The sequence below is a fragment of the Sphingomonas sp. GW821-FHT02B09 genome (assembly GCF_059421875.1).
This window is the reverse complement of record NZ_JBWKVV010000001.1, coordinates 1,018,633-1,074,021: the sequence shown is the minus strand read 5'-3', so window position 1 is coordinate 1,074,021 and position 55,389 is coordinate 1,018,633. Positions and strand designations below refer to the sequence as shown.

General features: G+C 68.8%; 53 protein-coding genes and 2 tRNA genes (2 of these 55 cut by a window edge). 27 read left to right on the top strand and 28 right to left on the bottom strand.

The features are described 5' to 3' along the window. Positions 1 to 1,825: the 3' portion of a TonB-dependent receptor gene (locus tag AC07U4_RS04970; RefSeq protein WP_495194632.1), read on the top strand. 557 nt of this gene lie to the left of the window's left edge; the window shows 1,825 of its 2,382 coding nt (coding positions 558–2,382); its start codon lies off the left edge, out of view; its stop codon occupies positions 1,823 to 1,825. A gap of 4 nt (positions 1,826 to 1,829) precedes the next feature. On the opposite strand, the gene AC07U4_RS04965 is transcribed toward AC07U4_RS04970, so the two are convergent. The 5 genes from AC07U4_RS04965 to AC07U4_RS04945 are packed head-to-tail and all read right to left on the bottom strand — an operon-like array spanning position 1,830 to position 7,744. Beyond that, complete coding sequence (locus AC07U4_RS04965) at positions 1,830 to 2,681, bottom strand: HpcH/HpaI aldolase/citrate lyase family protein (RefSeq protein ID WP_495194631.1); 852 nt, start codon at positions 2,679 to 2,681, stop codon at positions 1,830 to 1,832. Then, positions 2,678 to 3,130: a MaoC family dehydratase gene (locus AC07U4_RS04960; protein ID WP_495194630.1), complete on the bottom strand. Its 453-nt coding sequence runs from the start codon at positions 3,128 to 3,130 to the stop codon at positions 2,678 to 2,680. Before AC07U4_RS04960 ends, AC07U4_RS04965 begins: the two co-directional genes overlap by 4 nt. After that, a complete protein-coding gene (locus AC07U4_RS04955) occupies positions 3,130 to 4,977 on the bottom strand; it encodes an acetyl/propionyl/methylcrotonyl-CoA carboxylase subunit alpha (protein WP_495194629.1) in 1,848 nt (615 codons plus the stop codon). The genes AC07U4_RS04960 and AC07U4_RS04955 overlap by 1 nt, the downstream gene beginning before the upstream one ends. Positions 4,978 to 4,982: 5 nt before the next feature. Beyond that, positions 4,983 to 6,578, bottom strand: a complete 1,596-nt coding sequence (locus AC07U4_RS04950) for a carboxyl transferase domain-containing protein (protein WP_495194628.1) — start codon at positions 6,576 to 6,578, stop codon at positions 4,983 to 4,985. After that, a complete protein-coding gene (locus AC07U4_RS04945; RefSeq protein ID WP_495194627.1) occupies positions 6,575 to 7,744 on the bottom strand; it encodes an isovaleryl-CoA dehydrogenase in 1,170 nt (389 codons plus the stop codon). The genes AC07U4_RS04950 and AC07U4_RS04945 overlap by 4 nt, the downstream gene beginning before the upstream one ends. 90 nt (positions 7,745 to 7,834) lie before the next feature. On the opposite strand from AC07U4_RS04945, the gene AC07U4_RS04940 reads away from it, so the two are divergent. Further along, entirely contained in the window at positions 7,835 to 8,716 is an 882-nt protein-coding gene (locus tag AC07U4_RS04940; protein ID WP_495194626.1) for a LysR family transcriptional regulator, read from the top strand. 3 nt (positions 8,717 to 8,719) lie between these two features. On the opposite strand, the gene AC07U4_RS04935 is transcribed toward AC07U4_RS04940, so the two are convergent. The 6 genes from AC07U4_RS04935 to AC07U4_RS04910 form a co-directional block, all read right to left on the bottom strand. Beyond that, entirely contained in the window at positions 8,720 to 9,595 is an 876-nt protein-coding gene (locus tag AC07U4_RS04935; RefSeq protein WP_495194625.1) for an SDR family oxidoreductase, read from the bottom strand. 70 nt (positions 9,596 to 9,665) lie between these two features. Further along, the gene (locus tag AC07U4_RS04930) at positions 9,666 to 11,084 is read right to left on the bottom strand and encodes an efflux transporter outer membrane subunit (RefSeq protein ID WP_495194624.1); all 1,419 of its coding nucleotides are present in this window, start codon (positions 11,082 to 11,084) and stop codon (positions 9,666 to 9,668) included. After that, positions 11,081 to 11,983, bottom strand: coding sequence for an efflux RND transporter periplasmic adaptor subunit (locus AC07U4_RS04925; protein ID WP_495194623.1), 903 nt, complete (start codon positions 11,981 to 11,983; stop codon positions 11,081 to 11,083). The genes AC07U4_RS04930 and AC07U4_RS04925 overlap by 4 nt, the downstream gene beginning before the upstream one ends. A 7-nt stretch (positions 11,984 to 11,990) precedes the next feature. Beyond that, positions 11,991 to 12,218, bottom strand: a complete 228-nt coding sequence (locus AC07U4_RS04920; protein WP_137896946.1) for a DUF1656 domain-containing protein — start codon at positions 12,216 to 12,218, stop codon at positions 11,991 to 11,993. Then, on the bottom strand, positions 12,215 to 14,203 hold the full coding sequence (locus AC07U4_RS04915; protein ID WP_495194622.1) for an FUSC family protein: 1,989 nt from the start codon (positions 14,201 to 14,203) through the stop codon (positions 12,215 to 12,217). The genes AC07U4_RS04920 and AC07U4_RS04915 overlap by 4 nt, the downstream gene beginning before the upstream one ends. A gap of 9 nt (positions 14,204 to 14,212) precedes the next feature. Next, positions 14,213 to 14,668 (bottom strand): MarR family winged helix-turn-helix transcriptional regulator, encoded by a 456-nt coding sequence (locus AC07U4_RS04910; protein WP_495194621.1) that lies wholly within the window; start codon positions 14,666 to 14,668, stop codon positions 14,213 to 14,215. A gap of 117 nt (positions 14,669 to 14,785) precedes the next feature. On the opposite strand from AC07U4_RS04910, the gene AC07U4_RS04905 reads away from it, so the two are divergent. Together AC07U4_RS04905 and AC07U4_RS04900 are read left to right on the top strand one after the other, a co-directional pair. Beyond that, the gene (locus AC07U4_RS04905) at positions 14,786 to 16,408 is read left to right on the top strand and encodes an alkaline phosphatase D family protein (protein WP_495194620.1); all 1,623 of its coding nucleotides are present in this window, start codon (positions 14,786 to 14,788) and stop codon (positions 16,406 to 16,408) included. A 126-nt stretch (positions 16,409 to 16,534) separates the two neighbouring features. Continuing rightward, positions 16,535 to 18,949 carry a TonB-dependent receptor gene (locus AC07U4_RS04900; RefSeq protein ID WP_495194619.1) on the top strand — a complete coding sequence of 805 codons (2,415 nt, stop codon included), beginning with the start codon at positions 16,535 to 16,537 and terminating at the stop codon, positions 18,947 to 18,949. 76 nt (positions 18,950 to 19,025) lie between these two features. Here the strand turns inward: AC07U4_RS04900 and AC07U4_RS04895 are convergent, their stop codons facing one another. Both AC07U4_RS04895 and AC07U4_RS04890 read right to left on the bottom strand, forming a co-directional pair. Next, complete coding sequence (locus AC07U4_RS04895) at positions 19,026 to 20,498, bottom strand: phospholipase D-like domain-containing protein (RefSeq protein ID WP_495194618.1); 1,473 nt, start codon at positions 20,496 to 20,498, stop codon at positions 19,026 to 19,028. 19 nt (positions 20,499 to 20,517) lie between these two features. Then, on the bottom strand, positions 20,518 to 20,784 hold the full coding sequence (locus tag AC07U4_RS04890; RefSeq protein ID WP_137896952.1) for a hypothetical protein: 267 nt from the start codon (positions 20,782 to 20,784) through the stop codon (positions 20,518 to 20,520). A 172-nt stretch (positions 20,785 to 20,956) separates the two neighbouring features. On the opposite strand from AC07U4_RS04890, the gene AC07U4_RS04885 reads away from it, so the two are divergent. The 4 genes from AC07U4_RS04885 to AC07U4_RS04870 are packed head-to-tail and all read left to right on the top strand — an operon-like array spanning position 20,957 to position 25,397. Next, complete coding sequence (locus AC07U4_RS04885) at positions 20,957 to 21,739, top strand: Crp/Fnr family transcriptional regulator (protein WP_495194617.1); 783 nt, start codon at positions 20,957 to 20,959, stop codon at positions 21,737 to 21,739. Beyond that, positions 21,736 to 21,939, top strand: a complete 204-nt coding sequence (locus AC07U4_RS04880) for a hypothetical protein (protein ID WP_038660422.1) — start codon at positions 21,736 to 21,738, stop codon at positions 21,937 to 21,939. Before AC07U4_RS04885 ends, AC07U4_RS04880 begins: the two co-directional genes overlap by 4 nt. Positions 21,940 to 21,990: 51 nt before the next feature. Further along, positions 21,991 to 24,117 carry a M3 family metallopeptidase gene (locus AC07U4_RS04875; RefSeq protein ID WP_495194616.1) on the top strand — a complete coding sequence of 709 codons (2,127 nt, stop codon included), beginning with the start codon at positions 21,991 to 21,993 and terminating at the stop codon, positions 24,115 to 24,117. Then, positions 24,114 to 25,397: an MFS transporter gene (locus AC07U4_RS04870; protein WP_495194615.1), complete on the top strand. Its 1,284-nt coding sequence runs from the start codon at positions 24,114 to 24,116 to the stop codon at positions 25,395 to 25,397. Before AC07U4_RS04875 ends, AC07U4_RS04870 begins: the two co-directional genes overlap by 4 nt. Before the next feature lie 101 nt (positions 25,398 to 25,498). On the opposite strand, the gene AC07U4_RS04865 is transcribed toward AC07U4_RS04870, so the two are convergent. From AC07U4_RS04865 to AC07U4_RS04845, 5 genes are all read right to left on the bottom strand, one after another. Beyond that, a complete protein-coding gene (locus AC07U4_RS04865) occupies positions 25,499 to 26,827 on the bottom strand; it encodes a sensor histidine kinase (protein WP_495195014.1) in 1,329 nt (442 codons plus the stop codon). A gap of 43 nt (positions 26,828 to 26,870) precedes the next feature. After that, complete coding sequence (locus tag AC07U4_RS04860; RefSeq protein WP_038660416.1) at positions 26,871 to 27,590, bottom strand: response regulator; 720 nt, start codon at positions 27,588 to 27,590, stop codon at positions 26,871 to 26,873. A gap of 71 nt (positions 27,591 to 27,661) precedes the next feature. Further along, positions 27,662 to 28,135, bottom strand: a complete 474-nt coding sequence (locus AC07U4_RS04855) for an EF-hand domain-containing protein (protein WP_495194614.1) — start codon at positions 28,133 to 28,135, stop codon at positions 27,662 to 27,664. 128 nt (positions 28,136 to 28,263) lie between these two features. Beyond that, positions 28,264 to 29,034 carry a thioesterase family protein gene (locus tag AC07U4_RS04850; protein ID WP_495194613.1) on the bottom strand — a complete coding sequence of 257 codons (771 nt, stop codon included), beginning with the start codon at positions 29,032 to 29,034 and terminating at the stop codon, positions 28,264 to 28,266. After that, positions 29,031 to 30,284 carry a TetR/AcrR family transcriptional regulator gene (locus AC07U4_RS04845; RefSeq protein WP_137896958.1) on the bottom strand — a complete coding sequence of 418 codons (1,254 nt, stop codon included), beginning with the start codon at positions 30,282 to 30,284 and terminating at the stop codon, positions 29,031 to 29,033. Before AC07U4_RS04845 ends, AC07U4_RS04850 begins: the two co-directional genes overlap by 4 nt. A gap of 152 nt (positions 30,285 to 30,436) precedes the next feature. Between AC07U4_RS04845 and AC07U4_RS04840 the strand changes: the two genes are divergently transcribed. The 5 genes from AC07U4_RS04840 (at position 30,437) to AC07U4_RS04820 (ending at position 35,924) form a co-directional block, all read left to right on the top strand. After that, complete coding sequence (locus AC07U4_RS04840; RefSeq protein ID WP_495194612.1) at positions 30,437 to 31,699, top strand: acyl-CoA dehydrogenase family protein; 1,263 nt, start codon at positions 30,437 to 30,439, stop codon at positions 31,697 to 31,699. A gap of 121 nt (positions 31,700 to 31,820) precedes the next feature. Continuing rightward, complete coding sequence (locus AC07U4_RS04835) at positions 31,821 to 32,903, top strand: Zn-dependent alcohol dehydrogenase (protein ID WP_495194611.1); 1,083 nt, start codon at positions 31,821 to 31,823, stop codon at positions 32,901 to 32,903. 43 nt (positions 32,904 to 32,946) lie between these two features. Next, on the top strand, positions 32,947 to 33,999 hold the full coding sequence (locus AC07U4_RS04830; protein WP_495194610.1) for a phosphotransferase family protein: 1,053 nt from the start codon (positions 32,947 to 32,949) through the stop codon (positions 33,997 to 33,999). Positions 34,000 to 34,003: 4 nt separating this feature from the next. Continuing rightward, positions 34,004 to 34,804, top strand: coding sequence for an SDR family NAD(P)-dependent oxidoreductase (locus AC07U4_RS04825; protein ID WP_038660398.1), 801 nt, complete (start codon positions 34,004 to 34,006; stop codon positions 34,802 to 34,804). Between the two features lie 40 nt (positions 34,805 to 34,844). Beyond that, positions 34,845 to 35,924, top strand: a complete 1,080-nt coding sequence (locus tag AC07U4_RS04820; RefSeq protein WP_495194609.1) for an energy transducer TonB — start codon at positions 34,845 to 34,847, stop codon at positions 35,922 to 35,924. Here AC07U4_RS04820 and AC07U4_RS04815 read toward each other — a convergent pair. From AC07U4_RS04815 to AC07U4_RS04795, 5 genes are all read right to left on the bottom strand, one after another. Then, positions 35,921 to 36,799 carry an acyl-CoA thioesterase gene (locus tag AC07U4_RS04815; protein WP_495194608.1) on the bottom strand — a complete coding sequence of 293 codons (879 nt, stop codon included), beginning with the start codon at positions 36,797 to 36,799 and terminating at the stop codon, positions 35,921 to 35,923. The two genes, AC07U4_RS04820 and AC07U4_RS04815, sit on opposite strands and share 4 nt — an antisense overlap. Further along, on the bottom strand, positions 36,799 to 37,923 hold the full coding sequence (locus AC07U4_RS04810) for an acyl-CoA dehydrogenase family protein (RefSeq protein WP_495194607.1): 1,125 nt from the start codon (positions 37,921 to 37,923) through the stop codon (positions 36,799 to 36,801). Before AC07U4_RS04810 ends, AC07U4_RS04815 begins: the two co-directional genes overlap by 1 nt. A gap of 96 nt (positions 37,924 to 38,019) precedes the next feature. After that, positions 38,020 to 39,210, bottom strand: coding sequence for an acyl-CoA dehydrogenase family protein (locus AC07U4_RS04805; protein ID WP_495194606.1), 1,191 nt, complete (start codon positions 39,208 to 39,210; stop codon positions 38,020 to 38,022). An 86-nt stretch (positions 39,211 to 39,296) separates the two neighbouring features. Continuing rightward, positions 39,297 to 41,309: a 3-hydroxyacyl-CoA dehydrogenase NAD-binding domain-containing protein gene (locus AC07U4_RS04800; protein ID WP_495194605.1), complete on the bottom strand. Its 2,013-nt coding sequence runs from the start codon at positions 41,307 to 41,309 to the stop codon at positions 39,297 to 39,299. 21 nt (positions 41,310 to 41,330) lie between these two features. Further along, positions 41,331 to 42,551, bottom strand: coding sequence for a serine hydrolase domain-containing protein (locus AC07U4_RS04795; protein ID WP_495194604.1), 1,221 nt, complete (start codon positions 42,549 to 42,551; stop codon positions 41,331 to 41,333). Between the two features lie 167 nt (positions 42,552 to 42,718). Between AC07U4_RS04795 and AC07U4_RS04790 the strand changes: the two genes are divergently transcribed. The 4 genes from AC07U4_RS04790 (at position 42,719) to AC07U4_RS04775 (ending at position 46,004) form a co-directional block, all read left to right on the top strand. Continuing rightward, entirely contained in the window at positions 42,719 to 44,410 is a 1,692-nt protein-coding gene (locus AC07U4_RS04790; RefSeq protein WP_052075515.1) for a class I adenylate-forming enzyme family protein, read from the top strand. A gap of 54 nt (positions 44,411 to 44,464) precedes the next feature. Then, complete coding sequence (locus tag AC07U4_RS04785) at positions 44,465 to 45,706, top strand: AI-2E family transporter (RefSeq protein ID WP_038660377.1); 1,242 nt, start codon at positions 44,465 to 44,467, stop codon at positions 45,704 to 45,706. A 53-nt stretch (positions 45,707 to 45,759) separates the two neighbouring features. Next, positions 45,760 to 45,836, top strand: a tRNA-Asp gene (locus tag AC07U4_RS04780). Positions 45,837 to 45,927: 91 nt separating this feature from the next. After that, a tRNA-Asp gene (locus AC07U4_RS04775) sits at positions 45,928 to 46,004 on the top strand. Between the two features lie 31 nt (positions 46,005 to 46,035). Here AC07U4_RS04775 and AC07U4_RS04770 read toward each other — a convergent pair. The 4 genes from AC07U4_RS04770 to AC07U4_RS04755 all read right to left on the bottom strand — a co-directional run bounded on the left by AC07U4_RS04770 (position 46,036) and on the right by AC07U4_RS04755 (position 47,521). Beyond that, a complete protein-coding gene (locus AC07U4_RS04770; RefSeq protein ID WP_038660374.1) occupies positions 46,036 to 46,242 on the bottom strand; it encodes a DUF2842 domain-containing protein in 207 nt (68 codons plus the stop codon). Next, the gene (locus AC07U4_RS04765) at positions 46,239 to 46,775 is read right to left on the bottom strand and encodes a 5-formyltetrahydrofolate cyclo-ligase (RefSeq protein WP_038660371.1); all 537 of its coding nucleotides are present in this window, start codon (positions 46,773 to 46,775) and stop codon (positions 46,239 to 46,241) included. The genes AC07U4_RS04770 and AC07U4_RS04765 overlap by 4 nt, the downstream gene beginning before the upstream one ends. A gap of 261 nt (positions 46,776 to 47,036) precedes the next feature. Continuing rightward, the gene (locus tag AC07U4_RS04760) at positions 47,037 to 47,339 is read right to left on the bottom strand and encodes a cell division protein ZapA (protein ID WP_137896971.1); all 303 of its coding nucleotides are present in this window, start codon (positions 47,337 to 47,339) and stop codon (positions 47,037 to 47,039) included. Further along, entirely contained in the window at positions 47,339 to 47,521 is a 183-nt protein-coding gene (locus AC07U4_RS04755) for a hypothetical protein (protein WP_038660364.1), read from the bottom strand. The genes AC07U4_RS04760 and AC07U4_RS04755 overlap by 1 nt, the downstream gene beginning before the upstream one ends. A 174-nt stretch (positions 47,522 to 47,695) precedes the next feature. Here AC07U4_RS04755 and gap point away from each other — a divergent pair, with 174 nt between their 5' ends. From gap to AC07U4_RS04740, 3 genes are all read left to right on the top strand, one after another. Next, complete coding sequence (gene gap, locus AC07U4_RS04750; protein ID WP_038660361.1) at positions 47,696 to 48,706, top strand: type I glyceraldehyde-3-phosphate dehydrogenase; 1,011 nt, start codon at positions 47,696 to 47,698, stop codon at positions 48,704 to 48,706. 4 nt (positions 48,707 to 48,710) lie between these two features. After that, positions 48,711 to 49,178, top strand: a complete 468-nt coding sequence (locus AC07U4_RS04745) for an MOSC domain-containing protein (protein ID WP_495194603.1) — start codon at positions 48,711 to 48,713, stop codon at positions 49,176 to 49,178. A gap of 138 nt (positions 49,179 to 49,316) precedes the next feature. After that, positions 49,317 to 50,510: a phosphoglycerate kinase gene (locus AC07U4_RS04740; protein WP_171009308.1), complete on the top strand. Its 1,194-nt coding sequence runs from the start codon at positions 49,317 to 49,319 to the stop codon at positions 50,508 to 50,510. Between the two features lie 18 nt (positions 50,511 to 50,528). On the opposite strand, the gene AC07U4_RS04735 is transcribed toward AC07U4_RS04740, so the two are convergent. Then, entirely contained in the window at positions 50,529 to 51,035 is a 507-nt protein-coding gene (locus tag AC07U4_RS04735) for a TlpA family protein disulfide reductase (protein WP_495194602.1), read from the bottom strand. A 124-nt stretch (positions 51,036 to 51,159) separates the two neighbouring features. On the opposite strand from AC07U4_RS04735, the gene relB reads away from it, so the two are divergent. The 7 genes from relB to efp form a co-directional block, all read left to right on the top strand. Further along, entirely contained in the window at positions 51,160 to 51,384 is a 225-nt protein-coding gene (gene relB / locus AC07U4_RS04730) for a type II toxin-antitoxin system RelB family antitoxin (protein ID WP_038660352.1), read from the top strand. Then, positions 51,375 to 51,701 (top strand): type II toxin-antitoxin system PemK/MazF family toxin, encoded by a 327-nt coding sequence (locus AC07U4_RS04725; protein WP_495179958.1) that lies wholly within the window; start codon positions 51,375 to 51,377, stop codon positions 51,699 to 51,701. Before relB ends, AC07U4_RS04725 begins: the two co-directional genes overlap by 10 nt. Positions 51,702 to 51,727: 26 nt before the next feature. Further along, complete coding sequence (locus AC07U4_RS04720) at positions 51,728 to 52,651, top strand: class I fructose-bisphosphate aldolase (RefSeq protein WP_495179959.1); 924 nt, start codon at positions 51,728 to 51,730, stop codon at positions 52,649 to 52,651. Positions 52,652 to 52,707: 56 nt separating this feature from the next. Then, positions 52,708 to 53,391 carry a thiamine phosphate synthase gene (gene thiE / locus AC07U4_RS04715; RefSeq protein WP_495194601.1) on the top strand — a complete coding sequence of 228 codons (684 nt, stop codon included), beginning with the start codon at positions 52,708 to 52,710 and terminating at the stop codon, positions 53,389 to 53,391. A gap of 93 nt (positions 53,392 to 53,484) precedes the next feature. Further along, positions 53,485 to 54,519 (top strand): L,D-transpeptidase family protein, encoded by a 1,035-nt coding sequence (locus AC07U4_RS04710; RefSeq protein WP_495194600.1) that lies wholly within the window; start codon positions 53,485 to 53,487, stop codon positions 54,517 to 54,519. A 142-nt stretch (positions 54,520 to 54,661) separates the two neighbouring features. After that, positions 54,662 to 55,249, top strand: a complete 588-nt coding sequence (locus AC07U4_RS04705; protein ID WP_495194599.1) for a M23 family metallopeptidase — start codon at positions 54,662 to 54,664, stop codon at positions 55,247 to 55,249. A gap of 64 nt (positions 55,250 to 55,313) precedes the next feature. Continuing rightward, positions 55,314 to 55,389, top strand: partial view of an elongation factor P gene (efp, locus tag AC07U4_RS04700; protein WP_037530700.1) — the 5' portion only. The gene runs 488 nt beyond the window's last position; 76 of the gene's 564 nt are visible here — the first part of the coding sequence; the start codon lies at positions 55,314 to 55,316; its stop codon lies beyond the right edge, outside the window.

The following is a 55,389-nucleotide window of genomic DNA, read 5'->3' as shown; positions in this document are numbered from 1 at the left end:
GCCGGGACGCAACAAGGTGTTCATCCGCGGCATCGCCGACAGCAGCTTCAACGGCACCACCCAATCGACCGCCAGCGTCTATCTCGACGACGTCCAGCTCAACGCCTCCGGTCCCGATCCCGGCCTGCGCCTCTACGACATGCAGGCGGTCGAGGTGATGGAGGGGCCACAGGGGACCTTGTACGGGGCGGGCGCGATCGGTGGCGTGCTGCGGCTGACCTCGAACGCGCCCCTGCTCGACCGGGTCGCCGCGGCGATGAGCGGCGGCGTCGTCGCCACGCATGGCGGCGCGGCGGGCTATGATCTGTCGGCGATGGTCAACGTGCCGCTGCTCGACGAGCGGCTGGCGCTGCGCAGCGTCGCCTATGTGGTGCGCGACGGCGGCTATATCGACGATCCGGCACGCGGGCGCGACGTCAACCGCGTCGGCACCGTCGGTGCGCGCCTCGCGCTGCGCGCCGAGCCGGGCGGCGGCTGGCGGATCGACACCAGCGGCGTCGTCCAGCGCATCCGCGCCACCGACGGCCAATATGCCGAGGTCAGCGACGGCAGCTACCGGCGCAGCAGCCGGATCGCGCAGCCGTTTGCGGACCGCTTCCTGTTCGGCCGCGTCGTCGTCGCCAAGGACTGGGACAGCGGCCTGCGCCTCGTCTCGGCGACCGGGGTGGCGGATTATCACACCGGCGAGGTGTTCGACGCGACGCCGCGCGGCGTCGGACGGCCGGTCGCCTATAATGTCGACAATGCCAAATTGCTGCTGTCGCACGAGATGCGGCTGTCGCGTTCGACCGCGGCGGGCAATTCCTGGCTCGCCGGTTTCACCCTGGTCAGCGACCGGTCGGCGCTGTCGCGTGCGCTCGGCCTGACCGGCAACCAGATGGACATCGTCGGCGTCACCAACGTCACCCGCGCCGCCTCCGCCTTCGGCGAGACGACGCTGGCAGTGACCCCGGACCTGTCGGTGACGCTCGGCGGACGCTTCACCAGCGCGCGGATCGACGGCGAGCCGTCGGCGACGCGGCGGCCGGGCGCCTATATCCGCGGCCGCTCGACGCAGCGCGCCGATCCGACGCTCGCCTTGTCCTACCGGCTCGCGCCCGATCTCGCGCTATTCGCGCGCTACCAGACGGGGTTCCGCACCGGTGGGCTGGCAGTCGCGCAGGGGATCGGCCGCGTCGCCAATTATCAGGCCGATTCGATCGCGGTTGGCGAAATCGGCATGCGCCGGCTGCGGCGCGGCACGACCGGTCTCGGCCTGTCGGTGAGCGCGTCGACCGCACGGTGGCGCGGCATCCAGGCCGATCTGCTCAACCGGCGCGGCCAGCCGTTCACCACCAATCTCGGCAACGCCAATATCCAGACGCTGGAGGCATCGCTCGACTGGGTTCCGCTCGCCGGGCTGCGCCTCGATGCGGCGGCGCTCTACACCTACAATCGGGTGCGCGGGCCGGTCGCCGACCAGTCGCGCGAGGACAATCGCCGCCTGCCCGAGACGCCGCCGTTCGCGGGTCATGCCGCGCTGAGCTACGCCTGGGGGCAGGGGCGAAGCGTCGCGCCGCGGGTCGGCGCGACGGTTGACTATGTCGGGCGGTCGGTGCTCGGCACCGGCGATCTGCTCGACGTCAGCCAGGGCGATTACACCACCCTCGGTGCCTCGGCCGGCGTGCGCTGGCGTAACCTCGACCTGACGCTCGGCCTCGACAATCTCACCGATGCGGCGGCCAATCGCTTCGCGTTCGGCAATCCCTTTGGCCTCGCCGCGCGCAATCAGGTGACGCCGTTGCGGCCGCGCAACGTGCGTCTCGGCGTGTCGGCGGCCTGGTGAGCGGCTATCGCGGCGGCTCGGCGCGGTCGAGCAGGCGGCGCGCCTGTTTGAGATGCGGTGCATCGACCATCCGGCCGTCGACCTGCAACGCCCCCGCGTCGGGCGCCGCGGCGAAGGCGGCGACGATGCGCTGCGCCGCCTCGACCTGTTCGGCGCTGGGGGTGAAGGCGGCGTTGATCGCGGCGACCTGCGTCGGATGGATCGCCATCATCCCGGTGAAGCCGTCGCGCGCCGCGCGCCGCGCATAAGCGGCGAGGCCGTCGAGGTCGCGGAAGGCGGGATAGACGGTGTCGATCGCCGCCACCCCGGCGGCATGCGCCGCGAACAGCGTCAGCGACCGCGCCATCTCATAGGGCTGCGTGTAGCGGCCGTCGTCCTCGCGGCTTGTCGCTGCGCCGATCGCGGCGGGCAGATCCTCCGCCCCCCACGTGATCCCGGCGAGCGCCACGCCTGCCGCCGCATAGCTGCCGAGCGCGAAGATCGCCGCCGGAGTCTCGGTGGCGATCGGCAGGATCGGCGCGTCGATACCGGCCGCGGCGAGCCGCTGCGCGAGCTCGCGGACGCTGGGTGCGCCCTCCGCCTTGGGCAGCACGATCGCATCGGGGGCGAGGCCGTGGAGCGCGGCGATATCCTCGGCGCATAATGCGGTATCGAGCGGATTGACCCGCACGAACAGCCGCACCGCGCCGCGCGGTTCGCGCAAGTGCGCCGCCACCGCCTCGCGCGCCGCCGTCTTGGCGCTGGCCGCCACCGAATCCTCGAGATCGAGGATCAGCGCGTCGGCACCGCTCGCCACCGCTTTAGCGAACCGCTCCGGCCGGTCGCCCGGCACGAACAGGAGCGAGCGCAGCCTCATGCCACCGACCGTTTGAGCAAGGCGGTGCGCAGGCACTGGCAGACGATCTCGTCGCGCTGGTTGAGCATGCGATGCGCGAAGGTGACGATGCCCGCGTCGGGCCGCGAGCGGCTGTCCTTCAGCTCGACCACCTCGGTCTCGGCGCGCAACGTATCGCCGAGGAACACCGGCTTGGGCATCACCAGCTTGTCATAGCCGAGATTGGCGACGAGCGTGCCGAGCGTCGTGTCGCCGACCGACAGGCCGACCATCAGCGCGAAGGTGAAGGTACCATTGACGAGGATCTGACCGAATTCGCTCGCGCGCGCTGCCTCGGCGTCGAGGTGGAGCGGCTGCGGATTGTGCGTCATCGTCGAGAACAGCAGGTTGTCCGTCTCGGTCACCGTGCGGCGGATGTCGTGGACGATACGGTCGCCGACCTGCCATGCGTCGAAGCTGCGTCCTGCCATCAAACCTCCTCCACTGCGATCCGCGCGAGCAACGTCCCCTCGGGCACCTGCGCGCCCTCCGTGACCTTGAGCTCCGCCACGACACCGTCGAACGGCGCGACCAGCGCCTGTTCCATCTTCATCGCTTCCAGCACGAGCAGCCGCTCGCCGCGCGCGACGGCCTGTCCCGCGGCGACCAGCACCGCGATGACGCGGCCCGGCATCGGCGACAGGATCGCGCCATCGCCTTCGCCGCCGCCGGCGATCGCATCGGCGCGAGGGGCGCCGAACGGCCACGCCTCGCCGTCGAGGAACAGCACGCCATCGGCGACGATCCCGCCGGCGACGGGATGCTCGACGCGATAGGGCTTGCCGCCGACCTCGACGTCGATCGCAGTCGCAATCGCACGATTGGCACGGAAGCCGCGCAGCGCCACCCACGGATCGTCACCCTGCGGCAGCAACGCCGCCGCCGCGGCGCCGAGCATCGCGGGGGAGGGGTCCGCCGCCGGGATCAGATCGGCGGCATGGCGTTCGATGAAGCCGGTATCGACGCGCCCCGCGACGAAATCGGGATGCGCCGCCGCGCGGGCGAGGAAGGCGGCGTTGGTCTTCACCGGCCAGACCTGCGTGCCGCGCGCCGCCGCGGCGAGCCTCGCCGCCGCCTCTCGCCGCGAACCGCCATGGACGATCAGCTTGGCGATCATCGGGTCGTAGAAGGGCGTCACCGCGCCGCCTTCCTCCACACCGCTGTCGACGCGCACGTCGGCGGGGAAGCGCAGCCGGTCGAGCGGCCCGGTCGAGGGCAGGAAGCCGCTCGCCGGATTCTCGGCATAGAGCCGCGCCTCCATCGCCCAGCCTTGGATCGACAGTTCGTCCTGCCGGCGGGGCAGCGGTTCGCCCGAGGCGACGCGGAGCTGCCATTCGACCAGATCCTGCCCGGTGATCGCCTCGGTGACGGGATGCTCGACCTGCAACCGCGTGTTCATCTCCATGAACCAGATGCGATCGGCGCGCAGCCCGTCCGAACCATCGGCGATGAACTCGATCGTGCCGGCCCCGACATAGTCGACGGCCTTCGCCGCCCGCACCGCCGCATCGCAGACCGCGGCGCGGGTCGCGGCGTCCATGCCGGGGGCGGGGGCCTCCTCGATCACCTTCTGGTGGCGACGCTGGAGCGAGCAATCGCGCTCGAACAGATGGACGACCTGCCCGTGCGTATCGCCGAACACCTGCACCTCGATATGGCGCGGCGACAGGATGTACTTTTCGATCAGCACTTGCGTGTTGCCGAACGAGGCGGCCGCCTCGCGCTGGCAACTGGCGAGCAGCTCGGCGAAATCCTCGCGCGCATCGACCTTGCGCATCCCCTTGCCGCCGCCGCCGGCGACCGCCTTGATGAGCACCGGATAGCCGATCGCGTCGGCCTCCGCCTGCAGGCGTTCGGGCGACTGGTCGGCGCCGAGATAGCCCGGCGTCACCGGCACGCCGGCGGCGATCATCCGTTGCTTGGCGGCATCCTTGAGGCCCATCGCGCGGATGCTGGCGGGCGGCGCGCCGACCCAGACGAGGCCCGCGGCGACCACCGCCTCGGCGAATTCGGCATTCTCCGACAGGAAGCCGTAGCCGGGATGGATCGCCGCCGCGCCCGTCTCGCGGGCGGCGGCGAGGATGCGATCCTGCCGCAGATAGCTGTCGGCGGCGAGCGCGGTGCCGATGCACACCGCCGCATCCGCCTCTCGGACGAAGGGCATGGCGGCATCGACGTCGGAATGGACCGCAATCGTGCGGATGCCGAGCCGCCGCGCGGTGCGGATGATGCGGCGGGCGATTTCGCCGCGATTGGCGATGAGCAGGCTCTCGATCATGGCCATCACATCCGGAACACGCCGAAGGACGGCGATTGGGGAATGGGCGCGTTGAGCACCGCGGAAAAGGCGAGGCCGAGCACGTCGCGGGTCTGGACGGGATCGATGATGCCGTCGTCCCACAGCCGCGCGGTGGCGTAATAGGGGTTGCCCTCGTCCTCGTATTTCTGGCGGATCGGCGCCTTGAACGCCTCCGCCTGTTCGGGCGTCCAGCCATCGGCGTCGCGATGCACGGTGGCGAGCACGCTCGCCGCCTGTTCGCCGCCCATCACCGAGATGCGCGCATTGGGCCAGCTGAACAGGAAGCGCGGGGAATAGGCGCGCCCGCACATGCCGTAATTGCCCGCACCGAAGCTGCCGCCGATCAGCACGGTGATCTTCGGTACCGAGGCGGTGGCGACCGCGGTCACCAGCTTGGCACCGTTCTTCGCGATACCTTCCGCCTCATACTTCCCACCGACCATGAAGCCGGAAATGTTCTGGAGGAACAGCAACGGGATGCGCCGCTGGCAGGCGAGCTCGATGAAATGCGCGCCCTTCAAGGCGCTTTCCGAGAACAATACGCCATTGTTGGCGAGGATCGCCACCGGCATGCCCCAGATGCGCGCGAAGCCGCAGACGAGCGTGGTGCCGTACAACGGCTTGAACTCGTGGAAGTCCGAACCGTCGACGATCCGCCCGATCACCTCATGCACGTCATAGGGCGCGCGCACGTCCTGCGGCACGATGCCGTATAGCTCCTGCGGGTCGAGCTTCGGCGCCCGCGGCGCGGCGATCTCGATATCGACCGCCTTGGGCCGGTTGAGCGTCGCAACGATATCGCGGACGATCAGCAGCGCATGCTCGTCATTCTCGGCGACGTGGTCGACGACGCCCGACTTGCGCGCATGCGTGTCGGCGCCGCCCAGCTCTTCCGCGGAGATGACCTCGCCGGTCGCCGCCTTGACCAGCGGCGGGCCGGCGAGGAAGATCGTCCCCTGATTGCGGACGATCACCGTCTCGTCGGACATGGCGGGGACATAGGCACCGCCCGCGGTGCAGCTGCCCATCACGCAGGCGATCTGGGCGATCCCCTCCGCCGACATCTGCGCCTGGTTGAAGAAGATGCGGCCGAAATGATCGCGGTCGGGGAACACCTCGGCCTGATGCGGCAGATTGGCGCCGCCCGAATCGACCAGATAGATGCACGGCAGGCGGTTCTCGCGCGCGATCTCCTGCGCGCGGAGATGCTTCTTCACCGTCATCGGGAAATAGGCGCCGCCCTTCACCGTCGGGTCGTTGGCGATAATAAGGCATTCGCGGCCCGAGACGCGGCCGATGCCGGCGATCATCCCCGCGCCGGGGGCATCGCCGCCGTACATGCCGTTCGCCGCCAATGCGCCCACTTCGAGGAACGGCGAGCCGGGGTCGAGCAGCCGCTCGACGCGGTCGCGCGGCAGCAGCTTGCCGCGCGCGACGTGGCGGGCGCGATGCTGCTCCGAGCCGCCGAGCGCGCTGGTCGCGACCGTCTCGCGCAGCGTCGCGGCGAGCGCACGATTGTGCGCGTCATTGGCGGCGAAGTCGGTGGAGGCCGCGTCGATCGCGGTACGCAGCACCGTCATTGCGCGCGCGGCGCGTCGTGGCCGATCAGCTCGCGGCCGATCAGCATGCGACGCACCTCGTTGGTGCCGGCACCGATGTCGAGCAATTTGGCGTCGCGCCAATAGCGTTCGACCGGCCAGTCCTTCGTATAGCCCGCGCCGCCCAGCGCCTGGATCGCCTCGCCGGCAACCTTCACCGCGCTTTCCGAGGCGAGCAGGATGCAGCCCGCGGCATCGAAGCGCGTCGTTCGTCCCGCGTCGCACGCCTTGGCGACGGCGTAGACATAGGCCCGCGCCGAGTTGAGCGCGACATACATGTCGGCGACCTTGGCCTGCATCAGCTGGAACTCGCCGATCGGCCGGCCGAACTGCTTGCGCTCGCGGACATAGGGCAGGACGACGTCAAGGCACGCCTGCATGATGCCGAGCTGGATGCCCGACAGCACGACGCGCTCGTAATCGAGCCCCGACATCAGCACCTTCACGCCGCCGTTGAGCGGCCCCATCACCTGATCGTCCGGGACGAAGCAATCGTCGAACACCAGTTCGGCGGTCGGCGAGCCGCGCATGCCGAGCTTGTCGATCTTTTGCCCGATCGAGAAACCGGCGAAATCCTTCTCGATCAGGAAGGCGGTGATCCCCTTCGATCCGGCATCGGGGATCGTCTTGGCATAGACGACCAGCGTGTCCGCATAAGCGGCGTTGGTGATCCAGAATTTGGTGCCGTTGAGCCGCCAGCCGCCATCGACCTTGTCGGCGCGCAGCTTCATCGAGACGACGTCCGACCCCGCGCCCGCCTCCGACATGGCGAGGCTGCCGACATGCTCGCCGGAAATCAGCTTCGGCAGATATCTGGCCTTCTGCTCGGCATTGGCCCAGCGGCGGATCTGGTTGACGCACAAATTGGAATGCGCGCCGTAGCTCAGCCCGATCGCGGCGGACGAGCGGCTGATCTCCTCGCAGGCGATGAGATGTTCGAGATAGCCGAGGCCGAGCCCGCCATCCGCCTCCTCGACGGTGATGCCGTGCAGACCCAGCTCGCCCATCATCGGCCACAATTCGCGCGCGAAGCGATCCTCGGCATCGACCGCGGCGGCGATCGGTTCGATCCGGTCGAGCGCGAAGCGGCGCGTCGTGTCGCGGATCGTGTCGGCCATCTCGCCGAGCGCGAAGTCCAGTTCAGCCATCAGTCTCTCCACCGTCTTTTGCGGCCTTGTAGCCGCTCGTCCGTCACATGGAAAATTGAAAGACGTGCAAGAACATCATAGAAACCGTCTATGATCGATCGCTACCATCTTCGCTATTTCCTGTCGGTGGTCGACACCGGCAATTTCTCGCGCGCCGCGGCGGCGTGCAACGTCTCGCAGCCGACCCTGTCGGTCGGCATCGCCAAACTGGAGAAGACGCTGGGCCGCAGCCTGTTCGACCGCACCAACCGCCGCGTCGCGCTGACCGACGCCGGCGCGCGGCTGGTCGCCTCGGCCCGCGCGATCGAGGCGGGGTTCGCCGAGGCGGAGCGGGCGGTGGCGGAGACCGCACCGGTGCGCACGCTGCGGCTCGGCGTGCTGGTGACGACGCCGCGGCGCTGGATCGAACGCCTGCTCGCCGACCAACGCAGCGCCCCCGGCGGCGACCGGATCGAGATCGTCGAGGGCAAGGAGCGCGACCTGCGCGAGCGGCTCGCGCGCGGCCGTATCGACCTCGCGCTGACGCTGCTGCGCGACGGCGACCCGCCCGAGGCGCGGCTGAAGTTGCTCGGCGAGGGCTATGCGCTGGCGCTGGGTCAGGCGCATCCGCTCGCCGGCACGCCGGTGATCCGCGCCGAACAGCTCGTCAACGATCCGATGATCGTCCGGCGCCATTGCGAATTGCTTCCCGAAACCAGCCGCTTCTTCACCACCCGCGGCGTCCGCCCGGTGTTCGCCGCGCGCACGACCAGCGACGACAAGGCGTTGAGCTACGTCCGCGCCGGGCTCGGCGTCACCGTCATGCCCGAGGGGTTCCGCGAGGATGGCGTGGTGCTCGCGCATCTCGACGGCTTCGATTTCAGCCGCGACATCGGGCTGGTGTTCGCCGCGCACGCCGATGCCGAGGCGCTGCGCCACGGCTGGCTGGCGACGTCGCTGGCGCGGGCAGTCGAGCCGCCCGCGCCGGACTGACGTTCAATACATCGGCATGCCGCCGGTCACCGGCACGATCGCCCCGGTGATGTAGCTGCCCTCGTTCGAGGCGAGCAGTACATAAGCCGGCGCGAGTTCGCCCGGCTGGCCGGCGCGGCCGAGCGGGGTCGATTCGCCCAGCGTCTCCAGCTCGTCGCTCGGCTTGGCGATCGGCTGGATCGGCGTCCACACCGGCCCCGGCGCGACCGCGTTGACGCGGATGCCCTTGGGCGCGAACAGGTTGGACAGGCCGATCGTCAGGCTGCTGATCGCACCCTTGGTGGTCGCATAGACGATCATGTTCTCGGTCGCGGTCTTCGCCTGGATGCTCGTCGTGTTGACGATCGCGGAGCCCGGCTTGAGGTGCGGCGCCGCCGCCTTGGCGAGGCGGATCATCGCGAAGACGTTTGCGGCGAAGGCGGCCTCCATCTCGGCATCGTCGATACTGTCGATATCCTCGTTGATCGTCTGCGCGGCGGCATTGTTGACGAGGATGTCGAGCTTGCCGAGCTCCGCCACCGTCTGGTCGACCAGGGCGGTGCACTGCGCGACGCTGCGGATGTCGCCGGGCAGCAGCAGGCAACGCTTGCCCGCCTTCTCGACCCACGCCTTGGTATCCTCGGCGTCGACCTGCTCGTCGGCGAGGTAGGAGATGGCGACGTCGGCGCCTTCGCGGGCATAAGCGATCGCCACCGCCTTGCCGATGCCCGAATCGCCGCCGGTGATCAGCGCCACCTTGCCGTCGAGCAGGCCCTTGCCGCGATAGCTGTCCTCGCCGTGATCGGGACGGTTGCGCATCTTCGCCTCGATGCCGGGGGCGGGCTGCTGCGGCTCGTCGGGGAAGCGGGTGGGGGCGCTGGTGCGGGGATCGTTGGTCATCGGGGTTCCTGTCTGGGGCGTGTCGCAGCAGGAACGAGGCAGGCCGGCGTTCGGTCCGTACCCCGTGCGATCACGTCTGCCAGCCCCCGCCGAGCGCGAGGAACAGCTGCACCTGATCGGCGGCGAGCCGGCTTTCCGCCGCGGCGAGCGTCTGTTCGGCACCGATCGCGGTGCGCTGCGCGTCGAGCACCGGCAGGAAGCCGGTCCGCCCGGCGCGGAACAGCGTCTCGGCATCGCGCGCCGCCTTGCCCGCTTGACGGCTCGCCTCGCGCAGCGCCGCCACCCGGTCGAGATCGCGCGCATAGACGGTCAGGCCGCTCTCGGTCTCGCGCAGCGCGGTCAGCACCGTGCCGTCGAACCGCGCATAAGCGGCATCGCTCTCCGCCTGCGCCGCGGCGATCCGCGCCCGCACCCGCGTCCGGTTGGGGAATTGCCAGCTGATCAGCGGTCCGAGCGAGAATTTGAACGTGTCGCTGCCCAATGCCCGCTCGGCAAGGCCGACCGAACCGACCGAGGCGCCGAGCGCTATGCGCGGATAGAGATCGGCGGTTGCGACGCCGATCCGCGCGGTCGCCGCACGCAGCTCCCATTCGGCGCGGCGCACGTCGGGGCGACGGCGCAGCAGCGCGGCTCCGTCGCCGATCGGGATCGGCCGGTCGAGATGCGGCTCGCCGGTACAGGCGGCGACATCGCGGTCGAACTCGGCGGGCGGTCGGCCGGTCAGCGTCGCCAGCCGGTACAGCGCCAGCCGCTGCGCCGCCTGCAACGCCGGCATCGTCGCGCGCACCTGCGCCTCCTGCGTCGTCGAGCGCGTCGCATCGAGCGAGCCGCTACGCCCGGCGCGGACCAGCCGCTCGGTCAATCGCGTCGTCCGGCTCTGCAGGTCGAGCGCGCGCTGCGCGACGCCGATCTCGCGCGCCGACGAACAGGCATCGAGATAGGCGCGGGTGGTGTCCGCCGCGACGGTGATGCGGACGCTGTCATAGGCGGCGCGGGTCGCGGCGACATCGGCATCCGCCGCCTCGATCGCGCGGCGCACTTGCCCGGCGAGATCGAGCTGATAGGAAATGCCGGCGCTCGCCGCATAGACGAACGAACGGGGCAAAGCCGCGCCGGGCCGCAATTCCTCCTCCGCCGAACGCTGCGCATAGCCGGGCGACGCCTGCACCTGCGTCTGGACGCGCCGGCCATCCTCGGCGACGTCGAGCGACGCTTGCGCGCGCGCAATATTCGCCGTCGCGACGCGCAGGTCGGTATTGGCGGCGAGCGCCTGTTCGACTAGCCGGTTGAGCCGCGGATCGCGATAGAGCTGCCACCAGCGGTCGGGCACCGGCGCCAGCGCCGCGAACGCCGCCTCGTCGCCGCCGACGAACGGTGCGGTGGCGCTCGGCCGCGCGATCACCGCGGCGCCGGGCCGATGGTAATCGGGTCCGGCGGTGGTGCAGCCGGCGAGCAGCGTGGCGGCCAGTAGCGCGATGCGGCGCGTCATGCTCGCGCTCCCGCCGCCACCTGCCTGGCGCGCGGCAGCACCTCGACCGTCGCGGTACGGCCGACCACCAGCATCTCGCCGCGCGGCAGCCGGTCGATCGCCACCCGCACCGGAATGCGCTGCGCCAGCCGCACCCAGCTGAAGGTCGGATTGACGTTGGCGAGCAAATTGGCGCCGGCGCTGCGATCGCGATCCTCGATGCCGCCGGCGATGCTCTGCACATGGCCGGCGATGATTTGATCGTCCCCCATCAGCCGGACGCGCACGGGATCGCCGACATGGACGCGCGGCAGCTTGGTCTCCTCGAAATAGCCGATGATATGCAGCGAGCCGCGGTCGATGATCGCGAATTCGGGATGGCCGGCGGTGGCATAGTCGCCGGGCCGCAGATCGAGGTTGCTGACCGTGCCGGCGACGCTGGCGCGCACTTCGGTCCGGGCGAGGTTGAGCTGCGCGGTCTGCAACGCGATCTGCGCCTGCGACACTGCGGTGGCGAGCTGCGCCACCTTGGCGTCGCCCTGTTCGCGCACCTCGCCCGCGACGAGGTCGCCGAGCGTGCGGTTGCGCTGCGCCTCGCGCCGCGCCTGCGCCAGTTGCACCCGCTGCGCCGCCACCGCCGCCGCCGCCTGCGCCACCGCCAGCCGGTAGCGCGGCCGGTCGACGCGGAACAGCGGCGTCCCCGCCGCGACCGGCTGGTTGTCGCGGACCAGCACCTCGGTGACGAGGCCGGAGACGTCCGGCGCGACCTGGACGATATCGGCGCGCACGCGGCCGTCGCGCGTCCACGGCTCGGTCTCGTAATGCGCCCAGAGCCGGCGACCGGCGACCACCGCGAGCAGCACGACGGCGAGCGTGACGCCGATCCGCAGGACGACGCGCAGGGAAGGATGTGGAGTCATGGTCTTTCTAGCTGAAAAAAGCCGCGGCGGGGTCGCCGCCGGTGATCAGGCCGGCGATCCCGGCCCACAGGACGATGGTCAGCGCGACGTCGAACAGGCCGCGATGCCAGACGAAACGATACAGCCGCGCCCGCGCCAGCGCCCAGCCGATCGCCTCCGCCAGCACGAAGGCGAGGATCGCGGCGAGCAGCAGCGGGTGGACGAACACGCCGCCGATATCCAGGTCGGCGGTCATGCCGCCGCCTTCGCATCGTGCCAGTCGGGCGCGGCGGGGAAGACGTTGCGCCGCAATCCGACGAGATTGATCAATTGCCCGCGCTGTTCCTCGGGATCGGCGATCGTGCGGCCGGCGGCGATCGCACCGTCGATCCGGTCGAGCAGCTCGGCCGGGGGCGCGACATCGTCCCCGCTGGCGAGCGCGCGGAAGTGGCGGGCCAGCGCGGCGCGCAGCGCGGCATGGTCGGCAACGGGCGCAATCTGCGCGATGCTCAGCCCCATGCGCAATTCGCGCAGCGTCGCGGCGGCGGCGTCGCGCTCCTCGTCCTCCACCTCGCCGATGCGGCTGGCGAGCAGGCCGACGCGGTCGAGCATGCGGCTGCGCCACGCTGCGATCTGCGCCACCGCCGGGTCCGCCGGGCGTTCGGCGAGCGCGGCGAGGTCGCGCCAGCCGGCGCGGCGCAGCCGGCGGATCGCGGTGCCGGCGCCGATGCTGCGGATCAGCCGCGTCATCACCATCGCCGCGGCGATGCCGATGATCTGCGCGACATTGGCGTTGAAGAAGCTCGCCGCGTCGACGGTGAAGCTGTTGGTCAGCGCCAGCCCGCCCGCGAAGCCGAGCATCATCGGCACCATCCGCCCGTACCAGCTCGGGTTCGCCATCACCGCGCCCATCGCGAGCAGCGGCGGTGCCATCGCCAGCGTCAGCATCGCGAAGCCGTCGATCGCCGGCAGGATCGCGAACAGATAGAGCGCGGCGAGCGGCAGCGACGCGATCGTCCACAGCAGGAAGCCGCGCTGCGCCGGCACCGGATCGTCCAGCGTCGCGAAGAAGCAGCAGACCACCGCCGCGATCATCGCCGCGACCGCCCCCTCCGGCCAGCCGGTGGCGATCCAGAACAGGCAGCAGCCGAGCACGGTCAGCAGCGTCGCGGTCGCGGACAGCAGCGCCAGCCCGTAATCGCGATGCAGTGGTCGTGCGGCAACGGCGCCGAGCGCAGGCGGCGGACGGCCGGCGGGATCGGCGACCGCCGCCACCAGCGTCCGCGCCTCGGCCAGGGCGAGCACCAGCTCCTCCAGCCGGGCGAGCAGGTTGAGCGCGAGCAGGTCGCGCCAGCCGTCCGCCGCAATCGCGTCACGCGCAATCCGGAGTGTGGCGGTCACCGGCGCGGCGGGCAGGGCGGGGGTGGTCACCCAGTCGCGCACCGTCGCCACCGCATCGGCCAAAGGCGCGGGCAGCGGCCCGGCGGCGATCAGGCTGCGCCAGCGGTCCTCGACCGCGGAGACCAGCGGGATCAGCAGCACCAGCCGGTCCTGCATCCCGGTCAGCAGCGCGCGCGTCGGGCGAATGCGCGCGGTGTCGAACGGGATATGCGTCGCGGTGACGTGCAGGTCGGTGATGTCGCCGGCGAGCTTGCGCCGCTCGCGTCCGGTGCTCGCCACCGGCGCGGCGGCGAGCACGTCGGCGATCCACGCCTCCGCCTCCGCCAGCACCCCGGCGACGCGGCCGCCGAACACCTGGCTGACGCTGCGCGGCCATATCACCGCATGGATGAACGCGGCGCAGAGCACGCCGATGCCGATCTCCTGCACGCGCAGCACCGCGGTGTCGAAGATCGCCTCGGGATGCGTCACCGACGGAAAGCCGATCAGCGCCGCGGTATAGCCTGCCAGCATGAACAGATAGGATCGCGGCGTCCGGTCGAGCAGCGAGACGAACTGGCACAGCGCCACCCACGAAGCGAGCGCCAGCGACAGCAGCACCGGCGCGTTGACCAGCGCCGGCACCAGCAGCACGGTGACGATCCCGCCGACCGCGGTGCCGGCGAGCCGGAACACCGCCTTCGACCGCACCGCGCCGCTCAGCGGCTGGCTGGTGATATAGACCGTCGCCATCGCCCAGAACGGCCGTTCCAGCCCGAGCGAGAAGGACACGAACAGCGCCAGCATCGCCGCCGCGAAGCAATTGACCGAGAACACCGTCTCGCGCAGCCCGATCCGCATCGCCGCCGCTCAGCCCTGTTCGTCGAGGCGCGTCATCGTCGCATGGAGCCGGTCGAGCACCCGCGTCGCGACCACCAGCTCCTCCGCCTCGATACAGGCGAGCAGCGTCTGGCGGATTTCCGCCGTCCGCGCCTCGACCTGTGTGGCGAGCGTCGTACCCGCGGCGGTGAGGTGGAGCAGGCGCGCGCGCTTGTCGGTGGTGTCGACGCGCCGCTCGACGAGGCCGCTGCGTTCGAGCTGGTCGATCAGCGGCACCACCGACGGCGCCTCGACGCCGAGCTGGTCGGCGAGCGCGCCCTGACGCAGCCCTTCGGCGGCGCGGCCGATCAGCATCACCGCCAGCGCCGGCGTATGCGACAGCGATAGGCCGGCGAGGCCGTCGTCGAGCGCGCGCCGATAGCGACGGCCGAGCGGCACGAGGTGCGCCGAAAAAGCGCGCATCTGGGCAGGGGTAGGACGGGTCACCCGGCGCAGATAGATAGGTAGCTAACTAATCGCAAGGGTCTTGTTATGGCGCGGCAGGCGTCGCGCACGTTTCACAATCGCATTGCATGGGCGGCGCAACGTCACCGGAGCACCATCATGATTCTCGATCGCCGCATGCTGATGAAGACCGCCATGATCGGGCTGGGCGCCACCGCGCTGCCCGGCGGCGCGCTCGCGCTCCAGGCACTGGGCAACGCCCGCGGCTTCACCCATGCGGTGGCGAGCGGCGAGCCCGCCGCCGATTCGGTGCTGCTGTGGACCCGCTACGTTCCCGCCGACGGCGGCCCCGTCGAACTGCGCGTCGAGGTCGCGGAGACCCCCGACTTCGCCCGCATCGTCACCGGCGGCGCGCAGATCACCGGCCCGTGGCGCGACCATACCGCCAAGATCACCGTCGACGGCCTCCAGCCCGGCCGCAGCTACCATTACCGTTTCGTCGCGCCGGATGGCAGCCACTCGCCGGTCGGCCGCACCGCGACACCGCCCGAAGACGGCATGAAGACCTGGCGCGCCGCGATCTTCTCCTGCTCGAACATCGGCTTCGGCTGGTTCAACGCGTATGCGAACGCGGTCGCGCAGGGCGGCTTCGACTGCGCCATCCATCTCGGCGATTATCTCTACGAATATGCGCCGGCGCATTATCCGCTGCCCGCCGACGCCGTTCCCGGCCGCACCCCGGCGCCGCAGAGCGAGATCATTCACCTCGCCGATTATCGCCTCCGCTACGGCAGCTACCGCGCCGACCCCGATCTCCAGGCGCTGCACCGCGCCATGCCGATGATCGTGCAATGGGACGATCACGAGAGCGCCAACGACAGTTGGGAGGGCGGCGCCGAGAACCATACGCCCGAAACCGAGGGCGACTGGAATGCCCGCCGCGCCGCCTCGATCCAGGCCTATCGCGAATGGATGCCGGTCTCGGACGAGCCGTGGAAGGCCTATGACATCGGCGGCCTCGCGACGCTGTTCCGCACCGAGACGCGGCTGCTCGCGCGCACCCGCCAGCCCGATGTGGCGCCGCTGTTCCGCGCCGCCGATCCCGTCGCCGCGCTCAAGGCGTTCCGCGACGGTCCGTGGCAGGACCCGGCGGTGACGATGATGGGCAGCCAGCAGGAGGTGTGGCTGAGCCACGCGATGCGCGCCTCGGTACGCAGCGGCCGGCCGTGGCAGATCGTCGGCTTCGGCACGATCATGGGTGCCACGGTGATGCCGCCCGAGACGCAGGGCTGGCTCGCCGCGATGAAGCCGGAGGCGCGCGGCTACATTCAGGCCGGCGTCGCCGCCGGCGCGCTGGGACTGCCGTTCAATTACGACAATTGGGGCGGCTATCCCGCCGCCCGCGCGCGCTTCCTCAAGTCGGTGCAGCAGATCGGCGGCAACACCGTGCTGATCTCGGGCGACAGCCACAACGCCTGGGCCTACGACCTCGTCCAGGACGGCCGCCCCGCCGCGGTCGAATTCGCCGGCCACAGCGTCACCTCGCCGGGGTTCGAGAGCAGCGTCGGCACCGATCCCGCGCAGGTCGCCGCCGCGCTCGTCCGCGCCAATCCCGAGCTGAAATGGTGCGACACGTCGCGCCGCGGCTATATGGCGATGACCGTCGCCGCCGATCGCGTCACCAACGAATGGATCATGGTCGACGGCATCAAGGCGCGGAACGCCCGCGGCACGGTCGGTCATCGCGCGACCGTGTTGCGCGACCGCCACACGATGGCGTGATCCGTATCACTTCAACACAAACGTTTGCGAGAAACTTGATACCGCAATCAAAACGACGCCGAAGCGTCACACCCTGCCCCTAACCGCACGGTCGACCGCGGTCGTGCGGTCGCATTGGGGAAAGTCATGTCATTGCCGTTCATCGCCGCGCGCCATCGCCGCGGCGCGTTGTTGCTCGCCGTCTCCATCGCCGCGCTCGGCCAGGCCTCCGCCGCCGCGGCGCAGACGGCGCCGGATGCCGCTGCGCCCGCCGCCGCGGCGCAGGGTGACGATCAGGACGGCGTGGTCGTCGTCACCGCCGCGCGCACCACGCGCTCGGCGGTGACGATCGACGGCGCCGAGATGCAGAAGGTGCTGCCCGGCGTGAACCCGGTCAAGGCGATCCAGACGCTGCCCGGTGTCCAGTTCGAGACCGCCGATCCGTGGGGCAACAACGAACAGAACATCTCGCTGATCGTCCACGGCTTCAACCAGAACCAGCTCGGCTTCACCCTCGACGGCGTGCCGCTCGGCGACCAGTCCTACGGCAATTACAACGGCCTGTCGCCGCAGCGCGCGGTGATCAGCGAGGATGTCGGCTCGGTCCGCCTGACCTCGGGCGCCGCCGATCTCGCCACCGCCTCGGCGAGCAACCTCGGTGGCGGGCTCGAGACCTATACCAGCCAGCCGACCGCGCGCGCCGGCCTGCGTTTCGCGCAGACGCTCGGCAGCTATGACGCGCAACGCACCTATCTGCGCCTCGACAGCGGTAATGCCGAGGCGTTCGGCGGCACCAACAGCGGCTATCTCTCGATCGTCCGCCAGAAGGCGCGCGCCTGGGAATTCCCGGCGCGACAGGGCGGCTGGCAGGCCAATGCCAAATTCGTCCACAAGGGCGAACACGGCACGCTCACCGGCTATGCCGCGCTGTCCGATAAGGCCGAGCCCAATCAGGATTCGGTCGCGCACAATGCCGGCGGGCTGGAGCCCTATTATCGCTCGTTGCTGTATCCCGATTGGCAGGCGGCGCTGCGCTACGTCGACGCCAACGGCAAGCCGCCGGCGAACAACCCCAACAATTACGCCAATTATTACGGCGATGCGCAGCGCACCGATTACCTGTTCTACGTGAAGTACGACTATCGCTTCAGCGATGCCGTCACCTTCAGCAACCAGGTCTACGGTCATCACGACGAAGGGCAGGGGCAGATCGTCGGACCGGTGTCGGCGGCGGGGCTGCCGGCGCTGTTCTCCGTCTATTTCCCCGGCCAGAACCTGAAATCGGTCTTCGGCAATTCGGGCTATGCGCTGCGCACGACCGAATATGGCATCGATCGCAAGGGCGTGCTCTCGTCGCTGGCGATCACCGCCGGCGATCACGAGATCGGCCTCGGCGGCTGGTACGAGCACAATCGGAATACGATCTTTCGCAATTGGTATGCGGTGCCGGTCGATGCGCCGCCGCCGTCGCCTTATGAATGGGCCGACCCGGCGCTGCTGAAGCTGACGCAATATGCCAGCGTCACGAGCTACGACGTCGTCCAGCTTCATCTGCAGGACCGCTGGCACGTCACGCCGACGCTGACGATCGAGGGCGGCTTCAAGTCGAGCCTGCAATTCGCCAATGGCCGCGTCCTCGTCCAGCCGCTGCCGAACGCGATGCCGCTGCCCGGCGGCACCTCGACGCGCTATCCCGAAGGGCAGCTCAACACGCGCAAATGGTTCCTGCCGGCGATCGGCGCGGTGTGGGACGTGACGCCCGACGATCAGATTTTCGGTCACATCCAGCAGAACGTCCGCCAGTTCCAGGCGTCGATCGCCGGCGGCCTGTCGCCCTATAACGTCGGCAGCCAGGACCTGTTCGACGCGATCAGGAAGAACACCCAGCCGGAAAGCTCGTGGACCTACGAAGCCGGCGTGCGCGCCCGGCATCACGTCGATGCCGGCCCGCTGACCGCGATCGAGGGACAGATCAGCGCCTATCACGTCGATTTCAGCAACCGGCTGTTGCAGATCAGCTCGACGCAGGTGATCGGCTCGGTGCTGGGCGGCGCGAGCATCCTTCAGAACGTCGGCGCCGTGCGCACCAACGGCATCGACGCGGCGGCGACGTTGCGCTTCGGCACGTCGGTATCGCTCTACAATGCGCTGTCGTACAATCGCTCGCGCTACGCCGACGATTACAAGAGCGGCAGCAGCGTCATCGCGACCGCCGGCAAGGACGTGCCCAACGTCGCGCGCTGGCTGAACAAGACCGTGCTGACGCTCAACTCGGGCCCGTTCGAGACGCAGGTGATCGGCGATTACGTCGGCCCGCGCTTCGCGACCTACACCAACGACCAGTCGGTGCCGGGCCGGTTCCTGCTCAACCTGCAAGCCGCCTACACGCTGCCGCAGGACGTCGTCGCGGGGCTCCACAACCTGCGGTTCGCGGTCAACATCACCAACCTGACCGCCCGCCGCGGCATCTACGAGATCGCCGGCGTCGGCGTCGTCAAGACCTACAACACCTACGCCCAGCCACCACGGATGGCGTTCTTCACTTTGTCGGGGGGCTTCTGACGCAGCGGGTGCCCGGACGCCCCGGGCACCCGCAGCATTTCATCGTTTGTCAAACATTGGGGGGCGTAGAATCCCCCTAGCGCACCCGCCGCAGCCGCCCGCGGAACAGTCCGCGGTGCGTCACCGCCTCGAACATCTCGCCCGGCCCCTCGGGGTCGAGCACCTCATTGTCCGCCAGCCATTTCTCGACGCCGTCCAGATCCGGCACCGTATAGGGCCGGAGCGAGCGGCCCGGCCCGCGCAGCCGCTCGATCGTCTCGATCAGCGACCCCGTCTGCTCGATCAACTGGCCGACGCGCTCCGCCGGCACGTCGAGATGCTCGGCGATCAGGTCGTTGCGCACCGCGACGATCTTCGCCTCCAGCCCGTCGTCCGGATGCCGCGCGGCGTCGAGCACCACGTCGCATTCGGTGTCGAGCCGCAGCGAACGGTTGTTGATGTTCGCCGAGCCGACGCGCAGCTGCCGGTCGTCGACGATGGTGATCTTGGCGTGGCAATAGATCGCCGTGCCGCCGCGGGTGAACGGATGGTACAGCCGCAGCCGCCCGTGCGTGTCACGCCGCCGCAGCGTCTCGACCAGCCGTGCGCGCGCGGTGTCCATCGCCAGCGGCTCGAGCCAGCCTTGCGCGGTCAGCGGGTTGACGATGACGATCTCCGGCCCGTCCGCCTCGTCCAGCCGCGCCGCGATCGCCTCGGCGATTCGGCGCGAGGCGAAATACTGGCTCTCGCAATAGATGTGGCGGCGCGCGCTGCGGATCTGGTCGAGGAACAACGCCTCGATCTCGGTCACCGGCGCTTCGTCCGGCATCTCCGGCTGGCTGCGCGCGATGCCGAGGTCGACGCCCTCGAAGGTCGCTTCGAGCGACGCCGGCCAGCAGCTGCCCTCGCTCTCGACCGGCGGCAGCATCACCCCCGTCGCCAGTTTCCAGCGCTGCCGGCACAATTCGCCGAGCGCCGCCGCCGCCGGACCGGTGATCGCGGTGGTCGCGTCGTGCCACGGCTTGTACGGCTTGCCCCCCGGCAGCTTGCGGCCGGGATCGTCGTCGCGGTGCGCGCGCGTGTCCCAGCGCTCCGCGGTCATGTCGATGCCGCCGCAGAAGGCGAGGCAATCGTCGATCGAGACCAGTTTCTGGTGATGCGACGAGGCGGTCGGGTGGTGGTGGTCGAGCTTGACGTGGATGCGCGGATGGCGCGCCCATTTCAGCACGGTGAACATCGTCTTGCCGCGGAACACCGACTTCATCGCGCCGACGTCCCAGCGCAGCAGGTACAGCTCCAGCTCGGGATTGCGCTCGACCAGCCAGTAGAGGAAGTCGCCGACCGTCTCCGGCCCCTCGGTGGTGCCGGTGCTGCCGACCAGCCGGATGCGCGCGTCGAAGTCCCAGCCGACCAGCATGATCCGCCGCTTCGCCTGCGCGAACGCCTCGCGCGCGACCCCGAAATAGCGATCGGCATCGACGATCACCGACAGCCGCTCGGCGCGGGCCACCCGCCATACGTTGCGGCCGGGCTCGAACACCCCTGACGATGAAGTGGCTGGTTCGCCCATGGTCGTGCGCTAAGTCCCGTTAACGGCCATAGATGCGGTCGAGCACCTCGGCGCTGCGCGCGAACAGCGTCGCGGCTGGATCGAATGCGGGCGAGGCAGCGAGCTGCTCCGCCCAGACGGCGGCCGACCGCGCACCCCAGGCATCGGGTGGCGCGGTCAGCGTGGTCGCGTGCGTACCGGTGAAATGCTGCGCCGTGAAGTCATAGAAGGAGCCGGCGACGTTGCGCAGCGCCGCGCCGCCCCTCGTGCCGTAGAAAGCGGCCTCGATCACCGCGTCGCTTTCCATTCCGCCTCGCGCGTCACCCTCCACGTCACGCGCCGCCCAGCTCGCAGTGCATCTCGGCCGCGATTCGAGCACGGCTCGCCATCGCGATCGGCACGCGTCCGACGCCGGCTTGCGCGGCGACGTGAAGCTTGCGATGGAACGTTACGCCACCGATTCCTGTTAGAGTGTGTTGATGAGAGACGATCCGACGGATACTGTGCAGACCCAGGACGATCTCGGTCAATTCCCGCGGACCGGCCGCTTCCTCATGGGCCGTGGCCGCATGCGGATGACGCTCGAGGAGCGTCGTGTGCTCGAGGACGCGGCAACGACGGTGAAGGACTATCCGGCGCGCCACCACCTCGTCCGGCGTGGCGAGCCGGTCGAGACCAGCATGATGCTGATCGAGGGCTACGTCACTCGCTACATGGACGATCGCGAGGGCTATCGACAGCTCGTATCGGTCCATATCCCGGGCGATTTCGTCGATCTCCATGGCTTCCCGACCGGCCGCCTCGATCATGACATCGGCACGCTCGGCCCGGTCAAGATGGCGCTGTTCGATCATCAGACGCTGGTCGGCATCACCGAAGAGCATCCCGCCCTGACCCGCTTCCTGTGGTTCGCAACCCTGATCGACGCGGCGATGCATCGCGAATGGATCTTCCGCCTCGGCCGCCTCGGCGCCGAGGGCCGGCTCGCGCACTTCTTCTGCGAGCTTTACGCGCGGCTTGAAATGGTCGGACTGGCGCGGGACGGCAAGTTCGACCTGCCGCTCACCCAGCCCGATCTCGCCGAGGCGTGCGGGCTGACCGGCGTCCACGTCAACCGCACCTTGCGCACGTTGCGCGAGCGGGCGCTGCTTACGTTCAAGAACGGCCGCGTCGAAATCCTCGACCACCGCGGGCTCTGCGCCGTGGCCGAATTCGCCAGCGACTATCTCTATTCGGATGTCGGCGTTTGGAAGGCGGGATGACCTTCGCAGACGAGCACGCCGGCCGTCCCTATGCCGTCCAGACCGAGGCGGGGATCGTGTCGGTGGAGAACGGGCAGGTGCTGCTCGATGGTCCCGGCGGCGTGGCGGTGGCGATGACCCCCGCGGCCGCCGCGGAGACGGGGCGCCGCCTGCTCGCCGCCGTGCATGCGGCGCAAGCGCAGGCCAATCAGCCGGGGTGACGTGCCGGGATCAGCGGCTATGCTAGGTCGCTGAACGATCCGGAGAACGTCTTGCTGCAATATCTCGTCGCCGCCGCATTCGGCCTGCCCCTCATCGGTGCCGGTACGCTGATCGCCACCGACGCGCTGGCGCAGTCGCCCACGGCCAACCCGCTGCTCGCCGAGTGGACCGGTCCCTATGGCGGCGTTCCCCCCTGGGACAAGGTGAAGCCGGAGCTGTTCCCCGCCGCGTTCGAGGCAGCCCTCGCCGAGCGCGCCGCCGACTATCGCCGCATCGCCGACGATCCCGCCGCGCCGACCTTCGCCAACACCTTCGTGCCGATGCAGCTCGCCGGCCAGCGCTACGGCCGGGTGATGACGCTGTTCGGCGTGATGACCGGCAATATGAACAGCCCGGCCTATCAGGCGCTCGACCGCGAATGGTCGCCCAAATTCGCCGCCGCGTCGGACGCGATCACCTTCGATCCCAAGCTTTTCGCGCGGATCGAGGCGGTCTACAAGGCGCGCGCCAAGCTCGACGCGCAGCAGCAGCGGTTGGTGACGCGCACCTATGACAGCTACGTCCGTCAGGGCGCGAAGCTGAATGCGGCGCAGAAGGCGCAGCTTTCGGCCTATAACCAGCAGCTCGCCAGCGCGTTCAGCGACTTCTCCAAGCGCCTGCTCGCCGACGAGGGGACGGCGATCTTCGTCACCGACGAAGCGCAGCTCGCCGGCGTCCCCGACAGCGTCAAGGCAGTCGCCAAGGCCGCCGCCGCCGAACGCGGCCAGACCGGCTGGGCGATCGTCAACACGCGCTCCGCGGTCGATCCCGTGCTCACCTTCGCGAGCGACCGCGACCTGCGCGAGAAGGTGTGGCGCGCCTTCACCAACCGCGGCGACAATGGCGACGCGAACGACACCAATGCGGTGATCGCGCAGATCGTCAAACTGCGTGCCGACCGTGCGCATCTGCTCGGCTTCAGGACGCATGCCGACTGGCGGATGCAGGACACGATGGCGAAGACGCCCGCGGCGGCGATGGACCTGATGCTGCGCGTCTGGCCCGCCGCCAAGGCGCGGGTCGGCGAAGAGGTCCGCGACATGCAGGCGATCGCCGACAAGAGCGGCACGAAGATCACGATCGAGCCGTGGGACTATCGCTTCTATCAGGAGCAGGTGCGCAAGGCCCGCTACGACCTCGATCAGGCGCAGCTCAAACCCTATTTCGAGCTCAACAACATTATTCAGGGCTCGCTCTACGCCGCCAACCGGCTGTACGGGCTGAATTTCAAGGAGATCACCGGCACCGTGCCGGTGTTCGAACCGAACATGCGCGTCTGGCACGTCACCGACCGCAACGGCAAGGAAGTCGGCCTGTTCTACCGCGACGATTTCGCGCGAACCGGCAAGCGCTCGGGCGCCTGGGCCAACACCTATCGGGGCCAGCGCAACCTCGCGCCGGCGCAGAATGTGCTATCGTCGAACAACAACAATTTCGCCAAGGGTGCCAAGGGCGAGCCGATCCTCATCAGCCTCGACGATGCGCAGACGTTGTTCCACGAATTCGGCCACGCGATCCACGCGATGCTGCAGAACGTCACCTATCCCGGCCTCGCCGGTACGCCGCGCGACTTCGTCGAATATCCCAGCCAGGTGAACGAGCATTGGCTGCTCACCCGCGACGTGCTCGACAAATATGCGCGCCATTACCAGACCGGTGCGGCGATGCCGCAGGCGCTGCTCGACAAGATCGAGGCGTCGAAGACGTTCAACCAGGGCTTCGCCACCACCGAATATCTGTCCTCGGCGATCGTCGACATGAAGCTGCACACCGTCGCCGACGGGATCGTCGATCCCGACGCATTCGAGCGCAAGGCGCTCGCCGAGATCGGCATGCCGCGTGAGATCGTGATGCGGCACCGCCTGCCGCAGTTCAATCATCTGTTCTCGTCGGACAGCTATTCGGCGGGCTATTACAGCTACCTCTGGTCGGAGACGATGGACGCCGACACGTTCGCGGCGTTCGAGGAGGCGGGCAGCCCGTGGGACAAGGCGACCGCGGACCGGTTCGCCAAGATCCTGCTGTCGACCGGCAACGAGACCGACCGTGCCGAAGCCTATCGCGCCTTCCGCGGTCGTGACCCCGACGTCAACGCCTTGCTGCGCAAGCGCGGTTTCCCCACCGGAGCGGCGAAATGAGCGGCGCGGCGGCGGCGCCGGCGGGCCGGCTCAAGTCGATCCTCGGCGGCTCGGCGGGCAATCTCGTCGAATGGTTCGACTGGTACGTCTATTCCGCCTTCGGCCTCTATTTCGCGCCGCATTTCTTTCCGAAGGGCGATCCCACCGCGCAATTGCTCAACACCGCCGCGGTGTTCGCGGTCGGCTTCGTCATGCGGCCGATCGGCGCGTGGATCATCGGCATCTACGCCGACCGCAAGGGTCGCAAGGCGGGGCTGACGCTGTCGGTGACGCTGATGTGCGCCGGCGCCTTCCTGATCGCGATCTGCCCGAGCTATGCAACGATCGGCTGGGGGGCGCCCGCGCTGCTCGTCTTCGCGCGGCTGATGCAGGGCCTGTCGGTCGGCGGCGAATATGGCGCGAGCGCGGTCTATCTGTCGGAGATGGCGGGGAAGAACCGGCGCGGCTTCTTCTCGTCGTTCCAATATGTCACGCTGATCGCCGGCCAGTTGCTCGCGCTGTTCACGCTGCTGCTGTTGCAGGCGGTGCTGAGCGAGGGGCAGCTCGAGGAATGGGGCTGGCGCCTGCCGTTCGCGCTGGGTGGGCTGCTCGCGATCGTCGTCTTCCGCATCCGTCGCGGGCTGATGGAGACCGAGGCGTTCACCAATGCCAAGGACAAGCCCAAGTCGAGCGGCTGGCTGCTCTTCTCCAAACATCCGCGGCAGGCGGCGACGGTGGTGCTGCTCACCGCCGGCGGCACGCTCGCTTTCTATGCTTATACCACGTACATGCAGAAGTTCCTGGTCAACACTAGCGGCTTCAGCCGCGAGACCGCGACCTGGGTGATGACCGGCGCACTGGCGCTCTATGCGGCGTTGCAGCCGCTGGCGGGGGCCTTGTCCGACCGGATCGGCCGCCGGCCGCTGATGATCGGTTTCGGCATCGCCGGCGTGCTGGCGACGGTGCCGATCTTCACCGCGCTGGAGACGGTGAAGAATCCGCTCGCCGCCTTCGCGCTGGTGATGACCGCGCTGGTGATCGTGACCGGCTATACGGCGATCAACGCGGTGGTGAAGGCGGAGCTGTTCCCCGCGCATATCCGCGCGCTCGGCGTCGCCTTGCCCTATGCGCTGGCCAACACCGCGTTCGGCGGCACCGCCGAATATGTCGCGCTATGGCTCAAGAACGCGCAGATGGAGCGCGCCTTCTACTGGTACGTCACCGCGATGATCGCGGTATCGCTCATCACCTATTGGCGGATGCGCGATACGCAGGCGCACAGCCAGATTGCGGAGGATTGACCCCCGACCGGTCGTGCTGAGCCTGTCGAAGCACCTTGAGACTCAAGCCCTTCGACAGGCTGAGGGCAAACGGTGTGAGACAGGCGAGCGCGAAACATCGCTTACCGCGGCAGTTCGATCGTCGCGCACAGCCCGCCGCCGTCGCGGTTCGCCAGCCGCACGTCGCCGCCCGCCTCGCGCACGATCGTCCGCGCCAGCGCCAGCCCCAGACCGATCCCGCCGGTGTCGCGATTGCGCGACGTCTCCAGCCGGGTGAACGCCTCGAACACGTCCCCCAGCCGTTCCTCCGGGATGCCGGGCCCGCGATCCGCTACCTCGATCCGCACCATGGTCGTCTCCGCGACCAGCCGCACCTCGGCACCGTCGCCGTATTTCACCGCATTTTCGATCAGGTTGCGGATCGCGCGGCGGATCAGCGACGGTCGCAGCCGCATGCGCAACCGCTCCGCCTCCTCGAAGGCGACGTCCTGGCCGAGATCGCGGAAATCCTCGACCACCGCATCGACCAGCGCGGCAAGATCGACCTCGGTCAGCGGCTCGCTCGGCCGTCCCATCCGCGCCAGCGACAGGATGTCGTCCAGCGTCCGGTTCATCTCGGCGATCGTGTCCGCCATCCGCGTGCGGTCGGTGTCGTCCTCGACCGATTCGATCCGCACGCGCAACGCGGCCAGCGGCGTGCGCAGATCGTGCCCGATCGCGCCGAGCATCCGGTCCTTCTCGTCGAGCATGGCGGTGACGCGCAATTGCAGCGCGTTGAACGAGCGCACCAGCCCGACGATATCCGCCGGCCCGTGCTCCTCCACCGCCACCGGTGTCTCGCTGCCGCCGCGGCCGAAGCGCTGCGCCGCCGCGGTCAGTTCGCGCAGCGGTCGGGAGATCCGTCGTGCGATCCACAAGACCGGCAGCAGTACGACGCCGTAGAGGATCAACGTCTGCGCGAACAATCGCCAGAACAGGTGCATGCCGCCAGCGTCGCCCCATGGCACGATCACCGCCAGCCAGCCCGACCGGGGTCGCTCGATCGCGATCAGCAGCGCCTGCTCAGGCCGGTCGCCGTCGCGCCGCGTCCGGCTGGCACGCGCGATGCTGCGGCCGAGCACCGCATCGTCCATGGCGGTCCAGTTGCGCACGCCCGTATCAATCCGCCCGACCTCGACGCCCTGCTCGCGTAATTGGTCGCGCAATTCGCTCGCCAGTTCGGGCAGACGCGGCAGCCCGGCGGGGATATCGTTGCGGTCGGCACGCCGGATACGGCCATGGTCGCGCGGGATCGGCCGGCCGCCCTGCGCCTCGCGCTCCATCGCATCGGCGATGCGGATCGCGACGGGCCGCGTCGCCTGCGCCAGTCGAAACGCCGCGCGCTCGCGCAGCGCCAGACCGAAATTCACCGCCTGCGCGACGAACAACGCCAGCGCGATCAGGACCGCCATTTGCCCGGCAAGGCTGCGCGGCCAGAGTCTCACAGCGTCGGCCTCACAGCCGGGTAACTTCCGCCGCCAGCGTATAGCCGCCGCCCCATACCGTCTTGATGATCTCGGGCAGCTTGGCATCCGCCTCGATCTTGCGGCGCAGGCGGCTGATCTGGTTGTCGATCGCGCGATCGAACGCCGCCGCCTCGCGCCCCTGCGTCAGATCGAGCAACTGGTCGCGGGTCAGCACCTGCCGCGGCCGCGTCACCAGCGCCAGCAGCAGATTGTATTCGCCGGTCGACAACGGCACCGACACGCCCTCGCGATCGACCAGCGCACGCTCGCCGGTCTTGAGCACCCAGCCGGCGAAGGCATAGGAGCCGCTCTCGGGCGCATGCTGGCGCGCGCCGCCGGCGGTGAGACGACGCAGCACCACCTTGACCCGCGTCGCCAGTTCGCGCGGCGAGAAGGGTTTCACGACATAATCGTCGGCGCCCATCTCCAGCCCGACGATGCGGTCGGTCTCCTCCGCCTTGGCGGTGAGCAGAATGACGGGCGTATCGCTGGTCGCAGCGATATGCCGGCACAGCGACAGGCCATCCTCGCCCGGCATCATCACGTCGAGGATGACCAGATCGATCGCATAAGCGGCGAGCCGCGTCCGCGCGCTCTCCGCATCCGCCGCCTGGGTGACGCGAAACCCCTGTTTGGTCAGATATTGCGCGAGCGGTTCGCGGATCGAACGCTCGTCGTCGACGAGCAGCAGGTGCGGCATGTCTCCCATCGGTTCGGCATTAGCCACGGCGCGCCCTTCCTGCAAAGTCCGGGCGGACAATCGCCCGCCCGGTCAAGATGTTACTGCGCCGGTGCGGCGGGCGGGGGCATGTCGCCGCTGCCGTGCGGGCCGCGCATCGGTCGCGCCGCGGCGAGTTCGGTCGCGTCGAGCTTGCCGTCATGATTGGCGTCGAGCCGGTCGAAGCGTTTGGCCGCCCGATCGAGTGCGTCGGCACGCGTCATCTCCCGGTCGCCGCCGGCGCGCATCCCGCCGCCGCCGCGCGGTCCCTCACCGCCGCCGCGTTGCGCGCGCATCGCCTCACGCGCGGCGTCGCGTTCCTCGGGCGTCACCTTGCCGTCCTTGTTGGTATCCATCGCGGCGAAGCGCGCTTCCGCCTCGGCGATCATCTCCGCCCGCGTGATGACGCCGTCGTGGTTCGCGTCCAGCCGCATCATCCCGCCGCCGGGCGGTGGGGCAGGGGGCATGGTCTGCGCGACCGCACCCGTCGCCAACAACCCGCTCGCGATCGCAAGCCCGAACCGCATCGATATCATGACGTCCTCCACCCCCGGCGGGCCGATCCCTGCCGCATCATCTCCTTATGGCCGCTGCATGTCGCGGCCGTATGTCCCGGGGGCCGGAATTTGTCGCAATCTGTCGCATGCGGCGGTCGCCGATCGCGTCAGGCGAACACCGCGACGCTCTGCATCTGCTCGGCGACCGGCGTTCCGTCCGTCGCCCAGATCGCCATCGCCTGGCTCGAACTGCCCGCCGACGCATAATCGCTCGTCGAGCGCAGCAGCCACCAGCCGTCGTCGGTCGTCGGCGCTTCGCCCAGCAGGTTGAGCTGCCACGTCATCGAACTCACCGGCGCCGGCCGGCCGAGCAGCTTCAGCGCCACCGGCGGCAGGCAATCCGCCACCGCGAGCAGCGCGACCAGCGGATGCACGCCGTCGCGGTCGCGCAGCCGCACCCAGCGCAGCCATTCGGCCGCATCGGCGTCATGCCGGTCGACCATGTCGAAATGCTGCGAAAAGGCGACCGCCGGATGGCCGCGCAAGATCGTGTCCGCCGGTCCCGGCGGGGCGACGTGCGGCGCGCGGCCGACCCGATGCTCCACCCCCGACTCGACCGCGCGCATGAAGACGAAGGTCGCGCGCAACCCCAGGCCTGCCTCGCCCGACACGTCCGCCTGCACGAACGCCGCGTTGCGCCCGCGTCGCAGCACCTCGGCGCGCACCGTGATCGCGCCGCTCACCGGCCCGACGAACGCCACCAGCGCCGAACGCAGCGGCGGCAAATCGACGTCCGCGCCCATCGCCGCATGCAGCGCCAGCGCCGCGGACAGGCCGCCATAGGCCGTCCGCCCCTGCAACCACGTATCCGGCACCGTGCCGCGCCAGCCCTGCGCCGCCGGCTCCAGTCCGGCGATCACCGCGCCGAGCGTCGTCACCGCAGCGCCCTGTCGTCGAACAGCCCGAACAGCAAGGTCGAGGCATACATCGCCACGGCGCGTTCGCGCGGCATCGCCGCCGCCCATTTCCGCATGTCGAACGCGGCATTCTGCAACGCCATCAACGCCTGCGCCGCGACCAGCGCGTCGACCGCGCGGATCGACCCTTCGGCGATGCCGTCCATCATCGTGCCGGCGAAGCGGCGCGCGATCCGGTTCGACCGGTCGACCATCGCGGTGCGGACCACGCCGGGCAGCCCGGACAGCGCGGTCGTGCGCAACAGCGGCGTCCGCTCGGCGAACTGCACGTCGAGCAGGGTCGCGATCGTGCTCGCCAGCCGCTGCCAATGCGTCCCGCCCGCCGCGTCGGCGAGCCGCTGCGCGTCGGAGATCGTGTCGAAGCTGCGCCGGTAGCAGGCGATGACCAGATCGTCCTTGGCGTCGAGATGATGGTAGAAGCTGCCCTTGGTGACGTTGAGCTCCGCCGCGATCCGCTGCACCGAGGCGCCACGATAGCCGAGCTCGTTGATCAGCCGCGTCGCCGCCAGCAGGAACGCCGCGCGCCCGGGCTCGCTCTCCTCGTGGGTCAGGTCGATGGGTTGCGGCGCCCAGCGACCGTCCGGCACGGCGATGCCGTGGTCGAACACGTCCATCAGCCGCGCCTCGACCCGCGCATATTGATCGGGCTCGTAGCGGACCAGCCACACCGGCAGCCAGAAGGTGTTTTCGAGCAGCACGTGCGCCCGCGCACCGAACAGGTCGGTCTCGGCACGATTGGCCGGCGGACCCCACAGGCCGCGCGTCCGCCGGAACACTTCGCGCCAGCGATTCATCAATCGGGTACGGTTCGGCTCCTCGGTGGCGCGCAGGTCCGACAGGACCGCCATCGCGCGTTCCTCGCCGCGCTGCACCCGTGCGAGCCGCTCCATGTTGAGCGCGAGATAGCGCCGCACGCGTTCGCGCGGGGTCGTCGCATGTCCCGCCTCGTCGATCATCGCCAGCAGCTGGTCGAGCGTATGCTCGAACGCCGCCGCCGCCAGATCTTCCTTGCGCTTGAAGTAATAGGTGACGCTGGTGGTGTTGAGCCCGACGCGCCGCGCCACGTCGGCGAAGGTCATCCCCTTCGCGCTCTGCTCGTTGATCGCCTCGGCGGCGGCGGACAGGATCGCGTCGCGTTTCGCGCGGAAACGCTTCGTCCCCTGTTCCTCGTCTCCCGTGGCGCTGCCGGCGTCCGCCTCCGTCTCATCCATCCCGCCCGTCTACCAAGGCCGGTTTAGAAGAAACAGTGTTTTCTCCATCGCCCGGGATCAGGCGTGAAAAACGCCCGGTTCGTCCCCTCCCGCCACTTTACCGAATGTGCGGTACGGCCTAGACCATGTGCAGACACGTCGGAGAGAGGCGCATGGACTTCACGCTGAGCGAACGCGAAACCTATTTCCGCGACCGGGTGCGCGCCTTCATCGATCAGGAGATCCGCCCGCGCCAGGCCGAGCATGACGCGCAGGCGCATGCCGGCGAGCGGTGGAAGGTGATCCCGGTCATCGAAGCGTGCAAGGAAAAGGCGAAGGCGGCGGGCCTGTGGAATTTCTTCATGCCGCCCAATTCCGGCCAGACGCACGTCGACGACAGTTTCGAATTCGAGGGGACGCAGCTCACCAACCTCGAATATGCCCTGTGCGCCGAGGAGATGGGCAAGGTCGACTGGGCGTCGGAGGTGTTCAACTGCTCCGCCCCCGACACCGGCAACATGGAGGTGTTCCACCGCTACGGCACGCGCGCGCAGAAGGAGCGCTGGCTCGGCCCGCTGATGCGCGGCGAGATCCGCTCGGCCTTCCTGATGACCGAGCCTGCGGTCGCCTCGTCCGACGCCACCAATATCGAGACGTCGATGGTGCGCGACGGCGATCATTACGTCATCAACGGCCGCAAATGGTGGTCGTCCGGGGTCGGCGATCCGCGCTGCAAGGTCGCGATCGTGATGGGCAAGACCGATACCTCGGCCAAGCGCCATGCGCAGCAGAGCATGATCCTGATGCCGATGGACGCCCCCGGTGTGACGATCGAGCGGATGCTCAGCGTCTATGGCTATGACCACGCGCCGCACGGCCATGGCGAGGTGGTGATGAAGGACGTGCGCGTGCCGGTTGAGAACGTGCTGCTCGGCGAGGGCAGGGGGTTCGAGATCGCGCAGGGGCGGCTCGGGCCGGGGCGTATCCATCATTGCATGCGCACGATCGGCGTCGCCGAAACGGGAATCGAGGCGATGGCCAAGCGGCTGTTGTCGCGCGTCGCCTTCGGCAAGCGGATCGCCGACCATTCGGTGTGGGAACAGCGGATCGCCAAGGCGCGCATCGATATCGAGATGACGCGGCTGCTATGCCTCAAGGCGGCGGACATGATGGACAAGGCGGGCAACAAATCGGCGCAGCTCGAGATCGCGATGATCAAGGTCGCCGCGCCCAATATGGCGCTGCAGATCCTCGACGACGCGATCCAGGCGCATGGCGGCGGCGGCGTGTCGCAGGATTTCCATCTCGCCCACGCCTGGGCGGCGATGCGCACGCTGCGCTTCGCCGACGGACCGGACGAGGTCCACAATCGCGCGATCGCGCGGGCGGAGTTCGGCAAATACGGGGACTATGCAGCCGAGCGGCCGGTGCGGTAACCGACCTCACCCTTCCGACGCTTCGCGTCTCCCTCCCTCTCCCGGCGGGAGAGGGAAGAGCCGGCGGAGCCGGCGAAGGGTGAGGGTGCGCGCGATCCGCTGATTGCGAAAGGAACATCCGATGAAAGCCGCCATCCTCTTCGAACCCAAACAACCGCTCGGCATCGAGGAGGTCACCGTCTCGGCGCCGGCTGCGCACGAGGTCCTCATCCGCACCGCGGCGGTCGGCGTCTGCCGCTCCGACCTGCATTTCGTCGACGGCATCTACCCGCATGCGTTGCCGACGATCCCCGGCCACGAGGCCGCCGGCGTCGTCGAGGCGATCGGCAGCGAGGTGCGCACGGTCAAGGTCGGCGACCACGTCGTCACCTGCCTGTCGGCCTATTGCGGCCAGTGCGAATTCTGCGTCACCGGCCGCATGTCGCTGTGCGTCGACGCCGCCGTCCGCCGCCCCAAGGGGGCGCCGCCGCGGCTGATGCTCGGCGACCGGCCGGTCGCGCAGATGCTCAACCTGTCGGCCTATGCCGAACAGATGCTGATCCATGAACACGCCTGCGTCGCGATCGACCGCGACATGCCGCTCGATCGCGCGGCGTTGCTTGGATGTGCGGTGACCACCGGCGCGGGCGCGGTGTTCAACACCACCGACGTGACGCCCGGCGAGACGGTATGCGTCGTCGGCTGCGGCGGCATCGGCCTCGCCGCGATCAACGCCGCGAAGATCGCGGGCGCGGGCAAGATCATCGCGCTCGATCCGGTGGCGGAGAAGCGCGCGCTCGCCGAAAAGCTCGGCGCGACGCACAGTATCGACGCCGGCTCCCCGACCGCGGCCGACGAGGTGATCGAACTCACCCGCGGCGGCGTCCATCACGCGATCGAGGCGGTCGGACGGCCGCAGAGCGCCGCCACCGCGGTCAAGGTGCTGCGCCGCGGCGGCACCGCGACGATCCTCGGCATGCTGCCGCCCAGCGAGTCGGTCGGCCTGTCGGCGATCGACCTGCTCTCGGGCAAGAAGCTGCAGGGCGGACTGATGGGGAGCAACCGTTTCCCGGTCGACATCCCGCGCCTCGTCGACTTCTACCTGCGCGGCGCGCTCGATCTCGACACGATCATCGCAGAGCGCCTGCCGCTAGAGCGGATCAACCATGCCTTCGCCGAACTCCGCAAGGGCGACGCGACGCGCACCGTGATTACCTTCGGGTGAGGATCATTTCCTTCACCGTCTTGGCGGCGAGGAGCCGAGCATCATGACCATCGCATCCGACACCATCCCCGTCGCCGACAAGGACCGCCTCGATGAGGCGAAACTCACCGCGTGGATGGAGGCGAACGTCGCCGGCTTCACCGGTCCGCTGACCTATGCGAAATTTGCCGGCGGCCAGTCCAACCCGACCTATCGGATCGACAGCCCGTCGGGCGCCTATGTGCTGCGCCGCAAGCCGTTCGGTGTGCTGCTCCCGTCGGCGCATGCGGTCGACCGCGAATATCGCCTGATCGCCGGTCTCCATCCCACCGGCTTCCCCGTCGCCAGACCCTATGGCCTGTGCACCGACGAGAGCGTCGTCGGCACGATGTTCTACGTGATGGCGCTGGTCGAGGGCCGCAACCTGTGGGACGGCACGCTGCCCGATTTCGCTCCGGCCGAGCGCACGGGCCTCTACAATGCGATGGTCGACACGCTCGCCGACCTGCATAATACCGACCATTTCGCCGTCGGCCTCGGCGATTACGGCAAGCCCGGCAATTATTTCGCGCGGCAGGTCGAACGCTGGACGAAACAATATCGCGCCAGCGAGACCGAGCCGATGCCCGAGGTCGAACGCCTCATCGCCTTCCTGCCGCGCACCGTCCCCGAACAGACGCGCACGTCGATCGTCCACGGCGATTATCGCATCGACAATATGATCTTCCATGCCACCGAGCCGCGGGTCGTCGCGGTCCTCGACTGGGAGCTGTCGACGCTCGGCGATCCGCTCGCCGATTTCTCCTATTTCCTGATGAGCTGGGTCACCGAGCCCGAGGGGCGATCTGGCGTGAAGGGGCAGACCGGGCCGGAGACGGGCATTCCGACGATCGAGGAGATGGTGGAGCGCTATTGCGCGCGCACCGGCCGCGACGGCGTTCCCGATCTCAACTGGTATTTCGCCTACAACCTCTTCCGCCTGACCGGCATCGTCCAGGGCATCAAGAAGCGGATCGTCGACGGCACCGCGTCGAGCGCGCAGGCCGAGCGGTCGGCGGCGCAGGTCCATCGCCTCGCCGCGGCGAGCTGGCATTTCGCGCAAGCCGCAGGAGCCTGACGCCATGGCCCGTTTCACCGACCGATCGATCGTCGTCACCGGCGCGGGAAGCGGCATTGGCCGCGCCGCCGCCCTGTTGTTCGCCGCCGAGGGCGGCCGCGTCGTCGTCGCCGATCGCACCGAGGGCGCCGACGAGACCGCCGCGCAGATCGCCGCCGCCGGCGGCACCGCCCGCGCGATCCGCATCGACGCTGGCGACGAGGACGACGTGATCCGCGCGATCGCGCTCGCCCGCGATGCGTTCGGCGGGCTCGACGTGATGTTCGCCAATGCCGGTATCTCGGGCGGCATGGCCAATATCTTCGATACCGATGTCGCGCTGATCACCGAGGTGCTGCGCGTCAATCTGGTCGGACCGTTCCTCGCGATCAAACATGCCGCGCCGCATATCGCCGAGCGTGGCGGCGGCGCGATCGTGCTGACCGCCAGCGTCGCCGGCATCCGCTCGGGCGCGGGCTCGCCCGCCTATTCCGCGTCCAAGGCGGGCGTCATCAACCTCGCCGCGGTCGCCGCGCAGCAGCTTTCGGGCAGCAACGTCCGCGTCAATGCGCTGTGTCCCGGTCTGACCGAGACGGGCATGACGCAGCCGGTGTTCGATTATGCCCGCGACGTCGGCAAGGAGGATCGGATCGGCCGTCTCAACCCGCTGCGCCGCGGCGCGCAGCCGGAGGAACTGGCGAAAGTCGCGCTGTTCCTCGCGTCGGACGACGCCAGCTACGTCAACGGTCAGGTGATCGCGGTCGACGGCGGCCTGTCGTCGAGCCATCCCGTCACCCGGCAGGAGTATGGCAAGACCGCGGTATGAGCGACTTGCCGCCGTCATCATAGCGGATCAGGATGACGCCATGCTCGCGCTCCTCACCGTCGTCGCCCTGGCGGCCGCCGACATCCCGCCGCCGCCCGCGCCGCCGGGCGAACAACAGCTCGTCAGTTGGGTGATGAGCCCGGCGCTGTGTCGTGGGAGCGGCGACACGCCGCGCGCCGAGCGCATGATCCGCCGACCCGACCCGCAGCATGCGCTCGCCTGGCTATATCCGGCCGTGTTGCGACCGGTGACGCTGGATTTCCGTATCGATGCGACCGGCCGTCCCTTGTCGATCGTCCGCGTGAACCCGGACTATCAGTTCGCCATGGCCGACGTCGTGCCGGCGTTCGCCGCGAGTCGCTTCGCGCCGGGAGGCGAACGCAGCCGCTGCACCGTGACCTTCACCGCCCGGACCGACGCGATCGCCGTCGCGCCGGTTGCCGACCTCGTCGCCTACAGCGTGTTCCCCAATGAACCGCCGCCGCGGGCCGTGTGGGATCGCGTGCGTCCTCCGGGATCGACCTGCACCGATCCGGTCCCCGAGGTGCTGCTCCGCGCCTTCCCGCATTTCAAGGCGCTGCCCGATCAGCCCGGTTACCGTAGCTGGTCGATGGTCGGCTACGACCTCGATCGCTCCGGCAAGCCGGTCAGGCCGCACATCACCGCCACCAGCGGCACGCCCGCATTGGATCAGGCATCGGTGCGTGCCGTCGCGACATCGCGTTTCGAGCGCGGCGCCCGCACGGGCTGCTTCTTTCCTTATTGGAAGGGGGCGGCGACCCTGCCTGCGCCGCCGGCGCCCGAAGAGGACAGCGTCCGCCCCGCCGACGCCACCTGTCCCAAGGAGCATGATTTCGAGCGCAAGCCGGCGCTGTTCTACCCTGAGCGCTATAGCCGGCGCAGCATCGAAGGCTGGGCGATCATCGCCTTCGACGTCGCCTCCTGGGGCGCGACCGGCAACATCCGCATGCTGGCGTCCGAGCCAACGAGCGAATTCGGGGAGGCTGCCAAAGCGATGATCGGCAACGTCACGTTCAAACCGTCGCCGCACGGCTATACCGATTGTATCGAACGGGTCTTCTATCGCATGCCGGCAGTCAACAAGGCCGTCCCGGGCTAGACCGTCCGCCGGCGGATCAGCCCTTCCTGCGCCGTGCTCGCGACCAGCCGCCCGTCCTGCGTGAAGATGCTGCCGCGGTTCATGCCGCGCGCGTGGCCCGCCCACGGGCTGTCGGTGGTATAGAGCAGCCATGCGTCGGCGCGGAACGGCTCGTGGATCCACAGCGCATGGTCGAGGCTGGCGGTCTGCATCTCGGGCATCAGCCAGTTGACGCCGTGCGGCATCATCGACGTCGCCAGCAGCGCCATGTCGGACGCATAGGCCAGCGCGGCGCGATGCACCGCCGGATCGTCGCCGATCGCCGCCGCGGTGCGGAACCAGGCGGCGTTGCTCGGCGCGCGCTTCTCGGGCGCGAACCAGCTGCGCGGGTAAAGCGGCCGCATCTCGATCGCATTCTGCCGCCGCGTGAAGAAGTCGCGAAACTTTTCCGGCACCTGATCCGCGATGGCGAGGCGCAATTCGCGTTCCGACCTGAGCGTCTCCGGACCCGGAACGTCGGGCATCGCGTCCTGATGGTGCAGGCCTTCCTCGGGCATCTGGAACGAGGCGGCGAGGTTGAGGATCGGCTGACCCTTCTGCACCGCCACCACGCGTCGCGTCGCGAAGCTGCGGCCGTCGAAGTCGCGCGTCACCCGATAGATGATCGGAAAATTCTCATCCCCCGGACGCATGAAATAAGCGTGGAGCGAATGCGCGTCCTTGCCCTCGACCGAGCGCTGCGCCGCCTGCAACGCCTGCGCGATCACCTGTCCGCCGAACACCCGGCCGCGGCCGCCCGGCTGGCGCGAACCGCGGTACAGGTCGGTATCGATCTCCTCGACGTCGAGCAGCGCGACGAGCATCGCTGCCAGCTCTTCGGGCGTACGCTCACCCATCAATAGCCTGCCGCCTTCGCCAGCCGGTCGGCATGGAAGCCGACGTCGCCGAACATCTCGGCGAGCACGCGGGCGCGTTTCATGTAGAAGCCGATGTCATATTCGTCGGTCATGCCGATGCCGCCGTGCATCTGGATGCCCTCCTGCACGCTGAGCGTCGTCGCCATGCCGGTCATCGCCTTGGCGATCGATACCGCGGCGTCCGCCTCGGCACCGGTGTCGAGCAATTGCTGCGCCTTGAGCACCGCGGCGCGCGCCACCTCCATCTCGGCATAGAGATGCGCGGCGCGGTGCTGCAACGCCTGGAAGCTGCCGATCGCGACGCCGAACTGCTTGCGCTCCTTGAGATAGCCGACGGTCATGTCCATCGCGCCGCCGCCGACGCCGAGCAGCTCCGCCGCCGCACCGGTCCGGCCCGCGCGCAGCAGCCGGTCGAGCGGCCCGCGCCCGCCATCGACCTCGCCGATCACCGCATCGGCATCGACCTCGACGCCCGCGAAGGCGATCCGCGCGGCGAGGCTCGAATCCGCCAGCCGCTCGGGTGTCGCGGTGAGGTTGGCGGCGTCCGTCGGTACGGCGAACAGCGTGACGCCCTCGGCCTCGTCGGGCGACCCCGCGGTGCGCGCCGCGACGATCAGCAGATCGGCGACATGGCCATGGGTGACGAACTGCTTCGCGCCGGTCAGGCGAAAGCCGTTGCCGGAGCGCTCCGCGGTCATCGCGATCCGGTCGCGATGCTTGGCGCCCTCGTCGATCGCCAGCGCCGCCACCGTCTCGCCGGCGACGATGCCGGGAAACCAGCGCTCCGCCTGCGCCGAGCCCTTCAGCGCCTCGACCGCCGCGACCGCGGTGGCGAGGAAGGGGGAGGGGGACAGGTTGCGGCCGATCTCCTCCAGCACCACGCCCGCCTCGACATGGCCGAGCCCGAGCCCGCCTTGCGCCTCGGGGATCAATACGCCGTTGAGGCCCATTTCGGCGAACTGCTTCCACAGGTCGCGGCTGAAACCGGTCGGGTCGTTGCCGTCGCGTAAGGACCGCAAATGGCCGACGGGAGCGTGTTCGGCGATGAAGTCCTTCGCCGTATCGCGGAGCATCGTCTGTTCGTCGTTGAGGTAGAGGGGCATCGGGAAACTTTCGTGTTCCGGCGGAAGCCGGAACCCAGGGTTCCAGGCGTTCCGCTATGTGGCTCCGGGCTCCTGCTTGCGCAGGAGCACAAGGGATCAGGCGCCGGGCAGCTCGAGGATCCGCTTGGCGATGATGTTGAGCTGGATCTCGCTCGTCCCGCCCTCGATCGAATTGGCCTTGGTGCGCAGCCAGGCGCGCGGCATCGCGCCGGTGCGCGAACGCTCGCTCTCCCATTCGAGCGAGTCCGAGCCGCCCGAGGCCATCATCAGCTCGTAGCGATCCTTGTTCAGCTCGGTGCCGACATATTTCATCATGCTCGGCTGCGCGGGATGCGCGCGTCCCGCCTTCAGCTCGTCGATGAACCGTTCGGACATCGCCGCGAACGCCTTGGCGCGCACCTCGAACAGCGCGATCTGCGTGCGCAGCACCGGGTCCGCCAGCCGCCCGTCATGATCGAGCCCGATCGTCGCGATCGCCCCCTCGACCAAGGGATTGCGCCCGCCGGTCGCCAGCCCCATGCCCGAGATCATCTCGCGCTCGTGGCCGAGCAGATATTTGGCGACGTCCCAGCCCTTGTTCTCGTCGTGGATGCGGTTCGCCTTGGGCACCTTCACATCGTCCATGAAGGTCTCGCAGAAGGGCGAATAGCCGCTGATCAGCAGGATCGGCTTGGTCGAGACGCCCGGCGAGGCCATGTCGAACAGCACGAAGCTGATCCCGCCCTGTTTCGATGCCTTGCTGGTGCGCACCAGACAGAAGATCCAGTCGGCCTTGTCGGCATAGCTGGTCCACACCTTCTGGCCGTTGACGATATAATGATCGCCCGCATCCTCGGCGCTGGCGGCGAGCCCGGCGAGGTCGGAACCGGCATTGGGTTCGGAATAGCCCTGGCACCAGCGGATCTCGCCGCGGGCGATCTTGGGGAGATGCTCCAGCTTCTGCTCCTCGGTGCCATATTTGAGCAGCGCCGGCCCGAGCATCGAGATGCCGAACGAATTGAGCGGATTGCGCGCGCGGATCGCCGCCATCTCCTCGCGCAGGATCTTGGTCTGCGCCGCCGACAGCCCGCCGCCGCCATAGGCCTTGGGCCAGTCGGGGACGGTCCAGCCGCGCGCCGCCATCCGGTCGAGCCAGTCCTTCTGTGCCGGCGACGACGGCGCGAAATTGCGCCCGCCCCAGCAGACGTCGGTGTCGGCGCGGACCGGTTCGCGCATTTCGGGCGGGCAATTCTCCGCCAGCCATGCGCGGGTGTCCGAGCGGAAAGTGTCGAGGTCGGTGTCGGTCATGTCATGTCTTCTCCGCCGTTTGTGCTGAGCCTGTCGAAGCACGGTGGGTCACACTGCCCTTCGACTGGCTCGGGGCAAACGGACTGTTATTTGATGGTGCCGCTCTTCAGGCTCCTGGCGACCGGGAAGCCGTGCTTCTCCAGTCCGGCGACGACCTTCTCGTACCCTTCGGTCTTCGCCCAGAACATCGGCCCGCCGCGATAGACCGGCCAGCCATAGCCATAGATCCACACCACATCGACGTCGGACGCGCGCTGCGCCATCCCCTCCTCGAGGATCAGCGCGCCCTCGTTGACCATCGTGTAGAGCGTGCGCTCGATGATCTCCTCGTCGGTGACGTCATGCTGCGGCGTGTCGGTCTTCGCCCGCCATTCGTCGATGATCTCGGCGACGCGGGGAGAGGGGGTGGGGTTCCGCTTCTCGTCATAATCGTAGAAGCCCGCCTGCTTCTTCTGCCCCCAGCGCCCTTCGGCGGCGAGCGCGTCGCGGATATTCTCGATCCGATTGGGATCGCGGTGCCAGCCGATATCGACGCCGGCGAGGTCGGCCATCTGGAACGGCCCCATCGGCATGCCGAAGGCGACATGGACGCGGTCGATCTGCTCCGGCGTCGCGCCTTCGAGCAGCAATTTGTTCGCCTCGACCTGCCGCGGCATCAGCATGCGGTTGCCGATGAAGCCATAGGTGACACCGGCGACCACCGCGACCTTCCTGATCTTCTTGGCGAGGTCCATGACCGTCGCGAGCACGTCGGGTGCGGTCTTCGCGCCGCGCACCACTTCGAGCAGCTTCATGACGTTGGCCGGCGAGAAGAAGTGCATGCCGACCACGTCCTGCGGCCGGGCGGTGCAGGCGGCGATCTCGTCGATGTTAAGATAGGAGGTGTTGGAGGCGAGGATCGCGCCGGGCTTGGCGATCGTGTCGAGCCGGGCGAAGATCTCCTGCTTCACCTCCATATTCTCATAGACTGCCTCGATGATGAGGTCGCACTCGCCCAGCGCGTCGAAATCGAGCGTCGGGGTGAGCGCGGCCATCGCCGCCTCGACCTGTTCGGGCTTCATCCGGCCCTTGGCGGCGGTCGCCTCGTAATTCTTGCGGATCGTCGCGACGCCGCGGTCGAGCGCCTCCTGCTGCATCTCGACGATCGTCACCGGGATGCCGGCCGACAGGAAGTTCATCGAGATGCCGCCGCCCATCGTGCCGGCACCGATCACGCCGACGCGGTTGATCGGGCGGCGCGGCGTATCGGCGGGCACGTCGTCGATCTTGGCGGCCTGCCGCTCGGCGAAGAAGATGTGGCGCTGCGCGGCGGACTGGTTGCCCATCATCAGCCGCATGAATTCCTGCCGCTCGAAGGCGATGCCCTCGGCAAACGGCAGCTCGGTCGCCTTGACGACGCAGGCGATATTGGCGGCGGGCGCGTCGAAGCCGCGGAAGCGGCGGGCGTTCTCCTTCTGGAACGCGGCGACCGCTTCGGGATCGGGTTTCGCCTTCTTTTCCGAGGCCCGCGGAATCGGCTGCTTTGCCTTGACCTCGCGGGCGAAGGCGATCGCATCGGCCTCCAGGCTGTCCTCGCCGACGATCCGGTCGATCAGCCCGGCCTCCTGCGCCTTCTTCGCCGGAATCGGATCGCCCTTGGCGGTCAGTTCGAGCGCGACGCGCACCCCAGCGATCCGCGGCAGCCGCTGCGTGCCGCCCGCGCCGGGCAGCAGGCCGAGCTTCACCTCGGGCGTGCCGATCTTCGCCGAGGGCACCGCGACGCGATAATGGCAGCCGAGCGCCACCTCGCAGCCGCCGCCGAGCGCGGTGCCGTGGATCGCCGCGACCACCGGCTTGGTCGATGCCTCGATCATGTCGACCACCGTTGGCAGGCCGGGCTCGACCATCGGCTTGCCGAATTCGGTGATGTCGGCGCCGGCGAAGAAGGTGCGGCCGTCGCAGCGGATCACCATCGCCTCGACCGTCGCATCGGCGACGCCCTCCTTGATCGCCCCCTCAAGGCCCTGCCGCACCGCCGCGCCGAGTGCGTTGACCGGCGGATTGTCAGATATGATGACGAGCACCTCGCCATGGCGTTCGGTGCGGATCGGTGAAGTCATGGAACGGTCCTTCGCTAATCGTCAGTTGAGCGCGGCGTAGATCATCGTCTTCAGCTCGCGGCGGATCGGATAGAGGCTCGACGGGCTGAACTGCGTCATGAACACCATGTGCAGCCGCTCGACGGGATCGATGAAGAAGGCGGTCGAGAACATGCCGCCCCAATAATATTCGCGCTGCGACCCCGGGATCATCGTCTTCGCGACGTCCTGCGTCACCGCGAAGCCGAGGCCGAAACCGGTGCCGGCATTCTGCGTCTCGCTGAACAGCGAGCGCGACAGGCTGGCGAGATCCTTCCCGCCGGGCAGATGGTTCATCGTCATCAGATCGAGCGTCTTGCGCCCGACGATGCGCACGCCGTCCAGCGTCCCGCCATTCTCGCACATCCGGCAGAAGCGGTGATAATCGAGCGCGCTCGATACCAGCCCGCCACCGCCCGACAGCAGCTTCGGGCGCCGGCTCCACGCGCTCGCCTCGCCGCGGTCGTAGAGGATACGCTGCCGGTCCTCGCCGAGCGTATAGCAATCGGTCAGCCGGTCGATCTTGTCGGCCGGCACCTGGAAGAAGGTGTCGTCCATGCCGAGCGGCGCGAAGATCCGCTCCGCGAAGAAGGCGTCGAGCGTCTGGCCCGACACCCGCTCGATGACCGCGCCAAGCACGTCGGTGGCGACCGAATAGTTCCAGCCCTCACCGGGCGAGAATTCCAGCGGCAATTTGCCCAATGCGGCGACGAAGCCGTCGAGGTCGAGATTGCCGTGCCAGCTTTCGATCCGCCCCTCGCGATAGGCGGCGTCGACGTTCGACCGGTTCTGGAAGCTGTAGGTCAGCCCGGAGGTGTGCCGCAGCAGGTCGAGCATCCGCATCGGCTCCGCGGTCGGCTTCGTCGCGAACGGCACCCCTGCGCCCCCGCCATTGTAGACGCCGAGCTGCTTGAATGCGGGCAGGACGTGATGGACGGGCGTATCCACCGCCACCTTGCCCGCCTCGACCAGCATCATGAACGCGATCGAGGTGATCGGCTTGGTCATCGACGCGATGCGGAACAGCGACCGGTCGTCGATCGGCGCGCCGCCCTCGCGCGCCGCACCCTGATGCGAGAAATGGACGATCTCGCCGTCGCGCGCGATCAGCAGCTGCGCGTGCGGGAGCAGCCCGGTGTCGAGATACCGCGCCTTTAGAAAGGCATCGATCGCGGCGAGGCGGCCGGCATCGAAACCCGTCGCGGAGGCGGTCGCATTGGTCATCCTGTTGCCATACCCCGATTTCTAAACTTTGTCCTCTATTGCCTTGAGCGGGGCCGGAATCAACAGTAACCTTTCGTCGAAACGCAGGTCGCTGCAGGCCTCGCCGACGAAAGGATGCAGTTTTGCCAAGCGCTTCGGTTGTCCCGCTGCCGGCGTCATGGCCGGCGATGTCCATCGCGCAGGCGCATGCGCTGCTGACCGCGCCGGGCGCGAAGTTCGAGATGGAGACGATCGTCCTCCAGGGCGTCGCGACCCGCGTCTGGAAGAACGCGCCGCCGACGCTGCGCGATCTGGTTTCGGCGAGTCGCGCGCACGGCGACCGGCTGTTCGTCGTCTTCGAGGACGAGCGGGTGACGTACGACGCGCATCATCGCGCCGTCGCCGCGCTCGCCGCCGATCTGGTCGCGCGCGGGGTGGGCAAGGGCGACCGCGTCGCGTTGGCGATGCGCAACCTGCCCGAATGGCCGGTCGCCTTCTTCGCCGCGGTTTCGATCGGCGCGATCGTCGTCCCGCTCAACGCCTGGTGGACCGGAGCGGAGCTGGATTACGGCCTGCGCGACTCGGGCGCGACGGCGCTGATCGCCGATGCCGAGCGCCACGACCGGCTGGCGCCTTTCTATGCCGGCTTGCCCGATCTCGCACACGTCCTCGTCGCCCGCGCCGCCGCGGATGTCACCGGCGCGACGCGGCTCGAATCGGTCATCGGGACGCCGGGAGACTGGCCGTCCTTGCCCGATGCGGCGCTCCCTGCGGCGGCGCTGGCCCCCGAGGATGACGCGACGATCTTCTACACCAGCGGCACCACCGGTGCGCCCAAGGGGGCGTTGGGCACGCACCGCAACCTGACCAGCAACATCCTGTCGAGCGGCTTTACCGCCGCGCGTGCCTATCTGCGCCGCGGCGAGGCGCCGCCCGATCCGACGCCGCGCGTCGCGCTCACCGTCATCCCGCTGTTCCACGTCACCGCCTGTTCGGCGGGGATGATGGGGTCGGTGGCGACCGGATCGACGTTGGTCTTCATGCGCAAATGGGATGCGACGCGTGCGCTGGAGATCATCGCGCGCGAGCGGGTCAACCTGACGGGCGGCGTGCCGACCATCGCCTGGCAGCTGCTCGAACACCCCGATCGCGACCGCTACGACCTCTCGTCGCTCGATTCGATCGCTTATGGCGGCGCGCCCTCCGCGCCCGAGCTGGTCCGGCGCATCTACGAGGAATTCGGCGCGCTGCCCGGCAACGGCTGGGGAATGACCGAGACGACCGCGACGGTGACGCAGCATGGCGGCGAGGATTATCTCAACCGTCCCGACAGCGCCGGCGCGGCGGTCGCGGCGGCGGACATCGAGGTGCGCGGCGAGGATGGCGTCACCGTGCTGCCGCCCGATACGATCGGCGAATTGTGGGCGCGCGGGCCGATGATCGCCAAAGGCTATTGGAACAAGCCGGAGGCGACCGCGGCGACCTTCGTCGACGGCTGGGTGCGTACCGGCGATCTGGCGCGAATCGATGCCGAAGGGTTCCTGTTCATCGCCGACCGCGCCAAGGACATCGTCATCCGCGGCGGCGAGAACATCTATTCGATCGAGGTCGAGAACGTCCTCTACGCCCACCCCGCGGTCACCGACGCGGCCTTGGTCGGCATTCCGCACCGGACGCTCGGCGAGGAGCCGGCGGCGGTGGTCCATCTCTGCCCCGGCTGCACCGCGGACGAGGCCGAGTTGCAGGCCTTCGTCCGCGCCCGGCTGGCCGGGTTCAAGGTCCCGGTCGCGATCCGTTTCATGGCCACGCCGCTGCCGCGCAACGCCAATGGCAAGATCCTGAAGAAGGAGCTGAAAGCGCTGTTCGCCGATGCCGGCTGACCAATCGCAAGAACCACGGTGGCGGCGGCCGAAAATGCGCTAGGGTGAAGGGCTATGGCCGACGATCCCGCTTCGATATCCCCCGCTTCCGTCATCACGCCCGAGGAGCAGGTCGCGCTCGGCGCGCCGCTGCTGCCCGGCACGCGCAGCGAGATCGGCCGCATCGCGCAGCGCCGCGACCGTCTGCTCGCCGCGCTGACGCTGATCGCCGGCATCGGCCTGACGCTCGGCATTCCGTTCGCGCTGAAATCGGGGGCGGAATTCTTCATGCCGCTGACCATCGCACTGGTCATCGCGATCGCCTTGGTGCCGGTGCTCGAATGGCTGGAGCGGCGCCGCATCCCGTCGGCGATCGCCGCGCTGTTCTGCGTCCTCGTCTTCCTCATCATCGTCAACGTCGTGATCGCGGCGATCGTCGTCCCCGCGACCGACTTCTTCCAATTGCTCCCCAGCCGGATCAGCCGCATCCAGCACAATCTGTCGCCGCTGCTCGACCTCTATTCGACGCTCGAAAAGTCGGTGAACAAGATGTTCCGGCAGATCGCCTCCACGCCGGTGCGCCAGCCGCAGACCGCCGCGGTCGCGCCGCCCAGCTCGATCCTCGAACTCGCCGCCACCTCGGCGCCGACGGTGATCGTCCAGTTCTTCTTCGGCATCCTGATCGTCTTCTTCTTCCTCTCCGGCTGGACCGGCATGCGCAAGAAGACGATCACCGGCCGTACCAGCTTCGACGGCGCGATGGCGACCGCGCGGGTGATCCAGGACGTCGTCGACGACGTCTCGGCCTATCTCGGCACGATCACGCTCATCAACCTGACGCTGGGCGGCGTCGTCGCCGGCGCGCTGTATTTCATCGGCATGCCGTCGCCGCTGATGTGGGGCGGCATCGTCGCGCTGCTCAACTACATCCCCTATTTCGGGCCGATCATCGCCGCCTTCCTGCTGGCGATCGGCGGGATGATGACCTTCACCGACATCTGGGTGGCGATGCTGCCGCCGGCGGTGATGATCGGCTGCCACTTCCTCGAGGCGAATGCGATCACGCCGCTGATCGTCGGCCACCGTCTGACGATCAGCCCGCTGATGATCCTCGTCTCGATCAGCTTCTGGGGCTGGGTGTGGGGGACGGCGGGGGCGCTGCTCGCGGTGCCGCTGCTCATCATCATCCAGACCGTGCTCGGCGCGGCGGGCAAGCCCGATATCGCCGGCTTCCTGTTCGAACACGGCACCTTGGTGCAGCAGGAACGCGCTCGCCGGAAGCGCGATGAGGGCGGGAACGATCCGGCGCGCGAATAGGCCGTTGACACCCCCCCGCACCTCGCCTAGTTGGCGCGCCTCAACGCTTTCAGGCGGGTGTAGCTCAGTTGGTTAGAGCGCCGGCCTGTCACGCCGGAGGTCGCGGGTTCGAGCCCCGTCACTCGCGCCATTCCCTCCTCGGGAACGGGAAAGTCTTCGGAACATGCGGGAGTATGTCGCGTCGCCGGTCGGGCGGACGATCTGCTCCGACCGCGTATCACGCGGGTGTAGCTCAGTTGGTTAGAGCGCCGGCCTGTCACGCCGGAGGTCGCGGGTTCGAGCCCCGTCACTCGCGCCATCCGGTTCACGGATGATGCCCCCCCCGATCCCTATCGCCAGCGTCCGGTTTCCATCCAGAGCAGCAGCGGCTTCATCGGCATGATCCACACGATCCCGGTGACGAGATAGAAGGGCAGTTGCAGCCACCACGGCCAGCCGCCGATGATCCCCGACGCGCTGACCACGATCGCGCACCACAGGCCGATCAGCATCAGGATGAGCAGGACGCCTGCGGGTTTGCGCCAACTGGGGGTCATGGGACGATCCAATCCGATTCGGTAGCGATGGCGTGCAGCGGCACGTCCCACGGGTCGGCTGGGCAGGCGTCGACCTGCTGCACCGACCAGGCGATGCCGATGCGCCAGGCGTCGGGGAGCTGCGTGAAGACGCGGTCGTAATAGCCCGCCCCCTGTCCGAGCCGATGGCCGGCGCGGTCGAAGCCGACCAGCGGCGTCAGGACGATGTCGGGGCGCAATTCGGGGGCGTCGGCCTGGGGCTGGAGCAGGCTATAGAGCCCCGCGACGAGCGGTGTCGCCGCGTCCCATGCGAGGAAGCGCATCGGTGCGCTGCGGCCGGTGACATGGGGCAGCGTGATGCGGCATCCGGCGGCACGGGCGGCGGCGATGAGCGGGGCTGGGTCCGCCTCGCTGCCGAGGGGCATATAGCCGGCGACGACGAGACCCTCGCGCAGCCGCGCACGGAATGCGTCCGCGACGAGGATGGCACGATCGCGCGCGAAGCCATCGCGGACGGCGCGCAATCGGGCGCGAAGGGCGAGCTTGTCGGTCATCGCTCCGGTTCGCTGCGCGCGGGAGGGAAGGGGCGGGTGGCGGGACCGCCGTGGCCGTGTGCCAAAGTATCCGCCGACGCCTGGTAACGTCAGGTGGGGACCATATACTTCGGACCAGGGTCCTAGCAGGGACAGCCCCCTTGGATGATGAATAGCCTCAGGGATAAAGTAAGGCTCGTACCGGGCAGAACCCGCCGCCTCATGATCTAGTGCGTCGCGGGGGTGGTGGCAATGGGTGCGGCCACCTATCCCGCCCCCCAATCACCCCGGATCGCGCTCCAGCGCGTTGGCGAGCGCTTCCAGCCGGTCGGCGATCCGTGCCAGGGCCGGTTCGCTCACCGCCGCGCCCTCGGGCGGGCGCTGCTGAATCTCGTCGAGATTGTCGGCCAGCATCAGCGCGACGAACAGCATCGCCCGCTCGCCGGGAATGTTCGCCGCCGCGCGCAACGCCGTCGGCCAGCGCTCGTCGAGCATCCGCCCGAGCTGTTGCAGCCGCGCTTCCTCGCCGTCGCGGCAGGCGACGGTGAACGGCCGGGTGCCGATGGTCAGCGTGACATTGGCCATCAGGAGGCCGTGCCGCGCGCGATGACGTCGTCCAGCGCCGCCACCGCCTCGGCCATCCGCGCCTTCAGCGCGGCGTGGCGGCGGGCGAGCGCGTCCCCGGCCCGGGCGCGGGAGTCGATGGCGGATTCGATTCGGGCGATCGCGGCATCGATGCGATCGACCGCACTGGGAGTGTCGGGCATGGCAGGCGACGTAGGCGCGGCCGGGGCGAGCGGCAAGCGGGCAAAGCCCGTCCCGCAATCGGACCGGCGCACGCCGCGCGCGGTTGACAGAATGGGCCGCACCCTCGCAAAGGCTGGCGCGCCCAGCGCGGCCCGATGCGTCGCGCAGTTCATGCACACGCGAGGAGAGACCAGATGACGGTGAAGGTTGCGATCAACGGCTTCGGACGCATCGGACGTCTCGTCGCCCGCGCGATCATCGAGCGCAACGCCGGCGACCTCGAGCTGGTCGCGATCAACGACCTGGCCGACGCCAAATCGAACGCGTGGCTGTTCAGCCGCGACAGCGTCCACGGCAAATATCCCGGCACCGTCGTCGCGGAAGGCAACGACCTCGTCATCGATGGCAAGCGCATCCGCGTCACCGCCGAGCGCGATCCTGCCAATCTGCCGCACAAGGAATTGGGCGTCGAGCTGGTGCTCGAATGCACCGGCTTCTTCACTGACAATGTCGCCTGCCAGAAGCATATCGATGCCGGCGCCAAGAAGGTGCTGATTTCGGCCCCCGGCAAGGGCGTCGACCTGACCGTCGTCTACGGCGTCAACCACGACAAGCTGACCGCCGAGCACACGATCGTCTCGAACGCCTCGTGCACCACCAACTGCCTCGCGCCGGTCGCCAAGGTGCTCAACGACGCGATCGGCATCGAACGCGGCCTGATGACCACCGTCCACGCTTACACCAACGACCAGAAGATCCTCGACCAGATCCACCCGGACCTGCGCCGCGCCCGCGCCGCCGCGATGTCGATGATCCCGACCACCACCGGCGCCGCCCGCGCGGTCGGCGAGGTGCTGCCCGAGCTCAAGGGCAAGCTCGACGGGTCGGCGATCCGCGTGCCGGTGCCCGACGTCAGCCTGATCGACCTCACCTTCACGCCGAAGCGCGACACGACCAAGGACGAGGTCAATGCGATCCTCAAGGCGGCGTCGGAAGACGGTCCGCTGAAGGGCGTGCTGGTCTATTCGGACGAGCCGCTCGTCTCGATCGACCTGATGCATTCGCCGCAGTCCTCGACCGTCGACAGTCTCGAAACCGCTGTGCTCGACGGCAAGCTCGTCCGCGTGGTGAGCTGGTACGACAATGAATGGGGCTTCTCCAACCGCATGGTCGACACCGCGACCGTAATGGCGAGCTTCCTCTAAGCCGATGGCCATGCCGGGCGGCGTGCTGGTCGGGATCGCCCGGCATGCCCGTCCCAAGGGGCCGATGGAGCTGCTGGAGACGGTCGAGGTGACCGTCGACGGCGGTCTCGACGGCGATTGCCGCGGGCGGGTCAAGCCCAATGGCCGCGGCCGCCGTCAGGTAACGCTGATGGAGCGCGGCGACTGGCAGGCGGCGATGGCCGAACTCGGTCAGGCGATCCCGTGGCAGGAGCGGCGGGCCAATCTGCTGCTCGACGGCATCGACATTCCGCAGGTGCCGGGGACGCGGATCCGGATCGGCACGATCGAGCTCGAGATCACCGTCGAATGCGATCCCTGCTTCCGCATGGAGGCGGTCGCGCCCGGTCTCGAGGCGGCGCTGACCCCCGACTGGCGGGGCGGCGCCTGTACGCGCGTCAAGGCTGGCGGGCGGATCGCGCTCGGCGATGCGGTGACGGTGATCCGGCCCTAGATGACGTAGGTATATTTGCTCCCCCAGCCGTTCGCCCTGAGCCTGTCGAAGGGCAAGTGGGACTCACCGTACTTCGACAAGCTCAGTACGAACGGGTCTGGGAGCCCCTGAATTCCAACCGACGCGAAGGAAGACGATGTGACCAAGGCCTTCAAGACGCTCGACGATATGGGTGAGATCAGCGGCCGGCGTGTGCTCGTCCGCGAAGACCTCAACGTGCCGATGGCGGATGGTGCGGTGACCGACGATACGCGGCTGCGCGCGACGCTGCCGACCGTCACCGAACTCGCCGACCGCGGCGCGATCGTGCTGATCCTCGCCCATTTCGGCCGTCCCAAGGGCGTGCCGAACCCTGAGATGTCGCTGGCGATGCTGACGCGGCCCTACAGCCATGTGCTCGGCCGCGAGGTCCGCTACATCGACTGGGAGGGCGCCGAGGATGCGGTCGCCATGCTCCAGCCCGGCGATATCGCCATCCTCGAAAACACTCGCTTCTTCGGCGGCGAAGAGAAGAACGACCCGCAAGTCGTTGAGAGATTTGCAAAACTCGGCGACCTTTACGTCAACGACGCCTTCTCCGCCGCGCATCGTGCGCACGCCTCGACCGAGGGGCTGGCGCATGTGCTGCCCGCTTTCGCCGGCCGCGCGATGGAGGCCGAACTCGTCGCGCTCGAAAAGGCGCTCGGCAACCCCGAGCATCCCGTCGCCGCGGTGGTCGGCGGCGCCAAGGTGTCGACCAAGCTCGACGTGCTCAAGCATCTCGTCACCCGCGTCGATCACCTCATCATCGGCGGCGGCATGGCCAACACCTTCCTCGCCGCGCGCGGCGTCAACGTCGGCAAGTCGCTGTGCGAACATGACCTGACCGGCACCGCCGAGGAGATCCTCGAAGCGGCGGACCGCGCCAATTGCACCGTCCACCTGCCGTACGACGTGGTGGTGGCGAAGGAATTCCGCGCCAATCCGCCGGTGCGCACCGTCAACGTCCATGAGGTCGCCGCCGACGAGATGATCCTCGACGTCGGCCCCAGCGCGGTCGAGGCGCTGGGCGACGTGCTCAAGAACTGCCGTACTTTGGTGTGGAACGGCCCGATGGGCGCGTTCGAGACGCCGCCCTTCGACGTCGCCACCGTCAGCCTCGCACGCACCGCCGCGGCGCTGACCCAGGACGGCAGCCTCGTCTCGGTCGCGGGTGGCGGCGACACCGTCGCCGCGCTCAATCAGGCCGGGGTCGCCGACCGCTTCACCTTCGTCTCCACCGCCGGCGGCGCCTTCCTCGAATGGATGGAAGGCAAGGACCTGCCCGGCGTCGCCGCGCTGATCGGCCGCTGACGCACAGCGAGGCGCCGCTCAGGCGGGCGGCGCCTCGTTCAACAACGGTGTCAGGATCGTGTTGAGGTCGTCCAGGTCGAAGGCCGCCGCCTTGGCGTAGCGGACGATCCCGGCGCGATCGATGATGTAATTGGTCGGCACCGCCCCGCCGATCAGCTCGTAGCGGCCCTTGACCCGCTTGGTCGGCGTGATCGCCATCGCCGCGAACAGCGGCTTCATCAGCCGCGCCGGCACCGAATCCTCCGTCGCCACCGCGAAGACGCGCAACCCGTGCTGCTTCTGCAAGCGATAATAACCGTCGAGTAGCGGCAATTCGCGGCGGCACGGCCCGCACCACGTCGCCCAGAAGTTGAGCACGACGACCTGACCGCGCAGGTCGGCGAGCCTGACCTTGCCGCCATCGATCAGCGTCAGTTCGAAATCGGGCGCCGGCTGGCCGATCAGCCCCGACCGCGGCGCCGCCTCCGTCGACAGGACGGGCGTGATCGCCAGCGCCAGGGCCGAGGCCAGATGAAGCAGCCGCATGATGATCTTTCCCCCCGGGCGCCGATTGATCACGACATTCGCGGCATCGTCAATATCGCCGACCTAAGCGGTTGATCGCCCGCCACGACCGGGCTATGTTAAACGCGTTTAACAGGCAGGTGGCATGCTCGGCGTACGACTCGATACCGAATTGGAAGAGCGGCTCGCCGCGGTCGCGCGCACCCAGGGGCGCAGCAAGAGCGATATCGCACGCGAGGCGGTGCGCCGCTACGTCGATCTGCACGACGACGCCTATCGTCGCGAGGCACGCCGCCAGTCGACTCGCGCCTCCGCCCGCGCCTCGGTCGAGGATGTTGTGTTCTGGCAGGACGGTGCCGCGTGGAGATAGCGCACGGTGCCATCGCTCTGGTGGACGGACCGGGCGGTGAAGCGGCACGGCCCTGCGTCGTCGTCCAGTCCGATTTGTTCAACGCGACGCATGCGACGATCACCGTCTGTCCGCTGACCAACGTCATCGGCGGCGAGGCCCTGTTCCGGGTGGTGATGTCGCCGCGCGAGCACAATGGCCTGACCGCGGAATGCGAGGTGCAGATCGACCGCATCTCCAGCGTCGCGCGCGAGCGGATCACCCGGGTGATCGGTCACGCCAGCCCCACCCGCATGGAGCAGATCGACCAGGCGCTGCGCCGCTGGCTGATGCTCTGACCCTATCCGACCCAAGGAGCCGACCCATGACCACCACCGTCACCCCCGCCGTCAAGGCCATCCTCGACAAATACGAAGCGACCAGCCCCGCGGTGAAGGCGAACCTCGCCCGCATCCTGATGCAGGGCAAATTGGGCGGCACCGGCAAGCTGGTGATCCTGCCCGTCGATCAGGGCTTCGAGCACGGCCCGGCGCGCTCCTTCGCGGTCAACCCGCCCGCCTACGACCCGCATTACCATTATCAGATCGCGATCGACGCCGGCCTGTCGGCCTATGCCGCGCCGCTCGGGCCGCTCGAGGCGGGCGCCGACACCTTCGCCGGGCAGATCCCGACGATCCTCAAGCTCAACAGCTCGAACAGCTGGGCGACCACCATCGATCAGGCGGTGACCGCCAGCGTCTCCGACGCGTTGCGCCTCGGCTGCGCCGCGATCGGCTTCACCATCTATCCGGGCTCGGACGGCATCTTCGAGCAGATGGAGGAGATCCGCGAGCTCAGCGAGGAGGCCAAGTCGGTCGGCATCGCCACCGTGATCTGGAGCTACCCGCGCGGCGGCAAGCTGTCGAAGGACGGCGAACTGGCGCTCGATGTCGGCGCCTATGCCGCCCACATGGCGGCGCTGCTCGGCGCGCACATCATCAAGGTGAAGCTGCCGTCCGCGCATATCGAGCAGGAAGAGGCCAAGCGCGTCTATGAGGGCACCGACTGGTCCAACCAGGCCGACCGTGTCCGCCACGTCGTGCAGGCGAGCTTCGCCGGCCGCCGCATCGTCGTCTTCTCGGGCGGCGCCGCCAAGGGCGCCGACGCGGTCTATCAGGACGCGCGCGACATTCTGGCGGGCGGCGGCAACGGCTCGATCATCGGCCGCAACACCTTCCAGCGCAGCCGCGAGGACGCGCTCGACATGCTCGGCAAGCTGATCGCCATCTACAAGGGCGAGGCGGCCTGATCGCCCATGTGCCGCTCCGGCTTTCGCCGGGGCGGTGATCCATGTAGGGGGCCGGGATGACCGAAGACGATCCGCTTGGCCCCCTCGATCCTGATTTCGCCGCCAACTTCCGGCGCAACGACCGCCGGCCGCCGTGCCAGCTCTATCTGATCTCGCCGCTCGACGTGACGGGCGGTTTCGCCGACCGGCTGGCGCGCGCGCTCGATGCCGGCCCGGTCGCCGCCTTCCAGTTCCGCCTCAAGGACGTCGACCAGCATATCGCCGCCAAGCTCGCCGAGCCGTTGCAGCGGATCTGCGCCGATCATGAGGTCGCGTTCATTGTCAACGACAGTATCGCGCTGGCGAAGCGGCTCGGCGCCGACGGCGTCCATCTCGGCCAGGAGGACGGCGACCCGCGCGAGGCGCGCGATGCGCTCGGGCCGGAGGTGCAGATCGGCGTGACCTGTCACGACAGCCGTCATCTCGCGATGGAAGCGGGTGAGGGCGGCGCGGACTATGTCGCCTTCGGCGCTTTCTATCCGACGACGACCAAGGCGGTCGAACATCACCCCGAACCCTCGATCCTGTCGTGGTGGGCGTCGATGTTCGAGCTGCCCAGCGTCGCGATCGGCGGCATCACGCCGGCCAATGCGCCGGCACTGGTCGCGGCGGGAGCGGACTTTCTTGCCGTATCCGGCGCGGTATGGGGCGGCGACGAGGCGGCCGCGGTGCGGGCGTTCGCCGAGGTGCTGCGCGGCTGACCGGCAGGCGATCGGGATAAAACGCCACCTACGAAACCACATGTGCTGCGGACCGTTTGATCCACCAGCGTAACGGTTAAAGGGATTGGCGACATGAAGATGGTTCTGGCTACGGCGCTGCTTGCGGGCGCCGCGCTCGCCGCCCCGACGATCGCACAACGGACGGTCGCACAGCCGGTCCCCCAGGCGGTCCCCCAGCCGGCCGCCCCGGCGCTCGATCGCAACATCCTCCACGTGCAGGTGATCCTCGACTCGCTCGGCTTCGGTCCGGGCGTGCTCGACGGCAAGGGCGGCCAGTCGCTCACCGCCGCGCTCAAGGGCTTCCAGGAGGCCAAGGGCCTGCCGCGCACCGGCAAGCCTGATGCCGCGACGTTGCAGGCGCTCTACCCGTATCGCGCCAAGCGCCCCACCGCACGCTTCGTGCTGACCCGCGAGGCGCTCGCCGGGCCGTATTACAACCCGCTGCCCAAGGATTACGGCGAACAGGCCAAGCTGCCGAGCCTCGGCTATGCGACGCCGATGGAGAAGCTGGCGGAGATGTTCCACACCCAGCCGGCGGTGCTGATCGCGCTCAACTCGCCCGATACGCGGCTCAAGGTCGGCAACACGATCGTCGTTCCGAACGCCTTGCCCGCCAGCCGCGCCTATGATCCCAAGCTGCCCGATCACTGGCGCCAGACGCTCAACATGCTCAACGTCGACGCCACCCAGCCGGTCGCCGATCATATCGTCGTCGACAAGTCGGAAAAGGTGCTGCGCGTCCTCGACAAGAACGACAAGCTGATCGCGCAGTTCAGCGCCACCATGGGCTCGGAGCACGACCCGCTGCCGCTCGGCACGTGGAAAATCTACGGCGCCGACTACAATCCCAAGTTCCACTATAACCCGGCGCTGTTCTGGGACGCCAAGAAGGGCGATCAGAAGGAGATGCTGCCGCCGGGGCCGAACGGCCCGGTCGGCGTCGTCTGGCTCGATCTGTCGAAGGAGCATTACGGCATCCACGGCACGCCGCATCCCGAACTGATCGGCCGCACCGAAAGCCATGGCTGCATCCGCCTGACCAACTGGGACGTCGCGCGTCTCGCGCAGATGGTGAAGCCGGGGACCAAGGCGGTGTTCCAGGCGTGAGCGGCCGATGCTCCGTCACCCCGGATTCGTTCCGGGGTCCACTCTGCGGCGTGGAGCGTCGGCAAGCGGCGGATACGATTTCCCTGTGGATGGGTGGACCCCGGAACACGTCCGGGGTGACGAGGTGGATGAGGCAGGGCGCATGACCCGCCTCGGTTGGATCATCCTCGCCATCGTCCTCCTGCTCGGCGCCGCCTTCGCGGCGATGACCAGCTTCGGCACCGCTTCGCGCACCACCACGCCCCGCGTCGACGTGGCGGTTGGCGAACCCTCGGCGCGAGACGACGCGCCGCTCGCCGTCCCCGTCGCCGGCGTCCGCCGCGCGGCGATCGTCGACAGCTGGATGGACCCGCGGGGCGGTGGCAGCCGCGGCCATCACGGCACCGACATTCCCGCCGCCGCCGGCACGCCGGTGATCGCGGCGGCCCCCGGCACCGTCGAGAAGCTGTTCCAATCCAATCTCGGCGGCACCACCGCCTATATCCGCTCGCCCGACCGCCGCTGGATCTATTATTACGCGCATCTCGCCGGCTACGCCCCCGGCCTGCACGAGGGTCAGCAGGTCAGGACCGGCCAGCCGATCGGCTATGTCGGCGACACCGGCGATGCCGGCGCGGGCAATTACCACCTCCATTTCGGCCTGCAGCGCATGCAGCCCGGCGAGCGCTGGCATCAGGGCGAGGACGTCAATCCCTTCCCGCTGCTTGCCGGCCGCGCGCGGGGACGGTAAAGGGGCGCCACCGGGCGTGCGCCAGCCGCGCGCCTATCTCGCTCTTTCCAATAGGTTCAGATCCATGAAGATCAGCGGCGTGGACATCCGTCCCGGCAACATCATCGAATATGAGGGCGGCATCTGGCGCGCCGTCAAGA

Excerpts from the sequence above, each read along its gene's own strand:
- AC07U4_RS04965 (WP_495194631.1), bottom strand. The coding sequence starts at position 2,681 with ATGAGGCTGCGCTCGCTCCTGTTCGTGCCGGGCGACCGGCCGGAGCGG.
- AC07U4_RS04960 (WP_495194630.1), bottom strand. The coding sequence starts at position 3,130 with ATGGCAGGACGCAGCTTCGACGCATGGCAGGTCGGCGACCGTATCGTC.
- AC07U4_RS04955 (WP_495194629.1), bottom strand. The coding sequence starts at position 4,977 with ATGATCGAGAGCCTGCTCATCGCCAATCGCGGCGAAATCGCCCGCCGC.
- AC07U4_RS04950 (WP_495194628.1), bottom strand. The coding sequence starts at position 6,578 with ATGACGGTGCTGCGTACCGCGATCGACGCGGCCTCCACCGACTTCGCC.
- AC07U4_RS04945 (WP_495194627.1), bottom strand. The coding sequence starts at position 7,744 with ATGGCTGAACTGGACTTCGCGCTCGGCGAGATGGCCGACACGATCCGC.
- AC07U4_RS04940 (WP_495194626.1), top strand. The coding sequence starts at position 7,835 with ATGATCGATCGCTACCATCTTCGCTATTTCCTGTCGGTGGTCGACACC.
- AC07U4_RS04935 (WP_495194625.1), bottom strand. The coding sequence starts at position 9,595 with ATGACCAACGATCCCCGCACCAGCGCCCCCACCCGCTTCCCCGACGAG.
- AC07U4_RS04930 (WP_495194624.1), bottom strand. The coding sequence starts at position 11,084 with ATGACGCGCCGCATCGCGCTACTGGCCGCCACGCTGCTCGCCGGCTGC.
- AC07U4_RS04925 (WP_495194623.1), bottom strand. The coding sequence starts at position 11,983 with ATGACTCCACATCCTTCCCTGCGCGTCGTCCTGCGGATCGGCGTCACG.
- AC07U4_RS04920 (WP_137896946.1), bottom strand. The coding sequence starts at position 12,218 with ATGACCGCCGACCTGGATATCGGCGGCGTGTTCGTCCACCCGCTGCTG.
- AC07U4_RS04915 (WP_495194622.1), bottom strand. The coding sequence starts at position 14,203 with ATGCGGATCGGGCTGCGCGAGACGGTGTTCTCGGTCAATTGCTTCGCG.
- AC07U4_RS04905 (WP_495194620.1), top strand. The coding sequence starts at position 14,786 with ATGATTCTCGATCGCCGCATGCTGATGAAGACCGCCATGATCGGGCTG.
- AC07U4_RS04900 (WP_495194619.1), top strand. The coding sequence starts at position 16,535 with ATGTCATTGCCGTTCATCGCCGCGCGCCATCGCCGCGGCGCGTTGTTG.
- AC07U4_RS04895 (WP_495194618.1), bottom strand. The coding sequence starts at position 20,498 with ATGGGCGAACCAGCCACTTCATCGTCAGGGGTGTTCGAGCCCGGCCGC.
- AC07U4_RS04890 (WP_137896952.1), bottom strand. The coding sequence starts at position 20,784 with ATGGAAAGCGACGCGGTGATCGAGGCCGCTTTCTACGGCACGAGGGGC.
- AC07U4_RS04885 (WP_495194617.1), top strand. The coding sequence starts at position 20,957 with ATGAGAGACGATCCGACGGATACTGTGCAGACCCAGGACGATCTCGGT.
- AC07U4_RS04880 (WP_038660422.1), top strand. The coding sequence starts at position 21,736 with ATGACCTTCGCAGACGAGCACGCCGGCCGTCCCTATGCCGTCCAGACC.
- AC07U4_RS04870 (WP_495194615.1), top strand. The coding sequence starts at position 24,114 with ATGAGCGGCGCGGCGGCGGCGCCGGCGGGCCGGCTCAAGTCGATCCTC.
- AC07U4_RS04865 (WP_495195014.1), bottom strand. The coding sequence starts at position 26,827 with ATGGCGGTCCTGATCGCGCTGGCGTTGTTCGTCGCGCAGGCGGTGAAT.
- AC07U4_RS04860 (WP_038660416.1), bottom strand. The coding sequence starts at position 27,590 with ATGGGAGACATGCCGCACCTGCTGCTCGTCGACGACGAGCGTTCGATC.
- AC07U4_RS04855 (WP_495194614.1), bottom strand. The coding sequence starts at position 28,135 with ATGATATCGATGCGGTTCGGGCTTGCGATCGCGAGCGGGTTGTTGGCG.
- AC07U4_RS04845 (WP_137896958.1), bottom strand. The coding sequence starts at position 30,284 with ATGGATGAGACGGAGGCGGACGCCGGCAGCGCCACGGGAGACGAGGAA.
- AC07U4_RS04840 (WP_495194612.1), top strand. The coding sequence starts at position 30,437 with ATGGACTTCACGCTGAGCGAACGCGAAACCTATTTCCGCGACCGGGTG.
- AC07U4_RS04835 (WP_495194611.1), top strand. The coding sequence starts at position 31,821 with ATGAAAGCCGCCATCCTCTTCGAACCCAAACAACCGCTCGGCATCGAG.
- AC07U4_RS04830 (WP_495194610.1), top strand. The coding sequence starts at position 32,947 with ATGACCATCGCATCCGACACCATCCCCGTCGCCGACAAGGACCGCCTC.
- AC07U4_RS04825 (WP_038660398.1), top strand. The coding sequence starts at position 34,004 with ATGGCCCGTTTCACCGACCGATCGATCGTCGTCACCGGCGCGGGAAGC.
- AC07U4_RS04820 (WP_495194609.1), top strand. The coding sequence starts at position 34,845 with ATGCTCGCGCTCCTCACCGTCGTCGCCCTGGCGGCCGCCGACATCCCG.
- AC07U4_RS04815 (WP_495194608.1), bottom strand. The coding sequence starts at position 36,799 with ATGGGTGAGCGTACGCCCGAAGAGCTGGCAGCGATGCTCGTCGCGCTG.
- AC07U4_RS04810 (WP_495194607.1), bottom strand. The coding sequence starts at position 37,923 with ATGCCCCTCTACCTCAACGACGAACAGACGATGCTCCGCGATACGGCG.
- AC07U4_RS04805 (WP_495194606.1), bottom strand. The coding sequence starts at position 39,210 with ATGACCGACACCGACCTCGACACTTTCCGCTCGGACACCCGCGCATGG.
- AC07U4_RS04800 (WP_495194605.1), bottom strand. The coding sequence starts at position 41,309 with ATGACTTCACCGATCCGCACCGAACGCCATGGCGAGGTGCTCGTCATC.
- AC07U4_RS04795 (WP_495194604.1), bottom strand. The coding sequence starts at position 42,551 with ATGACCAATGCGACCGCCTCCGCGACGGGTTTCGATGCCGGCCGCCTC.
- AC07U4_RS04790 (WP_052075515.1), top strand. The coding sequence starts at position 42,719 with ATGTCCATCGCGCAGGCGCATGCGCTGCTGACCGCGCCGGGCGCGAAG.
- AC07U4_RS04785 (WP_038660377.1), top strand. The coding sequence starts at position 44,465 with ATGGCCGACGATCCCGCTTCGATATCCCCCGCTTCCGTCATCACGCCC.
- AC07U4_RS04770 (WP_038660374.1), bottom strand. The coding sequence starts at position 46,242 with ATGACCCCCAGTTGGCGCAAACCCGCAGGCGTCCTGCTCATCCTGATG.
- AC07U4_RS04765 (WP_038660371.1), bottom strand. The coding sequence starts at position 46,775 with ATGACCGACAAGCTCGCCCTTCGCGCCCGATTGCGCGCCGTCCGCGAT.
- AC07U4_RS04760 (WP_137896971.1), bottom strand. The coding sequence starts at position 47,339 with ATGGCCAATGTCACGCTGACCATCGGCACCCGGCCGTTCACCGTCGCC.
- AC07U4_RS04755 (WP_038660364.1), bottom strand. The coding sequence starts at position 47,521 with ATGCCCGACACTCCCAGTGCGGTCGATCGCATCGATGCCGCGATCGCC.
- gap (WP_038660361.1), top strand. The coding sequence starts at position 47,696 with ATGACGGTGAAGGTTGCGATCAACGGCTTCGGACGCATCGGACGTCTC.
- AC07U4_RS04745 (WP_495194603.1), top strand. The coding sequence starts at position 48,711 with ATGGCCATGCCGGGCGGCGTGCTGGTCGGGATCGCCCGGCATGCCCGT.
- AC07U4_RS04735 (WP_495194602.1), bottom strand. The coding sequence starts at position 51,035 with ATGCGGCTGCTTCATCTGGCCTCGGCCCTGGCGCTGGCGATCACGCCC.
- relB (WP_038660352.1), top strand. The coding sequence starts at position 51,160 with ATGCTCGGCGTACGACTCGATACCGAATTGGAAGAGCGGCTCGCCGCG.
- AC07U4_RS04720 (WP_495179959.1), top strand. The coding sequence starts at position 51,728 with ATGACCACCACCGTCACCCCCGCCGTCAAGGCCATCCTCGACAAATAC.
- thiE (WP_495194601.1), top strand. The coding sequence starts at position 52,708 with ATGACCGAAGACGATCCGCTTGGCCCCCTCGATCCTGATTTCGCCGCC.
- AC07U4_RS04710 (WP_495194600.1), top strand. The coding sequence starts at position 53,485 with ATGAAGATGGTTCTGGCTACGGCGCTGCTTGCGGGCGCCGCGCTCGCC.
- AC07U4_RS04705 (WP_495194599.1), top strand. The coding sequence starts at position 54,662 with ATGACCCGCCTCGGTTGGATCATCCTCGCCATCGTCCTCCTGCTCGGC.